Consider the following 54,807-nt stretch of genomic DNA (forward strand, 5'->3'; position numbering starts at 1 on the left):
CCGACCTCGGCACCGATGCCACATGGCATGGCGGCGGCGCCGCGGTCTCGATGCTGCACGGGTGAGGGATAAGCGCGCTTCAACGACCGATCAGGTGTTCGCCCACAACCGCCGGGCTCTTAGCGGGGCGGTGCGTGGGCGTTCAACCTGACCCAGCAATATGCCATCAGCACCAGGCACGCCGCGCCCGCCGTCAAATAGGGCAGCGAGTGCCAATATTCGTACAACCCCACCCCGATCGATGGACCCAGCACGAAACTGGCGCCGTTGACCGAGGTGACCTTGCCCGCGACCGAGCCCTGCGCCGCCGACCCGACCGCCAGCGACGATCCTGCGGTGAAAGCCGGGCGCGTGAAGCCGAAGCCGATGCTCGCCAAGGCGTAGGCCGTCGCCAGGCTGTAGAGCGAGGTGGCGAGCCCGGTCAGCGCGCAACCGGCGGCAGCCAATAGCAGGCCGACCAGCATCATCACGCGCGGGCTCAGGTTGAACAACGGGATCAGCCCCCATTGTACCAGCAACGCCGCGCCCGCGCCCATCATCAGCACGATTCCGGTCGGCTGCAGCGCTTCCGCGGGCGGGAGATGCAGGCGGTCGATCACCAGGAAGCCGATCGCCTGGCCGGTCATCGCCTGGGCATGGCCGAACACCAGCCCGGCGATCATCCAGGCGCGCACGCGCGGGTCGAGAAAGCCGACTTCCTCGATATGCTGGCCGGTCGCGGCGGTGATGCTCGCGCCCGACGATTGCCCGCCGATCGACGGATAGGCATTGGCGGCGCCGTGCGCGGCGGGATCGTCCATCGCCGCTTCGGCGCGATCGTTGGGCAGCATGCGCAGCACCGCGAGGAACATGCCCGCCCCGAACAGCGCGAACAGAAAGGCCGGGCCGGACAGACCGATCACGACGCCCTCGACGCTGCCGAGCAGGAGATAGGGAGCGATCGCCGGCCCCAGGATGGTGCCGAGCCCGAAGGCCGAGCCGAGCAGGGTCAGCGCCTTGGTCCGCTCGTCGCGCGTGGTGCGCCCGGCGACGATCGCCTGCACCGCCGGCGGCGCAGCGGCACCGAACGTGCCGTAGATCAGCCGTCCGACGATGAAGAGCATGAAGGCTGCCGTGCCGCCGATCCAGCCGTTGATCCCCGCCGCGAGGAAGATGCCGCACAAGGTCAGCGAGATCGTGAACCCGCCCACGCCGAGCAGAATCATCGACCGCCGGCCGCGCCGGTCCGATCGGCTCGCCCAAAACGGCGCGGCGATCACCCATAACAAGGCCGAGACCGAAAATGCCGCGGCGACCGCATTGTCGCGGACATGGAGCGAGCGTCCGATCGCCGGCAGGACCGATTGCAACGCGGTGTTTCCGGCCGCGATCGTCAGCATCACGGTGAACAACAAGGCGAAGTCGCGATCGAACCTCGCCGTCATTCCTTCTCCCAATCGTAGCTGCGTCCCACTTCGGCGACATGAAGCGAATACCATCGGTACCAGCGCCCGCGCCCGGCCTCGCGAATCTCGCCGTGCCGGGCGTGTCGGCGCCAGGCGACCGCCGCCGCCTCGTCCGCCCAATAGCTCACCGTGATGCCGAGTCCTTCGGCACCGCGTGTGCTGTCGATGCCGCGATAACCGGGCTGCGCGGCCGCCAGCGCCACCATTTCGTCCGCCGCCGCGGCATAGCCTTCCGGGTCCTCGCCGGTCACTTCGGACACGAAGATCACCGCAATTGTTCCGGGGGCGAACGTCGTCATGACGCGTCGATGGACCGGCGCGCGGCACGACGCAACCCGTCGGAATGACCCAGGGAGCATAGTCATGACCGGCAACGCCCTGGATTGGGCTTGGAGGCGCGCTGGCTAGGAGCGCAGCGCAGTTGCGTAGCCTTGAGCTACGCGCAAGCAAGCGACGATGAGCAGGTGAAACAGCCCCCGGCTGTTTCAGCCATGTCCGGGGGACATGGCGACCTGCTCATCGGCGCTCGTCGGTCACGATGCATCGACATCGCTCCCCTCTCGCTCCTCGCCCTGCACCAAAATCCACTCCGTCCAGGGCATTGTCGGTTATGACTATGCTCCCTAAAGACTTGATCGCGCGTTACAGCTTTGCGACAGGGGTTTTCCGGTCGCGCGAGATTTGGCGCACAGCTACAAGGAATATCATGTCCCAGCCCCGCTTCGCTCTCGACAATGCGGAGACGCGCGCGCGCAAACTCCCGTCTCCCTGGGCAATGTTCCTCAGCGGATTCATCAAACGGCCCGTGATGGTCGGCTCGATCATCGCCTCGTCCAAGGCGCAGATCAACGCGATGCTGAAGGTGCCCGACTGGCCCAACGTCAAATTGTTCGTCGAATATGGCCCGGGCGTCGGCACCTTTACCCAGGCGATCCTCGATCGCCTGCCCGCCGACGGCACTTATATCGCGATCGATACCAATCCCGACTTCATCGAGTATCTGCGAATCAAGTTCACCGATTCGCGCTTCATCCCGGTCCATGGATCGGCCGCCGACGTCGAACAGATCGTTGCCCAACACGGTTTCGAACAAGCCGATTACGTACTGTCGGGTCTGCCTTTCTCAACCCTGCCCAAGGGCGTCGCGCCCGCCATCGCCGCCGCGACGCACCGCGTGCTCAAGACCGGGGGCGCGTTCCTGGTCTATCAATTCCGCCCCAAGGTCCGCGACTTCCTCGAGCCGCATTGGGACCGGATCGACTATTCGATCGAATGGTGGAACATCCCGCCCTCGCACAATTTCTTCGCCTGGAAGGACTGAGGCGCAGCGATACCTGCGCTGCTACCTCCGCGGCGGCGGATTTCTCGCGAAGCTAGTCACTTGGTCGGGCAGGCCGACCCAGTCATGCCCCTCCTCCGCCCATACCGCCTGGTCCGGCATCGGGAAATCGCGGTCGGCGAAACCACCGAACGCAACGCCCACCAACGCCGGCATCCGGGCCGGATACCATAACAGGTTCGACCCGCAGGCAGGGCAAAAGCGGAAATCGACCTCGAACCCGCTCGCCGACGGGCGCATGAAACTCGAAGTCGCGCCGCGAACCGCGACCTGCTCGCGGGCATAGAAGACCGCGACGCTGAAGGCGCTGCCGGTGCGGCGCTGGCATTGCTCGCAATGGCACAGCGACACTTTGCGCGGCTCGCCCTCACACGCGACCTCAAGCGCGCCGCAATGACAGCGGGCGAGGTGCCTGGTCATTTCCTGAACCGCCGTTCCGGTCCGAAATTCAGGCTCCGCGTGACGTTGTAGTCGAGCACCGTCATCACGAAGAACGCCACCGCCTGCTTGATCCGCGTCCACCAGCCGGTGCGCGATCGATAGAGCTCCGGCGTGATCCGCTCCGATTCGGAGACCTCGCCGTCGACATAGGTCCGGACATGATCCGCGAACGCCTTGTTTTCGACGCGCAGCATCAGCTCGAGGTTCAGGAACAGGCTGCGAATGTCGTAATTGGCCGAGCCGACATAGACGGTGTCGTCGATCACGAAGAGCTTCGTATGGAGCTTGGTCGGCTGATATTCGTAAATCTCGACCCCTTTCCTCAGCAGCCCCGCATAGGTGAAGCGCGACGCCCAGATCGCCGCGCCGTGATCGTTCTTCGACGCCAGCACGACGCGGGCGACACCGCGCTGGCCGATCCGATCGAGCCGGCGCAGCATCCCGGGGCTGGGCGCGAAATAGGCGCTGATCAGGTCAACCCGCATCGCGCGTTCGAGATCGGCGCGGACCGCCTTGGCCCAGGGAGACGGCTTGCGAGTCGGCCCGCCGAACAGCCAGCGCGTCGCGCCCTCGGGCTCGCTCCATTTCGACAATAAGGCGCGCAGCGACCTGAGCGGCGCGTGATCCTGCTTCGCCCAGCGATCGAGCGCGTCGAAATAGCCGGTCAGATGGGCGGCGGAGGGCCCCTCGATATAGAAGCCCAGGTCGCGCCATGCCTGATCTTCGTTGGTGCCGAAATAGCTGTCCTGGATGTTGAATCCGCCGATGATCACCCGGCGCTCATCGGCGAGCGCGAGCTTCTGGTGGTTGCGCAACAGATAGCGGCGTCCCCAGCGCGGCACGAAGCGGCAGACGTCGATGCCGGCAGCTTTCAGCGGATCGAAAAAGCGGTGATTCTCGGCATGTTCGCTGCCCAGCCCGTCGACGATCAGCTTGACGTCGACCCCGCGCCCCGCGGCGTCGATCAACGCCTGGCGCACTTTCGCCCCGGCATCGTCATCGACATAGATGTAATAGAGGATCCGCAACGATCGCTCGGCCGTCGCGATCAGGTCGAGCAGCGCCGTCAGCCGCTCCGGCCCCTCGGTGATGAGCCGCAGCGTGTCGCCCTCTATCGTGAAGCTGGGTTCACCGGCCATCGCTCCTCTATTGGAGCGGGGCGCGGCGCGGGGCAAGCAATCGGCGCGGTCCGTGGCGACAATAGGCGAGAAAGCCGATTTCCTTGACTCTTTGCGGCCCATTGCCCTAAGCGCCCACGCTTCCCATCTTGGTGTTTTGCTGAAGGAAAGCGTTTCATGGCGCGCGTCACCGTCGAGGATTGCGTCGACAAGGTTCCCAACCGTTTCGATCTGGTGCTGTTCGCGGCCCAGCGCGCCCGCCAGATTTCGGGCGGCGCCGAACTGACCCTCGATCGCGACCGCGATAAAAACCCGGTCGTGGCGCTGCGCGAGATCGCCGAGGAAACGGTGCGCCCCGATCATCTGCAGGATGCGGTGATCAGCGGCATGCAGAAGGTCCAGGTCGACGACGACGACACGCCCGACGAAATCGGCTCGCTGTCGCAGTCGGCCGAGGCCCTGCGCCTCACCGCCGCCGCGCCGCCGCGCAATCAGAATCTCGGCGGCGACTACGACGGTTGAGCACGAGGCCTGGATTTAGCGGACGCTAAATCCGGACAAGCCGAGTGCGGGCCGCCAGGCCCGACCGACGTCGCGGCTTCGCCGCGGCGGCTTGCGAAGAGATAGAGGCCTGTGGAGCGATCCGCAGGCCTTATTCTTTGCCCAGCGCCGTCCGAAACCCCGCCATCTGCTCGATCGCCGCGTCCAGCGTAGCGTCGCTCTTGGCGAAGCACAGTCGAACCACGTTGGTCACCGGATCCTCGGCATAAAAGGCCGAAACCGGAATCGCCGCCACCCCGGCTTCATCGAGCAGGCGATTGCAGAAGGTGACATCGTCGAGCGCGATGCCCGAGGCGTTCAGGTCAATCGAGAGGAAATAGGTCGCCGCCGACGGCAAGGTGACATAGCCCGCCTCGCGCAACCCCGCCGCCAGCCGGTCGCGCGAGCGCTGGAAACCGGCGCGTTCCGCATCGAACCAGGTCTTTTCCTTGGCGAGGCCGTAAGCGGCCGCCCATTGCAGATTGGGAGGGGTAGTGAAGGTTAGAAACTGATGCGCCTTGGCCAGACCGCGCGCGAGCGCCGGCGCGGCGCACATCCAGCCGACTTTCCAGCCCGTCAGCGCGAACATCTTGCCCGCCGACCCGATTTTGACCGTGCGCTCGCGCATCCCCGGCTGCGCCATCAGCGGCACGTGGCGCGCGCCGTCGAATACCAGTTCCTCCCAGACTTCATCACAGATTGCGGTCAGGTCGCGCTCGACGCAGAAGCGCGCGATCACCGTCAGTTCCTCGCCGCCAATCATCGAAGCCGAGGGATTGAGCGGGCTGTTGAGCACCAGCAGCCGGGTGCGGGGCGACCACGCCGCCTCGAGCATCTCCGCCGTCACGCGCCAGTCGGGCGGGCTCAGCCGTACCAGTTTCGCCACGCCGCCGGCGCGTTCGACCAGCGGCAGATACGCGTCGTAAAGCGGCTGGAACAGGATCACTTCGTCGCCCGGCGATACCAACGCAAGCAAAGCCGCCGCGATCGCCTCTGTCGCGCCGGACGTCACCACCACTTCGTCGGGCGACAGATCGAGTCCCTGGTGCTCGGCATAATGCGCGGCGACTGCCTGGCGCAGTTCGGGCAAGCCGACCATCGGCGGATATTGGTTCGATTTCTCGACCAGCGCTTTCACCGCCGCGTCGATAATATCGGCCGGCCCCTGCGCCTCGGGAAACCCCTGGCCTAGGTTGATCGCCCCGCTCGCCCGCGCACGCGCCGACATCGCTTCGAAGATCGTGGTGTCCATGCGAGCGTAGATCGGATTCATGCGAGCTCTATTAGACTCTGTTTCAGCAAAGCTGAAACGATGCCGCACCGGCCCGCTCCCCCACCCGGCCTCCCAATCAGGGTATTCTATGGGAGGCCGGGTGGGGGAGCGGGCCGGTGCCGAACAGCGAAGCTGCAAATGACGCAATCGGAGCAAAAGTCCACGGCATCGGTTAAACCAGCGTACAGGTTACGAGGCACTAACCCGGTGTCCCTTGTCCGAAAAGGTCGCCTATCGTGCCCGGCAACGTCTATCTCAACGCAATCGGCACCGCGGTGCCGGACCATGAGGCACACAGCGCGTTCATCGGCTGGGCCCAGCCCAAGATCGCCGATCCGCGCCTCGCCAAGCTCTTTGGCCGGATGGTCGCACGGTCGGGGATCGAGCATCGCTGGACCGTGCTGCCGCGCGCCGATGACGGCGGATCGCCGATCGGCCCCGGCGGCTTCTACGAAGGCGGCTTCATGCCCGGCACCGACGCCCGGATGCGCGTCTATGCCGAGCAGGCGCCGGCGCTGAGCCTGGCCGCGATCGACCGGCTCGCCGGACAGGTCGAGATCGACCGCATCACGCACCTAGTAGTGGCGAGTTGCACCGGCTTCGTCGCTCCGGGAGTCGATCAGATCATCGCCCGCCGGCTCGGGCTCGCACCTTCGGTCGAGCGACTGCTGGTCGGCTTCATGGGCTGTTATGCCGCGGTCGCCGCGTTACGCAGCGCCCGCCACATCGTGCGCTCCGAGCCGGGTGCGCGCGTACTGGTGGTCTGCGTCGAACTCTGTTCGCTCCATCTGCAGGATACCGGCGAGATCGAGAAATTGCTGGCGATGCTGCAGTTCGGCGACGGCGCGGGTGCGGCACTGGTGACAAGCGACGCCAGCGGCTTCGAGCTCGAAGCGCCGTTCGCGACGACCCTGCCCGATTCGGACCGCCTCATCCGTTGGGACATCACCGACAAGGGCTTCGAGATGCATTTGTCGGGCGAAGTCCCGCAACGCATCGCGCAGGGGCTGACCGACCCCGATTTCGCCGCTGCCGCGCTCGGCGGGCGCGATGCCGAGGAGATAGACGGTTGGGCGGTCCATGCCGGCGGGCGCTCGATCCTCGACGCGGTCGAGACCGCCTATCGCTTGCCTCAGGGCGCGCTTTGGGCATCACGCGAGACGCTGCACGATTATGGCAACATGTCCTCGGCGACGTTGATGTTCGCGCTCGGCAAGATGCTCGAGGGACCCCGCATCGACCAGGGCATCGCCCTGGCGTTCGGACCCGGCCTGGCGGCGGAGGGTTTCGGGTTCCGGAGCGCGGCGTGAGCCTGGCCCAACGCGCCATCGCCGACGAGCTGATGGACGCCGACGACCTCGATGCGGCGACCTACGCCGCCGTGGTCGGCGATCTCGCCAAGGTCAATGTCGTGACGATGGCCGCGCGCCCGACCTTGTCCTTCATCGAGCGTGCGCTCCGCGGCCGCAAGGCGTTCAAATTGCTCGATGTCGGATTCGGCGACGGCGATATGTTGCGCAGGATCGCGCGCTGGGCAGCCAAGCGCGGCATCGCGGCCGAGTTGGTCGGGGTCGACCTCAACCCGCGCAGCGAGCTGGCGGCGCGGCAGCACAGCACGCCCGACACCGGAATTCGCTGGATCACCGGCGACTATGCCGATCTCGCGGGGCAAGACTGGGACATGGTGATCTCCAGCCTGGTCGCGCATCACATGACGCACGACCAGCTCGTCGCCTTCCTCCGCTTCATGCAGGCCGAGGCGCGGATGGCGTGGCTGGTCAACGACCTCCACCGCCACGGCTTCGCGCATTGGGGATTCCCGTTGCTCGCCCGCACCTTCGGCTGGCATCGTATCGTCCGGCTCGACGGCACCTTGTCGATCGCGCGCTCCTACCGCCCCGGCGAATGGCCTCCGATTCTGGCCGAGGCTGGCATCACCGACGCGCGCGTCTATCGCGCCTTTCCCTTTCGCCTGTGCGTCGAACGCCTGCGCTGATCGTCGGCGGCGGGCCGGCCGGCGCGGTGGCGGCGCTGCTGCTGGCGCGCGCCGGCGCGCCGCACCTGCTGGTCGAACGCAGCGCCGAGACGGGCGATGCCTTGTGCGGCGGGTTCCTGAGCTGGCGGACGCTCGAGGCGCTCGAACGCCTTGGCATTCTCCGCGACACGCTCAACCACGACGAAATCCGCCGGTTGCGGCTGTTCGCGGGATCCCATCGGGCCGAGGCGTGGCTACCGCGCCCCGCGATCGCGGTGTCGCGGCGACGGCTCGACATCTTGCTACTCGGTCACGCGATCGCCGCCGGTGCGGCGGTCGAACGCGGCGTCGCCGTACGCGCGCTCGAAGGCGATTGCGTGCGCCTGGCCAACGAGAGCGAAATCACCCCGGACGCCCTGTTCCTCGCCACGGGAAAGCACGATCTGCGCGGACTGGCGCGCGGTGCCGAGCGCAGCGACGACCCGACCTTGGGCCTGCGCGTCCGGCTGGGGCCGAATGCCGCGCTCGACCGGATGGTCGGCGATGCGATCGAGCTCCATCTGTTCGACCGCGGCTATGCCGGGATCGCGCGGCAGGAAGACGGCACCGTCAATCTGTGCATGGCGGTGCACCGGTCGCGGTTGAGCGCGGCGGGATCGCCCGGCCAATTGTTAGGCGCGCTGGCGCTCGAATCGCCAGCGCTGGGGGAGCGGCTGGCCTTTCGACATGGCGACGCCACGATCGATGCGGTCGCCAACGTTCCTTATGGCTGGCGCGCATCGGACGGCACGGCCGGTCTGTTCCGGCTTGGGGATCAGGCCGCGTGCATCCCCAGCCTGGCGGGCGAAGGCATGGGAATCGCGATCGAAAGCGGTGCGCGGGCGGCGGCCGCGTACCTGCGCCATGGCCCGGCGGGCGCGATCGCCTATCAACGGCGGCTCACCCGCGACTTGGCGACGCCGTTCGCGATCGCCAACCACATCCGCGCCGCCGCCGAGCGGCCCGCCTGGGCCGGCGCGCTGATAGCAGCGGTAAGGCTGGCGCCCGGACTCGCCGGAATCGCCGCCCGTCTAACCCGGATCAGCCACAAGCCGCTTGACGCGTGATCGCAGCGTAACGATCTTCCTGCACATGGAACATCTCTCGCTCTCCGAATCCGAATGGCGCAAGCGCCTGACCCCCGAGCAATATCATGTGCTGCGCGAGGCGGGGACCGAACGCGCCTTTGCCGGCATCTACAACGATAACAAGGCCGACGGCATCTATGCCTGCGCCGCCTGCGACCTCGACCTGTTCGACAGCGCCGACAAATATGATTCGGGATCGGGCTGGCCGAGCTTCACCCAGCCGATCGCCGAGGATCACGTCACCAACCACACCGATACGAGCCATGGCATGACGCGAACCGAAACGCGATGCGCGCGCTGCGACAGCCATCTCGGCCACGTCTTTCCGGACGGGCCGCCACCGACGGGTCTGCGCTATTGCATGAACTCGATCAGCCTCGACTTCCATCCGCGTGCGGATTGATTGGCGCGGCGAACCGCGTGAAGCCGCGCTTGTCGAGGCACGGTTAACCCTCTAAGCCCTCGCCCATAACGATGGCCAAGGCGTCCAAAATTGTCCCCCGATGGCGCCGCTGGCTCGTGCTGGGCCTGCGCCTTACCGGCGTCGCCGCCTTGCTCGGCATCATTGCGCTCGTCGTCACCGTCTATGTCACCGAATCGCAGCTGCCGAGCTTCGACGAGCTGAAATCCTCGCCCAACGGCCAGATGATCCGTGTGCTGGCCGATGACGGCACGCCAATCGTCAGCCTGGGGCCGAGCTATGGCGAGTGGCTGCCCTACGCCCAGATCCCGCAAGTGATGAAGGATGCGATGGTCGCGGTCGAAGACCGACGCTTTCGCAACCATCCCGGCGTCGACCCGATCGGTATCGCGCGCTCGTTCCAGGTGCGCATCACTTCGGGCCATTGGCGCCAGGGCGGCTCGACCATCACCCAGCAGCTGGCGCGCAACATCTTCCTGTCGTCGACCAAGAAGTTCGGCCGCAAGGCGCGCGAGATGGTGCTGGCGCTCGCGCTCGAGCGCAAGTTCAGCAAGGACCAGGTGCTCGAACTCTATCTCAACAAGGTCTATTTCGGCGGCGGCGCCTATGGCATCGACGCCGCGAGCCGCAAGTTCTTCGGCCATGGCGCCAGCACGCTGTCGCTGGGCGAAGCCGCGATCATCGCCGGTCTGGTCAAGGCGCCATCCAATTATTCGCCGACCGCCGACGCCCAGGCCGCGGTCAACCGCGCCGGCGTGGTGATCGGGCTGATGAAAGAGACCGGCAAGATCTCCGCCGCCGAAGCGGCCTCGGTCGATCCCAGGACGGTCAAGCTGGCACCCGAGCCCAACCAGAACAGCGTGCGCTACTTCACCGATTGGGCGCTGCCCCAACTCGAAAACCTGATCGACGAGCCGACCCGCCCGCTCGAAGTGTGGACGACGATCGACATCCGCATGCAGAAGGCAGCCGATGCCGCGATCGCGGCCTATGCGCCCCGGAATGCGCAAGGCGCGCTGATCAGCCTCGACCGTGACGGCGCGGTGCGCGCGATGGTCGGCGGCAAGGATTACGTCACGTCCAACTATAATCGCGGCGTGACCGCTTTGCGCCAGCCGGGATCGTCGTTCAAATTGTTCGTCTATCTGGCGGCGCTGGAAGCGGGCCATCGGCCGAGCGACCGCGTGGTCGACGAGCCGATCACGATCAACGGCTGGAGCCCGCGCAACTCGTCGGGGCGCAATGCCGGCGAAATGGATATCCGGACGGCCTTTGCCTATTCGGTCAACACCGTCGCGGCCAAGATCGGCCAGGAAGTCGGCTTTTCGACGGTCGCCGACATGGCGCGGCGCTTCGGCATCTCGACCCCGATCTCGACCGTGCCGTCGATGGTGCTGGGATCGAACGACGTCCATCTGATCGACATGACTCGCGCCTTTGCCAGCGTCGCCAACAAAGGCGTCGCAGTGACCCCCTATGGGATCACCAAGGTGACCTCGATGGGCGAGACGATCTACAGCCATGAGGTCGACCGCAGCCATGTGCTGGTAGCACCCTATGTCGCCGCCGAGATGACCGACCTGTTGCAGACCGCGGTCGCCACCGGCACCGGCAAGGCGGCGCAGATCGGGCGTCCGGTCGCGGGCAAGACCGGCACGACCAGCTCGAACAAGGACGGCTGGTTCCTTGGCTTTTCCTCGGGCCTCACCACCGGCGTGTGGATGGGCCGCGACGACGCCAAGAGCATCCCCGGCCTCCAAGGTGGTACCTTGCCCGCACGCGCTTTTGCCGCCTTCATGAAAATCGCCACCGCCGGCCGGCCGGTCGAGGCGTTCGACACGCAGGTGACCTTGCCCGAATGGCAGCTCGACAACGAAAGCGACTTCGGCCAGCCCGACAACGGCTTGTTCGTCGACCCCGACGGCAATCCCATCCCGCCCGACCAGATCGCGCCGGACGCGCCGATCGGCGGCGGCGACGCCGGCCTGCCGCCACAGTCGGAGAACGACCCGCCGCAGACCGCGCCCGATGGAGCCGATGATGGCGCGCGGCCGGACGAGCGGCTGGACCGCAAATGGATCGATCGCATGACCGGCAGTCCGGGGGCCGATCCCAACCGGCCCAAGCGCGTCGTCCCGAACGGATCGGCCCCGGCCGATCGCCCGCGCGAGGTTCAGCAGTCCCGCCCGACCCAGTGAAGCGCCGCGCCGTGACGGCGCAGCCAGGCGCGCGCCGGCGCCGGATCGGTTCCCAGCAATTGCCGGTACGCTGCGTGGAAAGCCGGCGAATGATCCATATGCAGGCGGTGCGCCACTTCGTGCGCGACGGTCGAGCGGCGGACGTAAGGCGGCGCGCAGATCAGCCGCCAGCTATAGCGGATCGCGCCGGTCGACGCGCAGCTGCCCCAGCGGCCTTTGGGATCGGCAACCGTCACGCGGCTGACGGTGACGCCGGCTTTGGCGGCGAATTCGGCGGTTTCCTCGCTCAACACCGCGAGCGCGCGGCGCTTGAGCCAGGTCTCGATACGGCGGGGCAGGCCCTCCAGCGGGCCGCCGCAGACTAACCGCAGGTCACCCTCACCCTTCCCACCCGGCTGCGCCGGGCGGGCCCCTTCCCTCTCCCATTGGGAGAGGAAGGGAGCGCCGAAGGCGCGGAAGGGTGAGGGTGTCTCGGCTAGCTGAATGGCCCGCGACCGGTCCGGCGACCAGTCGATCACGACATCCTCGCCCTCGACCGGGATCACGGCCCCCGGCACGAACGGCCTGCCCTCTGGCAGTCTCGCGCGCTGCGCTTCGATCCATCCGCGATGATCATTGGCCCAGGCCATTGCCTGTTTGAGCGAGGCACGCGGCGGGATGGTCAGCCGTACGCGCCCGCTCGCCGGGTCGACCGACAGCCGCATCCGCCGGGCGCGGGCATGGCGGACGACGTCGAGATCGCCGGTCACAGCTTGCGGTCGACCAGATGGAATTCGAGTTCGCCGGCATCGTCCTCGCTGACCGTCCAGCCGCGTGTCGATTCGCCGGCGCGGTGCACTGCTTCGCGATCGCCGCTGACGAGATAATGCCAGTCGGGCAGCTTCTCGCCATTGGCACGCAGGCGATAGGCGCAGGTCGAGGGCAGCCAGTCGGTGGTGAAGACGTTCTTGACCGTCAGCCGAACGCAATCCGGCACATAAGCGCGGCGGTTGCGGTAGTCCTTGCATTGACCCGAACGGCGATCGAGCATGCGGCATGCCACGTTGGTCGGATAGAGCTCGCCGGTCTCGTCATCCTCGAGCTTGTGGATGCAGCATTTGCCGCAGCCGTCGCACAACGCCTCCCACTGGCCGCGATCGAGTTCGGCCAGCGTCTTGGTTTCCCAGAACCTGTCGGTCGTCACGTGTTAGTCTTCACCCAGCGCTTGATCTCATTGGCGGTCGCTTGCGCCCCCTGTTCGGTGGGGAGCAGCACCAGCGGCCTGCCGTCACCGTCCATCAGATAGGCAGCGTTGGAATGTTCGACCAGATAGCCGCCATTGGGAGTGGTCTTACCCTTGGACGCGAACACGCCATATTCCGTCTTGACCGAATCGATCGCGGCCACGCTGCCGGTCAGGCCGACGAAGCGGGGATAGAAAGCGCGGACGAACTGCTTGACCACTGCCGGCGTGTCGCGCTCGGGGTCGACCGTCACGAACACCGGCACGACCTTGGCCGAGACCGCGGGATCGCTCTTGTCGAGCAGCCGCATCGCCGCGCCGATCGTCTGCGCCGTGGTCGGGCAGACGTCGGGGCAGTAAGTATATCCGAAATACATGATGCGATATTTGCCCGCGAACGCCTTGTCGGTGATCGCCTTGCCGTCCTGATCGATCAGCTGGAACGGGCCGCCGATCCTGGCGCCGGCCAGCGGCGGATCGGCCGGGGTGGCGTTCGAGCAGGCGGCGAGCGCCATCAGCAGCGAAATCGGAAGCAAACGCAGGTTCATCGCGGCGCCAGCCTTGATCTTTTACGGGCGGCTACGCAAGTTGATCCCGACTTTTCCCGCAGGGCATCAGATCATGATCGCACGTCTTTCCCGCATTGCGTTTATCGGGGCGCTTGCCGGCGCGCTGGCCGTCACCGCCTTCCCCGCCGCGGCGCAGCTCGCCAGCGGCTCGCCCGGTTATCAATTCCTCGACGCGGTCAAGAACGACAAGGGCAGCGACGTCGAATCGATCCTGGCCAAGCCGGGTTCGCGGATCATCGACACCCAGGACCCGTCGAGCGGTGAAGGCGCGCTGCACATCGTCGTCCGCCGCGACGATTCGCGCTATCTGTCCTATCTGCTCGCTAAGGGCGCCAATCCCAATATCAAGAACCGCCAGGGCGACACGCCGCTGCTGGTGGCGGTCGACCGCGGCTATGGCGACCTCATTCCAATCCTGCTCAAGAACAAGGCCAACCCCAATTTGGCGGGCGACGGCGGTCAGACCCCTTTGATCAAGGCGGTGTTGCGGCGAGACGAAGACATGGCGCGCGCTCTGATCGAGGGTGGTGCCGATCCCGACAGGCGCGATTACCTGACGGGCAAATCGGCGCGCGAGTACGCCAATGGCGATTCGCGTAGCCCGGGCATGATCAAGCTGTTCGCCGATCTGCCGGCCGCCCCAAAGCGCGGCGTGTCCGGCCCGACGCTTCGTTGAATCGGTCCCGGCCGCTTCAGCTCGGCTGAAATGGAATCGAGCTAGCCGGCGCCGGCGCCGGGCAATTTCTTGAACAATGCCCGGTCCTCTGGCCGGAACGCCCATTTCCACAGCACGAACAGATAGGTCACCAGGATCGCAGGCTCGCCGACCGAGAGCTCGATCCATTCATAGCTTTTGGGCAGCGACGTGAACGCCGCCCCGACCAGGATCGTGACCGCCGCGGCGGCGAGCAGCGACCAGCGCCATCCCGCCACCCGCGCCTTCAGCAGCCGGGCGAGGAAATTGGACTTGATCACCGAACCGACGCTGAGCGCGACGAACAAGGCGATCGCGACGCTGACCCCCTGGACCGAGTCGCGCGTGCCCAGCCGCGCCAGGATCGAGCGGTCCCAGTCGATCGACCGCATCACCGCGACCAATGTGAAGCTCAATACGATCTGCAGCACCAGCACGCCGATCGAGATCATCAGATTGCGGTGGCGCGCAATATAGACCAGCGCCGATTCGCACACCGCGCCGGTCGAAGCGAACACCTCCGCCCATAACAGGAAAGCGAGCGCGGCAGTGCCGGCGACGAATTGCTTGCCGACCAAGCCCATCACCGCCTCGCCCGGAATCGAGGCCATCAGCGCCAGACAGGTCTGCAGCGCCATGATCCAGAAACCGACCTGGCGCACCTGATCGGCGATCGCGGCCTTGTCGTCGCGCGCTAGGCTGGTGGCGATCACCGGCCCCAGGATCGGGTCGAAGCTGGTCTTCAGTTTCTGCGGCAGCGAGGCGACCTGCTGCGCCATGTAATAGATGCCGACGATCGCCGGCGGGAACAGCAGCCCCAGGATGAAACGGTCGACATTGCGCGTCGCCCATTCGATCGCGTCGGCACCGGCCAGCGGCGCATTGCGCCGGGCCAGGGTCGCGACGTGCGCGACGTGCGGCGTCCAGCCGCGCGGAAGCCCATAGCTGCGGATCAGCGGGATCAGCGAGGCGACCATCGCCGCGACCATCGACAGCATGTACGCGAGCACGAGTCCGTCGCGCGCGCTGACGAAGTAGAAACCCAACGCGGCGATCGAGATCGTCCACGGCTCGACCACCGCGCGCGCGGTGACGCTCGCCTTGATATTGTGACGATAGGCCAGCGCCGACAGGGCGACATCCGACCAGGCGCTGGCAACGATGATGCACGGCAACAATCGCTCTATCAGGCTGATGTCGCCGTGCGGGTACATCACGCGCGGCAGCGCGATCAGCACGGCGCCGGCGATGGTCGAGGCGAGCATCGCCACCGCCATCCCATCCCACACGACATGCGGATGGGGACGATCCGTCGTGGCGAGCGCTTGCGCCATGCCGCGCTTCAGCCCCAGGGTCGCGATCAATGCGGCGAGTTCGACCACGACGACCGCGAGCGCGAATCGCCCGACCGCATCGGGCCCGTAGAGCCGGCCTGCGACGAACAGGAACGGCAGCCGTGCGACGAGCCGCAGAATGAACCCACCGATATTGGTCCGCCCGCCCTTGGCCAATACGGCAAGGTCGTCGGTCGGGCCGGTGGGGGGCACGACCGGCGCAGTGGCGGCGGTGTCAGTCGACACGCGCCATCCCTTCAGCCATGCGCCCGGCAAGCGGGAAATCGATCAATGCGCCGCGCCCCAGCTGGGGCCGGTGCCGATCTCGACTGCGAGCGGCACCGATAGCGGCACGGCGGGTTCCGCCGCGGTCGCCATGACATGTTCGATCACCGGCTTGGCCGCCTCCACCTCGGCCTCGGGGACCTCGAACACCAGCTCGTCATGGACCTGGAGCAGCATCTTGGTGCCGGTGAGGCCGGCATCGGTCAACGCCGGCCCCATCCGCGCCATCGCGCGCTTGATGATGTCGGCGCTGGTGCCCTGGATCGGCGCGTTGATCGCGGCGCGCTCCGCGCCCTGGCGGACGTGCTGGATCGGCGCGCGGATCTGCGGGAAATGCGTCTTTCGGCCGAACAGGGTCTCGGTATAGCCTTTCTGCCGCACATGCTCGAGCGTCTCGTTGATATAGGAGGAGATGCCGGGGAAGCGGTCGAAATAGCGCGAGATCATCGCCTGCGCTTCTTCCGCATCGATCTCCAGCCGGGCGGCCAGGCCCCAGCGCGAAATGCCGTAGAGGATGGCGAAGTTGATCGTCTTGGCGCGCCCGCGCGTGTCGCGATTGACCTCTCCGAACAATTCCTTGGCGGTCGCGGCGTGAATGTCCTCGCCGCGCAGGAAAGCATCGCGGAGCGGCGGAACGTCGGCCATGTGCGCCGCCAGCCTGAGCTCGATCTGCGAATAGTCGGCGGCCAGGATGACGTTGCCCGGCTCGGCGACGAAGGCGTCGCGGATCTGGCGGCCGATCTCGGTGCGGATCGGGATGTTCTGCAAATTGGGATCGGTCGACGACAATCGCCCGGTCTGCGCGCCGGTCAGCGAATAGCTGGTATGGACGCGCCCGGTGTCGCGATCGATCTGCTGTTGCAAGGCATCGGTATAGGTCGATTTGAGCTTCGACAGCTGGCGCCAGTCGAGCACCAATCCGGCGATCGTCACGCCCTCCGCCTTCATCTTCTCGAGCACGGTGACGTCGGTCGAATAGGCGCCGGACTTGCCCTTCTTGCCGCCCTTCAATCCCATCTTGTCGAACAGGATCGCGCCCAATTGTTGGGTCGATCCGATCTGGAACGGCTGCCCGGCCTCGGCCTGGATCTCTTCCTCGAGCCGCGCCATTTCCTGCGCGAAGCGGCTCGACAGGCGCGACAATTGGTCTCGGTCGACCTTGATCCCGGCGCGCTCCATCGCGGCAACGACCGGAATGATCGGGCGATCGACCATTTCGTAAACCCGCGTCGCGCCTTCATAAGCGAGCCGCGGCTTGAACCGCGTCCATAGCCGCCAGGTCACGTCGGCATCCTCGCCGCCATAGCGGGTCGCTTGGTCGAGCGGCACCTGGGCGAAGCTGATGGCTTTCTTGCCGGTGCCGGTCACGTCCTTGTAGCTGATGCAGGTGTGCTCGAGCGTCGCGTGCGCCACTTCATCCATGCCGTGCCCGGCGAGCGACTGGCCGGCGTCGAGATCGAAGCTCATCACCATCGTGTCGTCGATCGGCGAAACCGGCAGGCCGTGGCGGATCAGGACGTTGATGTCATATTTGATATTGTGCCCGATCTTGAGCACGCCGGGCGCGGTGAACAACGGCTTCAACCGGCTCACCACATCCGCCAGCGGCAGCTGCGGCGGGACCTCGCCAAACATGTCGTCGCTGCTCTTGTGCCCGACGGGTATGTAGCAAGCCCGCCCCGGCGCGGTGGCGAGGCAGATGCCGACCAGATTGGCGGCCATGCTGTCGAGCGAATCGGTCTCGGTATCGATCGCGATCGTGCCGCTGGCGTGGCTTTCGGCGATCCACGCGTCCAGCCGCTCGATGCTGGTCACGGTTTCGTACGTGTCGCAATTGATCGGCGGCAATTCGATGAAATCGGGCGTGACCGGCCCAGCGGTCGCGACTGCGGCGGCGACCGGATCGGGCTGCTCGCGGCCCGGCGCATGTGCCGCCATACGCGACAACAGCGTCTTGAACCCCTGATCCTCGAGGAACGCGCGCAATGGCTCGACGGGAATGCCGTCGAGCTTCAGCTCGTCGAGCGTGTGCGGCACCGCGGTATCGACATGGAGCGCGACGAGCTGGCGCGAGAGCCGGGCCATCGCTTCATGCTCGATCAGGTTGTCGCGCATCTTGCTCGGCTTCATCCCGGGCGCGGCGGCCAGCACCGCATCGAGATTGCCATATTCCGAAATCAGCTTGGCGGCGGTCTTGGCGCCGATCCCCGGCACGCCGGGAACATTGTCGACCGCGTCGCCCATCAGCGCGAGTACGTCGCCCAATTGGTCGGGCCGCACGCCGAACTTCGCCTCGACATATTCCGGGCCGCGGCGTTCGTTCTTCATCGTGTCGAGCATGTCGACGCCGGGCTGGATCAATTGCATCAGGTCCTTGTCGGAACTGACGATGGTGACGTCCCACCCGGCCTCGACCGCGCGGCAGGTATAGGTGGCGATGATGTCGTCGGCCTCGAACCCCTCTTCCTCGATGCACGGCAACGAGAAGGCGCGGGTCGCCTCGCGGATCAGCGGGAATTGCGGGACCAGGTCTTCGGGAGGAGGCGGACGCTGCGCCTTGTATTTGTCGTAGAGATCGTTGCGGAAGGTGTGCGAGCCCTTGTCGAGCACGACCGCAAGATGGGTCGGCCCCTCCGCCTTGTCCAGTGCGTCGGCGAGCTTCCACAGCATCGCGGTATAGCCATAGACCGCGCCCGCCGGCGTGCCATGCCGGTTGGTCAGCGGCGGGAGCTGGTGATAGGCGCGGAAGATATAGCCCGAACCGTCGACGAGATAGAGATGAGGCATCGCCAAAGGAGATAGCGTCCCGCGCGCGCGGGAACAAATGGTTAGGTCAGGTGGCGGGCGATTCTGCCGCCTAACCCGTCGCCCTGGGCTCGTCCCGGCGTCCAAGGTGCCTCCAGCGTCGGACTCGAACCTCTTGCTTCACGCCTGGCTCGCGTTGGACCCCGGGACAAGCCCGGGGTGACGTTGGGAGTTGTGCTAAGGCCGTCCGTCCCTCCGGCGGGGCGCTCCCTACGCCGCGTCGTGGAAGATGATTCCCAAAGTATGCCGCCGCCCCGACCGCAACGTGCTGACGCCATGACGCATAGCTACGCGATAATCGCCGCGCGCCCCGGCTACCGGCCGGTGGTTGACCGCAAACACCACCGCATCCCCTTGGGCGAGCGGCACCACTTCGACCCGCGACTGCATGCGCGGGCGCTGTTCGGTCAGGACGAATTCGCCGCCCGCGAAATCCTGGCCCGGGCGCGAGAGCAGGATCGCGACCTGGAGCGGGAAGACGTGCTCGCCGTACAGATCCTGGTGCAGGCAATTATAGTCACCGGGACCATAACGGAGCAGCAACGGCGTCGGCCGCGTCTGACCCGCTTCATGGCACCGCGCGAGGAACGCGCCATGCTCGGCGGGGAAGCGCGTTGGCAGGCCGAGCCGCTCGTGCCAGCGATTGGCGATCGGGGCCAGGCGCGGATAGAGCGCCGCGCGCAACCCGCTGATGGGATCGGGCAGCGGATAGCGATAGTAACGATATTCGCCGCGCCCGAAGCCGTGGCGCGCCATCATTACGTGACTGCGAAACTGTCCCGGATCGTCATAGCCGACGGCAATCCGCCTACAGTTGTCGGAATCGAGCAGGCCGGGCAGCACCGCCCAGCCGCGCGCATCAAGGTCGCCGGCGAGCGCGGCCCAATCGTGATCATCGTTCATGCAACCGCCCATAGGGCGCGGCTTTGCCGGACCGCGCCCCGGGGATTGCGGTCAAAAAATTACCAACGGTGGTTGGTCACCACGCCCGTCACCACCGCCTGCATCAATTGCTGGCGCTCGGGGATGGTCTTTGGCGTGTCGCCGATCATCACAGCGATGGCATAGGCCTTGCCGTTGGGCGCGATGAGGAAGCCGACGTCGTTATAGCCGGCGGTCCGGCCGCTGAAATCCTGGCCGGTCCCGGTCTTGTGCCCGAACGTCCAGCCTTCGGGCACCGCACCGCGCAGCCGCTGGCGCCCGGTATGGGAGGATTCCATCGTCGACATCAGATATTGGGTCGAGGCCGGCGAGAGCAATTCGCCCTTCTTCAACCGGGCGAGCGCGGTCGCGATCGCGCGCGGCGCGGCGCCGTCGGGCGGATCGGCGATATAGCGCTCGAACGCGTCCATCCGCGTCGATGCCGGAATTTTCGAGCGCGCGGCCTCGAACGCGCGGCCGGTCGAATATTGCGGTTTCCATTCGAGCCCGGCGGTGAAGCTCTGCAACAGGCGCTCGCCCGGTCCGAAACGGATATCGGCGATCCCCTTCTTCGCCAGGAAGGCGCGCACCGCGGTCGGCCCGCCGGCCAGCCGCAACAGGCAGTCATTGGCGGTATTGTCGCTCTGCGTCAGCGCGCGCTGCAGCAATTCGCCGACGGTGGTCTTGTAGCCGTCATCCTTGACCAACGCCGCGATCGGCTGATGGAACAAGGTCAGGTCGTCCTTGCGCACGGTATAGGGGTCGTTGAGCGTCAATTTGCCCTGATCGCGCAGGTCCAGCACGGTCATCGCGACCCACAATTTCGACACGCTTTGTTGCGGCAATTTCAGATCGCCGTTCGACGTGACCGTCCAGCCGTCGTCGATGCTCGTCACCGCGATGCCGACCTTGCCACCGAAATTGCGCGTCAGCGAAGGCACCAGCGCGGTCAGCGCGGCGGGCGCCGGCACCACCGGCTTGGCCACCGGGATCGGCTGCACCACTTCGCGCGGCGGCGCATAGGCCACCGGCGGCGATACGGCGCGCGCAACTCTGTTGGACTGGCTGTCGGAGACGCAGCCCGCGATCGCGAGGCCGGCGATTGTACCCAACGCTATTTTACCGAAACGCTTCACAGAACGACCCATGACCCCCGCCCGTGTTTTCTCGACGACGAGAGTATCGCAGGAAACCGGTTGCGGAATCCCTGAGATAGGGTCTCCGCGATGAACCGCACCTGAAAAGCGGCGGGCCGAGCAACCAACCCGCTGAGATTCCGTGAGATCACGTTTTAGCGATTCTGCTGCGCAGAATCGGATGCGGTGCCAGCCCGCTCCCCCACCCGACCGCCCAATCAGGATATTCTATGGGCGGTCGGGTGGGGGAGCGGGCTGGTGCCGTCTACGGAACAAGAACCGTGTCGACCGCGACCGGCAAGGTTTCGGGATAATCGAGCGTGTAATGCAGGCCGCGCGATTCGTGGCGATGCAGCGCCGAGCGCACGATCAGGTCCGATGTCTGGAGCAGATTCCTGAGCTCGATCAGGTCGGGCGTCACGCGGAAATGCCCGTAATAATCCTCGACCTCGCCGGTCAGCAGCTTGATCCGGTGCGCCGCGCGTTCGAGCCTTTTGGTGGTGCGGACGATGCCGACATAATTCCACATGAAGCGGCGGATCTCGGTCCAGTTCTGCTTGATCACGACCTCTTCGTCCGAATCGGTGACGCGGCTTTCGTCCCACGGCCGGATCGCGGGCGGCGGCGGCAAATCGTCCCAATGCGCGTTGATGTGCCGGGCGCAGGCCTCGCCGAACACGAAACATTCGAGCAGCGAGTTGGACGCCAGGCGGTTGGCGCCGTGGAGTCCGGATTCGGTGCATTCGCCTGCAGCATAGAGGTGCGGGAGATCGGTACGCCCATCCAGATCGATCACGATCCCGCCGCAGGTATAATGCTGCGCCGGCACGACCGGGATCGGCTCCTTGGTCATGTCGATGCCGAGGCCCTTGAGCTTCTCATAGATCGTCGGGAAGTGATGGGTGACGAACTCGGCGCCCATATGGCTGATGTCGAGATGGACATAGTCGAGACCGAGCCGCTTGATCTCATGGTCGATCGCGCGCGCCACCACGTCGCGCGGCGCGAGTTCGGCGCGCGGATCGAAATCGGGCATGAAGCGATAGCCGGTTTCGGGAATCTTGAGCTGCCCGCCCTCGCCGCGCACCGCCTCGGTGATCAGGAAGTTCTTGACCTCGAGATTGTAGAGACAGGTGGGGTGGAACTGCATCATCTCCATGTTCGAGATGCGGCAGCCCGCGCGCCACGCCATCGCGATGCCGTCCCCGGTCGCGCCGCGCGGCGCGGTCGAGAACAGATAGGTGCGCCCCGCCCCGCCCGTCGCGAGGATCGTGGCATTGGCGGTGAACAGCTCCACCCGCCCGGTCGCGCGGTTGACCGCATAGACGCCCCAGACGTTGCCCGCGCCCGAATAGCGCTCCTCGTGCTTCGAGGTGGCGAGATCGACTACCACCATGTCGGGGACGAGGGTGATGTTGGCGTGCGCTTGCGCGGCATGCAGCAACGCCTCCTGCACCGCCCAACCGGTGGCGTCGTTGACATGGACGATGCGGCGATGGCTGTGCCCGCCCTCCCGCGTCAGATGGAGGTCGCCGCCTTCCTTGTTGAACGGCACGCCGAGCTCGATCAGCCGCTCGATCGCGCGCGGCGCGTTCTCGACGACGAATTCGACGGTCTTGCGGTCGTTCAATCCCGCGCCGGCGATCATCGTGTCCTCGATATGGCTGTCGAACGTGTCGCCCGGCTCGAGCACCGCGGCGATCCCACCCTGCGCCCAGGCGGTCGAGCCCTCGGCGAGGCCGCCCTTGGCCAGGACGGTGACGCGGAAACGATCGGCGAGGTTGAGCGCGGCGGTGAGGCCCGCGGCACCGGAGCCGATGATCAGCACGTCGGAATTGTGGGGGTCGGTCACGTCGCTCTCCGCTGCAAGCTGCGCCGGACTAGTCGCGGAAAGGGCGCTATTGCAAATTCAGCCGCGTGATACAGTCGCTCGCTGGGGAGAGGACGATGGACGATCGCCTACAGGAAGTGGAGCGAGCCGCGACTCGCTGGATGCAGGCATGGGTGGCGCTCGACCGTGCCACGCTCGACGACAGCCTAGCCGAGGATTTCACCCTGACCGTCTCCGCTTTTCCGACACGCCCGATGACGCGGCAGGCATGGCTCGACACGTGCGACCGCTATCGCTGTTCGCGCTTTGCCTATCGCGACGTCCAGGTGCGCCCGATAGGGGACGGCCTGGCAGCGATGTCGTCGATCGCCGAGCAGGAGGCCGAGCTCGACGGCCACGATCGCTCGGGGGCTTTCTGGCTGACCGACCTGTGGCGCCGAGAGGATGACGGCAAGTGGCGGGTGTTCGCGCGGTTCAGCGGTTATCCGGAGCCAAGCCGCGCCTCGGCCGAGGCGCTTGCGAGCCTCCGCGAAAGCTAGGCAGCGTTCGACTCGCGCGTCAAGTTGAGGAACACGTCCTCGAGATCGGGCTCCTTGGTCGAGACGTCGATGATTGCGTAACCACCCTTCTGCACCGCATCGAGCACTTGGCCGGCATTGGCCTGATCCTTACGATACGTGATCTCGAGCACACGCTCGCCCTTGAGCTCGACTTTCTGGAAACAGCTGGCTTGTGGCGTGGAAGCGATGTCGCGGTCGACTGTCACCTCGACCACCTTTTCCTGCGCCATGCCGACCAGGTCGCGGGTCGGCTCGTTGGCGATCACCTTGCCGTGGTTGATGATCGCGATGCGGTCGCACAGCTCTTCGGCTTCCTCGAGATAATGCGTGGTCAGCACGATCGTCACGCCGCGCTGGTTGAGTTCGCGGACATAGGCCCAGAGCTGCTGGCGCAATTCGACGTCGACACCCGCGGTCGGCTCGTCGAGCACCAGCACGGGCGGGGAATGGACCATCGCCTTCGCCACCATCAGCCGGCGTTTCATGCCGCCCGACAGCGTGCGCGAATAGGCCTTGGCCTTGTCTTCGAGATGGACCGCGCGGAGCAGGTTCATCGAGATGCGCTTGTTCTTCGGCACGCCGTACAGCCCGGCGGTGATTTCCAGCGTCTCCAGCGGGGTGAAGAAGGGGTCGAAGGTGATCTCCTGGTTGACGATACCGATTGAATATTTGGCATTGCGCGGATGCTCGTCGACGTCGAACCCCCAGATTTCGGCGCGGCCGGAAGTCTTGTTGACCAGCCCGGCGAGGATGTTGATCAGCGTCGACTTGCCCGCGCCATTGGGACCGAGCAACCCGAACACCGATCCGCGCGGGACCTCGAAACTGACGCCATCCAGGGCGCGCTTGCCCCCCGCATAGGTCTTGCACAGCTGGTCGATTACGATGGCGGCGTCGGTCATAGCCCGGACTTAGGCGCGCTGACGCGCATCGCCAAGCCTTCGCACCGGTATTCGCGCGCCACGGCAGCCGCTAGAGCCTGTCGCGCATGAACGCCTTCGTCATCGCGGACCCCGGCATGGCCGCCGCACTTCTCTCTCGAGGCAAAAGCGAGATGCGCGTTCCCGCGCACAGCCCGCTCGCGTCTGTCGTGCCCGGCGATCGCATCCAGGTCCGCGAGGCATGCATCCCGGCGCGGATCGTCGGCGGCAAGCTCCACGCGACGGCCCGCCGCCGGGCCGAGCTGGTGGTGTTCGCCGATGGCTGGCGGCAGCATCGCGATGGCAGCCACGAGCGCGGGCGGCGTCCGACCGACAGCTACAGTCAGTGGCTCGGCGCGATGCATATGCCGGCCTGGGCGACGCGGCTGACGCTGGCGGTCGAGTCGGCGCGGCCGGGACGATTGCGCGAGATGACCCGAGCAGATGCCCGCGCGGAAGGCGTAATGCCCTCCTTCGCCGGCCTGCTGTGGCGCTGGCCCAAGCCGATCAATGGCCATCATCTCGACCCGCGCCGGGCATTCCGGGCGCATTGGGACCTGATCCATGCGCCCGGCGACCGCTGGGACGACGATCCGGACGTCGTGACGATAGCATTCCGCGTCGAGCGAGGCGTGACCGCAATTCCTCCCCGGCACGGGGAGGGGGACCAAGACGCGTAGCGGCTTAGTGGAGGGGGTCGCCCCCAAGCGATGACGTAGGTGTGGAGGGCCCCCTCCACCACTCGCTGCGCGAGCGGTCCCCCTCCCCGTAAACGGGGAGGACTTTTGACCCTACTTCACCTCTGGCGTGGCGAGCGCCGGAGCGATCGTCAGCGTCTGCTCGGTCGTGACCGATGTCCCCGCCACCTTATCCGTCACGGTCGCGACCACCCGATAGTCGCCGAACGGCCCTTCGGAATCCACGCCATAACCGAGTGCGCCATCGCCGATCATCGGCTTCTTGGAATCGGCCGGCGCGGTCTTGTTCCAGATGACGACGCCCTTGTTGTCCTCGTTCACCGTCCCGTCCGGCCGGGTGATCGCGAAATCGGCGACGATGTCGCATTTGCCGTCGGCATCAGCCTTGCAGCCACGGAAGATCAAGAGCGTGAAGAGCGGTTTGTCCGCGACCGTGCGCGTCGTTTCGTTCTTCGCGCCGTCACCGATCTTCCACGCGGCGATGAACGCCGCGGCGTCGGACGCCGCGACCTGCATGACGGCGAACCCATCCTTCTCGGCGATGTTGAGCGCCGGCGGTGGGAGTTTGGTCCTGGCCTTCGGCTTGGCTTTACCCTTGGCCGCGGTCGGTTTGGCCGGCGTCGGCTTCGCGGCAGCCTTGGCCGCACCGGGCTTGGTCGCCGCTTGGGGCATGGCGGCGGCCGGAGCCGCCACGATCAGGGCGGCGATCGCCGCAAGCTTTACTAGGATCATGGGGGGCATCGTGCGTCGCGGGGTCGAGCTTGGCAAGGCAGCGGGAGAGATTGATGCCGCCGACGCGCCTTGCTATCGCGCCAGCATGATCGCACCGCCCGAAATCGTCCGCGTCTCCCATCCCCGCGTCGCCTGCGACGGCGCGACCGACATTCCCGGCGGCGCGGCGCTGGGCCACCCCCGCGTGTTCCTGCAGATCGACGAGGCCGGCTATGTCGATTGCGGCTATTGCGACCGCCGCTTCGTCCTGATCGGCGGCCCCGCCGACGGCGCCGACCAGAGCCAGTTGCCGGATCACCCGGCGGGTGCCAGCCTCTGATGTCAGGCGCCGTGGCAGAGTTGGCCTCCGAGTTACGGCGCTCTTACGATTCAGCCCCAAAAAGTCGCAAGGCGGCGAGCATTCATTTGTTCGGCATCGCGCATGCGGAAACCTTGAGAAGTGTTAGCAAGGCCGAGGTCGTTGAACGCGCGGGCTTGCCGGTGTCTTATGTCACCGAGCTTAATAAGGGTACGAATCTCGCCGAATATGTTCAGATCGTGAAGCCGCTGGCTTGACGGATTAGGCGCCCTATATTGGCGGGCATGACCAGTCCCGCCGACCCCCGCCAGTTCCTGTATCGCGACCAGCTCGACCCTGAAGAGGCCAAAAGGCTGACCGCTGCAGCGCTCGACCATGCCGATGACGGCGAGCTCTATCTGCAATATGCCCGGTCGGAGGCGTTCGGGTTCGACGACGGGCGGCTGAAGACCGCCAGCTACGACACGCATTCGGGCTTCGGCCTGCGCGCGGTGTCGGGCGAGACCACCGCCTTCGCCCATGCCAATGAGATCAGCGCGCCGGCGATCCTGCGCGCGTCGGAGACGATGGCGCTGATCGATCCGTCGACCGGCCCCAAGGCGCCGCCGCCGCAGCATACCAACCGGCATCTTTATACGGATGCCGATCCGCTCGACATGATCCCGTTCGCCGACAAGGTGAATTTATGCCAGACGATCGACGCCGCCGCGCGCGCCCGCGATCCGCGCGTCGCCCAGGTCTCGGTCAGCCTGTCGGGATCGTGGAACGTGGTCGAGGTCGTGCGACCCGACGGCTTCACCGCGACCGACGTGCGGCCGCTGGTCCGGCTGAACGTCTCGATCGTGGTCGAGCATAATGGCCGGCGCGAGACCGGCACGTTCGGAATCGGCGGCCGCTATCTCTACGAGTCGCTGTTCGATCCCGCGACCTGGAACCGCGCGATCGACGAGGCGCTGGCCCAGGCGCTGGTCAATCTCGACTCGGTCGCCGCTCCAGCGGGCGAGATGACCGTCTTGCTCGGGCCGGGCTGGCCCGGCGTGCTTCTGCACGAAGCGATCGGCCATGGGCTGGAGGGCGATTTCAACCGCAAGGGCACGAGCGCTTTCTCAGGCCGGATCGGCGAGCGCGTCGCGGCGCCGGGCGTCACCGTGGTCGACGACGGCTCGATCAATGCGCGGCGCGGGTCGCTGTCGATCGACGACGAAGGCACGCCGACGCGCGAGAATATCCTGATCGAAGACGGCATCCTCAAGGGCTATATCCACGACCGCCTCAACGCGCGGCTGATGGGCGTCGAGCCGACCGGCAACGGTCGCCGCGAATCGTTCGCGCACGCGCCGATGCCGCGCATGACCAACACCTTCATGAAGGGCGGCCAGGACGATCCCGCCGAATTGCTCAGCCGGGTCAAGAAAGGCATCTTCGCCAAGTCGTTCGGCGGCGGCCAGGTCGATATCGTCTCGGGCAAGTTCGTGTTCAGCTGCACCGAGGCCTATCTGATCGAGAACGGCAAATTGGGCGCGCCGATCAAGGGCGCGACCTTGATCGGCGACGGGCCCAGCGTGCTGACCAAGGTCACCGGTATCGGCAACGACTTCGCGCTCGACGAAGGCGTCGGCATGTGCGGCAAGGGCGGACAGAGCGTGCCTGCGGGCGTCGGCCAGCCGACCTTGCTGGTGTCGGGGCTGACGGTGGGCGGAACGGCTGTTTAAAGGCCTGGTTTTTCCGCCATGCCGGCCTTGTGCCGGCGTCCATTGTGCAGCGCATCCGTCGGTCCTTGGATTTGCGGCCCGGTGGACCCCGGCACAAGGCCGGGGTGACGATTTGACTTGGTCGTATCGATTCTAAGACTCGGGGAGTCATATGGGCGTTTTGTGGACGGTTTGGCCTCTCGACGAACAGATGCGTGCATGGCTCGACGATCAGGGAATAGCATTCCCTGACAAGGGCTCGCGGTTCCCGACAGGTATCGAGATTAAGCAGATGCTTGCAGCCTTTCCCGGCTCCGCCAAGATAACCGACAACGGTATCGGCGCTTCTTACTCTGCCTTCCTTACGCAAGGAGCCGCAGACGACGAATTGTGGACGCTGCTTCAGATCACCGAATTCACCGGTGACGATGAGCCACAACAGCTTTGGTTCGAGAAAGGCCATGAGCAGTTGATTGCTGATGTCCTTCGTAAATTGACGCCGGCTTGCGGCCCGCTCGCGCTGATTGCCGATGTCGGCGATCCCCCGCAAATCATCGATTGAGGCATTATATGAACAGCTGGCCGGCTCTCGATTGGACCCAATGGCGCGAGACCGCGATCGGGCTGCAATTGCGCTGCCAGATCGTCGGCAAGGTGCGGCTCGCGCTGACGCCGTGGCTCAACCATAGCTGGCACGTCCCCTTTTACCTGAGCGCGCGGGGCTGGACGACCTCGGCGATTCCCTGCGGCGAGCGCATCCTGCAGATCGACTTCGATCTGACCAGCGATGCGGTGACGTTCGCGACCAGCGATGGTGGGATGCGATCGATCCCGTTGGCGGCAGGAACGATCGCCGACTTCCATGCCGACGTGGTCGCCGCGATCGAGGCCTTGGGCAGCGCGTCGGACTTCGACGGCAGCCCGAGCGAGATGCCCGGCTATCCTCCCTTCGCGGACGACCACGAGCAGCGCCCCTACGACCCCGACGCCGCCCGCGCGTTCTGGCGCGCGCTGATTCAGGTGCAGCGCGTCTTCTACCGCTTCCGCACCGGCTTCCTCGGCAAGGCGAGCCCGATCCATCTGTTCTGGGGCAGTTTCGACCTCGCCGTGACGCGCTTTTCGGGCCGCACGGCGCCGAAGCATCCCGGCGGCATGCCCGGCCTGCCCGACGATGTCGCGTGCGAGGCCTACAGCCACGAGGAAGCGAGCGTCGGCTTCTGGCCCGGCAGCGACGCCTTTCCGCACGCCGCCTTCTACGCCTACGCGTATCCCGAACCCGCCGGTTATGCCGCGGCGGCGGTTCAGCCCAAACAGGCCGCGTGGAACGCCGACATGCGCGAGTTCATCCTGCCTTATACCGCGGTTCGCGCCGCCCCCGATCCCGACGCCGCATTGCTCGCCTTTTGTCAGTCGACCTATGACGCCGCCGCCGACCTCGCCGATTGGGATCGCGATGCGCTCGAATGCCCGATCGGCCGCCCGCGCGTACCGCGCAAAGTCTAGGGCAGGCCCGTGCCCAAACCCGTCACCCCAGCGAAAGCTGGGGTATCAGGCGATGGTGTGATACGGCGTGAGATCCCAGCTTTCGCTGGGATGACGAGATAGAGAGCTGGATGACGGATAGCGAATGGCCGAGTTCTTCGATGCGCTGAGCGACAAGCATATCACGTTCGTCGAACGCCAGCCGATCTTCTTCGTCGCCACCGCCGCGGCCGACGCGCGGGTCAATCTGAGTCCCAAGGGCATGGACAGCTTCCGCGTCCTGTCGCCCAACCGCGTCGCCTATCTCGACGTGCAGGGGTCGGGCAACGAGACCAACGCGCATTTGCTCGCCGATGGGCGCATCACCATCATGTTCTGCGCGTTCGACAATCCCGCATTGATCCTGCGCCTCTATGGCCGCGGCCGGCCGGTGCTGCCGCAAGACGCCGATTGGGCCGAACATGCCGCGCTGTTCGACCTGCTGCCCGGCACGCGGCAGATCTTCGTGATCCATGTCGATCAGGTCCAGACCAGCTGCGGCTGGGGCGTCCCGCATATGAGCTTCGAGCGCGAGCGCGACACGCTGAGCAAATATCATCGCCAATATGGCGAGGAGGTGCGCCAGGCCAAATATGCGGTGCGGCTGAAGAGCATCGACGGCTTGCCGGTCCGCAATCCGACGCAGGGCCCGCCCCAGGTACCGCGCGCGAGCCAGCAACAGGAACAACAACAGCAATGAGCCTGGTAGAACTCGGCGGCTATTCCTATCCGGAAGCGCATATCATCGTCGGCCGGCTTGAATCCGAGGGCATTCCGGCGATCACATTCGACGCTGGCACGCATATGGCGGAGGGGTCGTTCCGGCTGATCCCGGTGCGGGTGATGGTGGACGAGGAGGATCTTGCCCCTGCGCGGCGCCTGCTCAAAGAATGGGCAGACGACTCTGCCTGAAAAATAAGCATGCCTTCGCAACTGCACAAATTTTAACGCGGCCGTAACATTTCGTTGCGCGATTCCGCGCCGAAACGCGCGGATTCGAATCTGGCACGCCCCTTGCGATGCAGCATTCCGGGACAAAACGGAAAGGGGCGCGATGAAACTCGTCATTGCCATCATCAAACCGTTCAAGCTCGACGAGGTGCGCGAAGCACTGTCTGGCGTGGGCGTCGCGGGCATGACCGTGACCGAGGTAAAGGGGTTCGGCCGACAAAAGGGTCAGACGGAGATTTACCGCGGTGCGGAATACAGCACGAACATGGTGCCGAAGATCAAGATCGAGGTCGCCTGCGCATCCGACATGGCGGGCGCGGTGGTCGAGGCGATCCAGGCATCCGCCAACACCGGCGCCATCGGCGACGGCAAGATCTTCGTGCTCGACGTCGGTCAGGCGGTGCGCATCCGCACCGGCGAAACCGACGACAGCGCTCTCTGAGATGGGGGGAATGATGAAACAATCGACCAAGATACTGGCCGGACTGGGAGCCGTCGGCGTTGCCGCGCTGATGTGCCATCCGGCCTTTGCCCAGGCCGCGGCGGCTGCACCCGCGCCTGCCGCCACACCGGCCATCGCTACGCCGTCGCTCGCCAATATGAACAAGGGCGACAATACGTGGATGCTGGTGTCGACCTTGCTGGTGCTGATGATGTCGGTACCGGGGCTGGCCTTATTCTATGGCGGCCTGGTCCGCACCAAGAACATGCTGTCGGTGCTGACCCAGGTGCTGATGATCGTCTGCATGGTCGGCGTGATCTGGGTATGCTGGGGCTATTCGGAGACGTTCACGACCTACAATTCGCTGGTCGGCAATCCCTTCACCAAGCTGTTCCTGAAGGGCGTCGATGCCAATTCCGCGGCGGCGACCTTCTCCAACGGCGTCTATATTCCGGAACTGACCTACGTCCTGTTCCAGATGACCTTCGCGATGATCACGCCGGCGCTGTTCGTCGGGTCGGTGGCGGAGCGCGTGAAGTTCTCGCCGCTGATGCTGTTCGTCGCGCTCTGGGTGACCTTCGTCTACTTCCCGATCGCGCACATGGTCTGGTGCTGGGACGGTCCTGACGCCATCGCCGCGGCCGCGCTCAAGGGCAAGGAAGCGCTCGACGCTGCGAATGCCGACGCCGGCCTGCTCTTCCAATGGGGCGCGATCGACTTCGCGGGCGGTACCGTCGTCCATATCAATGCGGGTATCACCGGCCTGGTGATGTGCCTGCTGCTCGGCAAGCGTCTCGGCTATCCCAACGAGCCGATGCCGCCGCACTCGCTGACCATGACCATGATCGGCGCCTCCTTGCTGTGGGTGGGCTGGTTCGGCTTCAACGCCGGCTCCAACCTCGAAGCCTCGTCGATCGCCTCGGTCGCCTTCATGAACACCATGATCGCCACCGCCGCCGCCGGGATGAGCTGGCTGCTGACCGAACAGATCGTGCGCGGCAAGCCGTCGCTGCTCGGTGCCGCCTCGGGTGTCGTCGCCGGTCTCGTCGCCGTCACTCCCGCCTCGGGCTTTGCCGGCACCATGGGCTCGGTGATCCTCGGCCTGATGGTCTCGCCGATCTGCTTCTTCTTCGTCAGCGTGGTGAAGTCGAAGTTCAAGTATGACGACTCGCTCGACGTGTTCGGCGTCCACTGCATCGGTGGCATCACCGGCGCGCTGATGACCGCGATCCTTGCCAATCCGGCGCTGGGTGGTCAGGGCATCGCCGACTATGCCTCCAAGCCGGGCACGCTCGTCGTGGCGCCCTATGACTGGGTCCATCAGCTGATCACCCAGGGCTGGGCCGTCGGCTTCACACTCCTCTGGTCGGGCGTCGGCGCCGCGATCCTGTACTTCATCATCGACAAGCTCTGGGGCTTCCGGGTCTCCGAAGAAGTGGAGCGGGAAGGCCTCGACATCGCCGAGCATGGCGAGCGGGCTTACCACTACTGACACGATCGGGGCGCCGGTCGACCCGGCGCCCCCAACCTCGTTCCTCCTGCGGACGACCTGGGCCGGTGACGAAAGTCACCGGCCCTCTTTTCAAGCGTCAAATGCCAAGGGCATTTGAAGCGCAGCCCCCGCGAAGGCGGGGGTCTCGGGCCGCAAGCGGCCCCTTGCTCAACTCTCGTTAATCTGCCGGATCAGCTCGCGATGCGACGGCAAATCGTCAACCGCCTGGTCACCGAAATGCCGTATGCGGGCAAAGGCGTTCGCGGCGCGATGGGTGTCAGCTGCTCCGCCACTCGGCGGCTCGGTCCGAAAGCCCATGCCATAGAGAATGTACTGATAGTTGAAATAGGCGAAGGTCTCGACATCGAGCGTGAAGTCGAAGCGGCTGGGCGGGCGCGAACGCCAGCGGTCGAGCATTGCCGCCAGCGCGTCGGGGATCGACGCAAGATCGGCATTGTCACGCCAGAACGGCTCGTCGCGCCGGCTGAGGCAATAATGCAGCTTCAGAAAATTGACGATATTGTCGAACCGCGCGGCCATCAGCGCATTGAAACGATCCGCAGATGCGTCGACCGGACCGCTTGGCGGGAGCAGTTCGGCGATCATCGCCGCCGCCGCCTCGATCAGCACGATGCCGGTCGATTCGAGCGGCTCGAGAAAGCCTGCAGCCATCCCCACTGCGACACAATTGCCGACCCATTGCCGGCGGCGATAGCCGGGTTCGAAGGCGATCAGCCGGGCGCCGGCGGCTAGTTCGGGTCGGCCGATATAACCGCCCAGGACGTCGCGGGCCCGCGCCTCGTCGATATGGTCGCTCGAATAGACCGAGCCGACCCCGCGCAGGTCGCGCAACCCGATGTCCCAGATCCAGCCACCCTCATGCGCTGCGGCAATCGTATAGCTCGGAAAAGGCGCTTCCGGATCGCCGCGTGGCACCCGGCAGGCAAGCGCGCGGTCAGTGAACAGATAGCGGCGCACCGACACCAGCGGTTCGCGCATCGCATTGCCGATCAGTTCGGCGGCGAGCCCGGTGCAATCGACGTACAGATCGGCGGTCAGCGCGCCCGAGCGCTCGAAGTCGAGATGCCCGATCCCACCGCGTTCGTTCAATCTCGCGCCGAGCAGGCGATCCTCGATATGCGCCACGCCCAATTGCCGCGCGCGATCGGCAAGCAACCGCGCCAACGCCGTGGCGTCGAAATGATAAGCGTAATTGAGTGGCGCGGCGAATCCGTCCTCCTCGGCCCGCTTGGGCCCGCGGCGCTCTTCGGCGACCCGGTGCTGGATCGTCACCGCTTGGGCGAAGGGCGGGCGCGTCGTCTCGTCCTCGGCGAGCCACAGCGACACCAGGCTCGCGTCGGGCGTGTAGAGCGGCGCTTCGAACGGATGGAAGAAATGGTCGTGCTCGCCCGGCGCCGGCGTCCGCACCCAATGGTCGAATCGGATCCCCTGCTTGAACGTCGCGCCCGTCGCCCGGATGAAATCGCGCTCGTCGATATCGAGGAATTGCAGCGTGGTGCGGATCGTCGGGAACGCGCCCTCGCCGACGCCGACGATCCCGATACCGGGCGATTCGACCAGGCTGATCGACAGATCGGATCGATTGGCGAGGTCGAAGAATTTCGCGAGATAGGCAGCCGTCAACCAGCCCGCGGTGCCGCCACCGACGATCAGGATGCTGCGCTTTCCCTCCATGTTCCTTCGCTACAATCCTCAGCTGCGGACGAACAGGCCCTTGATCCACGCCGGCGCCGCGCGCGATGCCTGGCGCCAGTCGCCGTCGGGCGCGTCGGCGACGTAGCGTGACGGATCGAACAGCTTGACTCGGCCGGCCTTGAACGCCCGCGGTCGCAAGGTCGCCAGCATTAGGCCGTGTTCGAGCGCAGTCCCGGCGATCAGCGCGTCGCGCGGGTCGGCATAATCCAGGCCGGCGGCGCGACGCACGATCGCGGCGTCGATCGCCAGCACGCGCCCGTCGAACGCGCGCATCACCTGATCGTCGAGCCAAGTGCGCCATGAGGCGCCGGCCGCGCGATCCTTGCGCGCGGAGCGGGCGGCGATGCCCTCCAGTTCGTGGAGCGTGATCGCCGAGATGAACAGGCTCTGCGGCGCGACGCCTGATGCCCAGGCGGTCAGCGCGGGGTCGGCCCGCCCGCTGCGCGCGTCGCGCAACGCGACCACGACGGGCGTGTCGAGCAAATGCATTCAGCGGTCGCCATCGCGATGGCGCCAGGGATCGGCGCGCGGCGGCGGATCATGTTCCGGCAAGGCATTGGCCGGCGCATTGGGCGCGGCGAGCAGATCGACGATCGTCTCGCTCTGGCCCGACAGGCGGCGGAACGCCTCCATGCTCATCAGGACATGCGTCGGCCGCCCGCGATCGGTGACGAACACCGGCTCGAATCGCGCCAGCCGCTTCGCCTGGCTGACGTCCTGATTGAATTCGCGGCTGGAAACGACTCGCATTTTTGGTGCTCGCACGGCCGGTTTGGGCGGTTGATTATGTAGGTACGTTACTACCTTGTAGCTCACTCGCAACACATTTCCCCCGCTCGTCGGAAAAATGACGCCGCGGACCAACAGGCGCTCAAAAGCCCATTGCTAACGTTCCCAATCGGCCCTCCCTTGCCCGCGATAGGACCCGCCAAAGGGTCGGAATTGGGGATGGGGAAGGCGCATGCCGCAGCAAGGTGTGATCGACAGTCTGGTATCGACGGTGACCGGAATCCTGGCACCGCATGGCCCTGCGGTGCAGGCGGTCGCCAAGAGCTACACGCCGGGCGATTTCAGCGTGCATTTCTTCCTGCAACTCGCGGTGATCCTGCTCGCCTGCCGTGTCGTCGGTTGGGCTGGGCAGAAACTGCTCGGCCAGCCGCAGGTGGTGGGCGAGATGATCGCCGGCGTCGTCCTGGGACCGTCGCTGCTCGGGCTGCTGTTCCCCGATTTCCAGCTTGCCTTGTTCCCCAAGGAAACGCGGAACGTGCTCTATGCCGGCGCGCAACTCGGCGTCGGGCTGTACATGTTCATGGTCGGGCTGACGCTCAACCTCGATCACTTCAAGGCAAAGGCGAAGAGCGCGGCTGGCGTCTCGGCCGCGGGTATCGCCGTGCCGTTCCTGCTCGCCGCGCTGATCACGCCGATGCTGTTGACCGTGCCCGGGCTGTTCGCACCCGGCATCAGCAACGCCAACGCGACCCTGTTCATGGGCGCGTGCATCGCCTTGACCGCATTCCCAATGCTGGCGCGGATCATCAACGAGCGCGGCCTCGCCAATTCCTCGCTCGGCACCTTGTCGCTGACCGCAGGCGCGTTCGACGACGCCAGTTCGTGGTGCGTGCTCGCGGTGGTGCTTGCGACGTTCGGCGCGGGCCCGGGGGTCGCGGTGCTCGCGATCGGCGGGGCGATTCTCTACACCGCGTTCATGCTGCTCTATGGCCGGCGCCTGCTCGCGCCGCTGGGCCGCGCGGTCGAGGCGCGCGGCGAGATGAGCACGACCGTGCTCGCGATCACGATGATGCTGTTCTGCACCTCGGCGTTCGTGATGGACGCGATCGGCATCCATGCGATCTTCGGCGGCTTCCTGCTCGGCGTATGCATGCCGCGCGGCCTGTTCGTCGAGGAATTGAAGCGCAAGGTCGAGCCGCTCGCGGTCGTGCTGCTGCTGCCGATGTTCTTCACCTATTCGGGGCTCAACACCCGGATGGACATGGTCAATTCGGTCGAGCTGGTACTGATCGCCCTTGGTATCCTGGCGGTATCGGTGCTGGCCAAGTTCGGCGCCTGCTGGGCAGCGGCGCGGCTGTCGGGCGAGGACAATCGTACCGCGCTCGGCATCGGGGCGCTGATGAACTCGCGTGGACTGATGGAGCTGATCATCATCAATATCGGGCTGCAGAAGGGCATCATCGGCCCGACCCTGTTCTCGATGCTGGTGCTGATGGCGATCGTCACGACGATGATGGCCGGACCGCTGTTCGAATTGGTCTATGGCCGCAAGGCGCGCGCCGACGGCGAACTCGGCGCGCTGGGCGGCGGCCTCGCGATCGACGCAGCGGAGTGAGCGTTTTGCATCGTCGTACTTGGGGCGCGTTCGCGCTCGCCGCCACCGGATTGGCCGCGTCCGGCGCGCATGCCCAGGACATTACGCTCAAGCCGTTGATCGACGCGCGACTGCGCTACGAACATGTCGACCAGGACGGCATCGCCGACAGCGCCGACGGGGTTACGCTGCGCATTCGCAGCGGCGTTCAGGCGACCGCCGGTCCGATCAGCGCGCTGGCCGAGGCGGAGGGCAATATCCCCTTTACCACCAGCTACAATGACGGGTTCAACGGCCGCGCACTGCCGGTCGTCGCCGACCCCGGCAACATCGAACTCAATCGCGCCCAGCTTGCCTATATGGCCAAGGGAATGAAACTGACCGCCGGACGGCAGGTGCTCGACTTCGCCGACCAGCGGTTCGTCGGACCGGCGGCGTGGCGGCAGAACGAGCAGACGTTCGACGCGGTGCGCGTGCAATATAGCGGGTTGGGCGGCCTGAAGGGCGTGACCGTCGATGCGGCCTATTCCTGGTCGGTGCGCACGGTGAACGGCATCCAGGGCACGCCCGCGCGGCCGCAATCGATCGGCGGCGACAATTATTTCGCAATCATTGGCTATGCGACGCCGATCGGCACGCTGTCGGGCTTCGCCTATCTGGTCGACCAGGATTCGGGGGCACTCTCGGGCTTCCGCCTATCGAGCCAGACCTATGGCGTTCGCTTCGCCGGTGGCCGACCGCTGTCGAAGAACCTGAAGCTCGGCTATATCGCGAGCTATGCGCGACAGAGCGATTATGCGCGCAATCCAAACCACTACGCCGCCAGTTACTGGCTGGGCGAAGCGAGCCTGACGGCCAAGGTGCTGAGCGCGACCGTCGGATACGAAGTGCTCGGCGCGGACAAGGGGGTGGCGCTGACCAGCGTCCAGACCCCGCTCGCATCGTTCTTCAAGTTCCAGGGCTGGGCCAGCAAGTTCACCGTCACGCCGCCCAATGGCCTGCGCGATTTTTATGCGACCCTCGGCGCCAATTGGAAAAGCAAGGGCTGGGTGTCTGGCTATGGCGTTGGCGCGACTTTCCATCGCTTCGACAGCGACCGGTCGTCACTTCATTATGGCGACGAACTCGACCTGATCGCGTCGGCCAAGGTCAAGCGCTACACGCTCGCCGCCCGCTTCGCGCATTACCGCGCGGATCGGTTCGCGACGGATACGGACAAGGTGTTTCTGACCGTCGACTGGGTTTATTGAGGGTATTGCGTACGGGAGTTCCTCAATCCTCCCCCGCCAGGGGGAGGTGTCGCTGAAGGCGACGGAGGGGGAGGAAGCACGACGATAGCCGACTGCCGCCCGCCCCCTCCGTCACGCTTCGCGTGCCACCTCCCCCTGGCGGGGGAGGATTTGCGAAGGGCAGCGCCGTCTGCAATTTAGACCCTCTCGCCTAGGGATGTGGGCTCTACCCCTTCAAATCCGCCTTCACGAAATCGGCACAGCGCTCCCCGATCATGATCGACGGCGCATTGGTGTTGCCGCTGATCAGCTTGGGCATGATCGAGGCATCGGCGACGTAGAGGCCCTCGACCCCGCGCAGGCGCAGCTTCGGATCGCACACCGCATCATCATCCGCCCCCATCCGCGCGGTACCGACCGGGTGATAGACGGTGTCGGCGCGCGCGCGGATCAGGCGCTCAAGCGCGTCGTCGTCGCCGAAGTCGATCGGATAGCGGTCCTTGCCGCGATGCGCGCTGAGCGGCGGCGCGTTGAGGATGCGGTACATCGTGCGCACGCCTGCCTTCAGCACCGCCATGTCGCGCGGATCGGTCAGGAAGGCGGGATCGATCAGCGGCGTATCGCGCGGATCGGACGAGGCCAGCCGGACAGTGCCGTGGCTTTCGGGCCTGAGCACGCAGACGTGACACGAAAAGCCGTGCGCCGTGACCTTGGTCCGCCCGTGATCCTCCAGCACTACCGGCACGAAGTGCAGCTGTACGTCGGGCGCCGGCGCGTCGGGCATCACCGTGAGGAAGCCGCCGGCTTCGGCGAACGGCGTGGTCATCGGGCCCGAGCGGCTGCGCAGCCAGCGGAGCACCGCTCCAGCCATGCCGAGCGTCCCTGCCAGCGACTGACCCATGAAGAAGCGCCCCGGGACTTCGAACGCCGCGACGTAATCGATATGATCCTGCAGATTGGCGCCGACGGCGGGGCGATCGATCGCGACCGGCAGGCCGTGCGCCGCCAGGTGCGCCGCGGGGCCGATTCCCGACAGCATCAGCACTTGCGGCGTGCCGAACACGCCGCCGGCCAGCACCACCGCCTTGCGCGCACGGATGACATGGCTTTCATTGCCGCGGCGATAGGCGACGCCCCAGACCTTGCCGTCCTCGAACAGCACGCGCTCGGCCAGCGCCTCGGTCACGACATGGAAATTGGGCCGCGACAGCGCCGGCTCGACATAAGCGCGGCTAGACGTCCAGCGCTCGCCGCCCTTTTGCGTCACCTGATAGATGCCGACGCCATCCTGCCGCGCGCCGTTGAAATCGTCGTTGCGCGGAATTTGCAGCATCGCCGCGGCTTCGACGAATTCGGCGCTCCCCGGGTGAGACCAATGCTGGTCGGAAACCGATAGCGGCCCGTCGCCGCCATGATAGTCGCTCGCGCCCCGCTCGTTCGATTCGCTGCGCTTGAAGAAGGGCAGGACATCGGCATAGGACCAGCCGTCGCAGCCCATCGCCGCCCAATTGTCGTAATCCCAGGCATTGCCGCGCAGATAGAGCATCGCGTTGATGGCGCTCGATCCGCCCAGTCCCTTGCCGCGCGGCTGATAGCCGCGGCGCCCGTTGAGGCCCGGCTGCGGCACGGTTTCGAGCCGCCAATTGGTCTTGTCGGTCTGGAGCGCCATGAAGCCGGGGACGCGCGTGCGCAGTCCGGTGTTGCGCCCGCCCGCTTCCAGCAACGCTATTGTGTGGCGGCCGTCCTCGCTGAGCCGTCCGGCCGCGGCGGCGCCGCCCGATCCTCCTCCGACGACGACGATATCGGCTTCGTCCACTCCACTCTCTCCCGTGTGCGTTCGCGCTCTTCCCAGAGCGCTTTTATGGTTTCTGACGTCTCGCGGCTGCCGTCGTGACTCCAGCCCGGCGGCTTCGCGATGTAGTTCCATTTCGCCTTGAGCCCGGGCGCCGACCACACGTCCTTGGCGATCCCCACCCATTCGTGGAACGCCGCCCAGATCAGGTTGAAGCTGCCCAGGTTCTTGACGATGCCGTAGCGCGGCGCCTCGTCGTCGCGCTCCGGCTCGAACGTGCCGAGCCAGCGGTCCCAGACGATGAACACACCAGCGTAGTTCTTGTCGAGATAGCGCGGGTTGGTCGCATGATGGACGCGGTGGTGCGACGGCGTGTTCATCACCGCTTCGAACCAGCGCGGCATCCGCCCGATCACTTCGGTGTGGATCCAGAATTGGTAGATCAAATTCACCCCGCCGACGAAGATCACCATCGCCGGCGGGAACACCAGGAACAAAGGCAGGCGGAAGATGAAGGCGATCGAGATAAAGCCGGTCCAGGTCTGCCTGAGCGCGGTCGACAGGTTATAATGCTGCGAGCTGTGATGGATGACGTGGCTCGCCCAGAACCAGCGCACACGATGCGCGGAGCGGTGGAACAGGTAATAAGCGAAATCGTCGATCACGAAGCACAGGACGAACCAATACCAGGCCCAGGGATTGGGCAGGTCGACGATGCGGAAATGGCCGTAGAGCCAGCTCGCCATGGCATAGATCGCACCCGCGGTGATCGCCCCGGCAACGGTGCTGCCGGTGCCGAGCGCCAGGCTGGTCAGCGTGTCCTTGGGTTCGTAGCGGCTCTTGTCCCTGGCCCAGGCGACGAGCATCTCGGCCAGCACCAGCAGCACGAAGCCGGGCACGGCGAGCGAGACGATATCGGGCAAATGCGGCGCGGCCATCAGCATCCTTTGGGGCACGTTTACCCCATTCTCCGCGGCTTGCTTACACTAGTGTAAGTGGCGCTTCCAGCCCCCGAACCTGATCGGCGGTGATGCCGAACAAGGTGACCGGTCCGAACAATTTCTCACCGGTATCGACCGTCGCGCCCTCGATCGCCTCGCGGACCCGGAGCGGCGGCACCAGCCGGCGCACCGCGACCTTGGCGCCATGGCGTTTGAGCACCGCGATCGTGCCTTGTCCCTGGACCAAAGCCGCGCCGCCGTCGCCCGATATCAGCGCGCGGCCGCCCTCGAACCCGGCCAAGGCCTCTTCGGCGAAGCGGCGGGCGTCGTCCTCGGTGGAAATCCGGCTCTCGCCCAGCTTGAGCCAGCGTGCCACCCCGGCCAGCGCCAGAATCGCGATGATCGACCCCGCGAGCTGGACGAGCTGCGCCTGCGTCATGCCTGGGCCTTCAACTGATCGAGCAATGGACGCAGGCCGTCGAGATTATAGCCCGCGCCGGCACCCTTCGCGATCAGTTCGTCGGCGTCGGCGCCATTCTTCGCCTGGGCCAGCGCCCACAGGTTGCACGAGCGCGTGCCCGAGCGGCAGAAGGCGAGCACCGGGCCCTCAGCATCCGTCAGCACATCGGCCATCGCCGCGATCTGCGGATAGCTGAATCCGGCATGGGTGATCGGGATCGCCGTATAGCGCAGTCCCGCCGCTTCCGCCGCGGCGCGAATCGCATCGCCCGGGATCTGACCCGCTTCCTCGTCGTCGGGACGATTGTTGACGATTGCCGTGAACCCCGCGGCCTTGATCTCGGCGACATCCTCGACCGAGATTTGCGGCGCCACCGAAATGCTGTCGTCGACCTTGCGGATCATCGTCACTGGGACCTCATCGCTTGCTGAAAAAGAGACTCACGCCGCTTCCCGGATCACTTGCAGGAAGGCGTCACCATAAGCGTCGAGCTTGCGTTCGCCCACGCCCGAAATCGTGCCGAGCGCGGCGCGGGTGCCCGGTTTGAGCTCGGCCATCGCGCGCAGCACCGAATCGTGGAAGATGACGTAGGGCGGCACGCTCGCTTCCTTGGCGAGTTCGCGGCGCTTCTCGCGCAAGGCTTCGAACAAAGGATCGCCGATCGGGTTGGTACCGCCGCCGGTAGCACCGCCGCGCCGCCGCCGCTCGCGCTTGGGCGGCAGCACCAGTTCGACCTTTTCGCCGCCTTTGAGGATCGCGCGCGCACCGGGGCCGAACTCCAGCCCGCCATGCGGGTTGGTGCGCAGCGCGTCGCGGACCTGGAGCGCGCGGCCGACCGGACGGAGCAACGCGGCTTCCTCGCCATCGACGATGCCGAACACCGACAAGGCCTCATGCCCGTTCATCAGGCTGCGCTCGCTCGACTGGCCGGTCAGGATCGCTTCGATATAGCCGCTGCCGAAACTCTGCCCGGTACGGAACACTGCCGAGAGATATTTCTGCGCGACAGTCGTCGCATCGACCGCCGCCGGCGGGGCGAGGCAATTGTCGCAATTGCCGCAGCGATCGGGTGCGTCGCGCTCGTCGAAATGCGCGAGCAGCAATTTGCGGCGGCATTGCGCGGTCTCGACCAAAGCGCCGAGCGCGTTGAGCCGCGCGCGCTCGCCCGGCTGCCGCGCGGCCTCGACCTCGCCGATCCGTTGCCGAGCGCGGGCGAAGTCGTCGGCGCCCCAGAACAGATGCGCGATCGCGGGGTCGCCGTCGCGCCCGGCGCGCCCGGTTTCCTGATAATAGGCCTCGATCGACTTGGGCAGGCCGGCATGCGCGACGAAGCGGACGTCGGGCTTGTCGATGCCCATGCCGAACGCCACCGTGGCGACGATCACCATATCTTCCGACGCGACGAAATCGGCCTGGTTCTTCGCCCGGATCTTCGGTTCGAGCCCGGCATGGTAAGCACGCGTCGGCCGGCCGGTCTTGGCCAAAGCCTCGGCCAGTTTCTCGGTGCCCATCCGGGTCTGGGCATAGACGATGCCGGGGCCGGGCGTCTCGGCGATCAGATCGGCGATCTGGCGCGTGGTGTTGTCGCGCGGGCTGATCGCATAGCGGATATTGGGCCGGTCGAACCCGGCGACGATCAGCCCGTCCTGGGGGATGCCGAGCTGCTCGAGGATGTCGGCGCGGGTATGCGCGTCGGCGGTCGCGGTCAGCGCGAGCCGCGGGACGCCCGGAAATCGGTCGAGCAGCGGGCGGAGCAGCCGGTAATCGGGGCGGAAATCGTGTCCCCATTCGCTGACGCAATGCGCTTCGTCGATCGCGAATAGCGCCACCCGCCCGCGTTCGAGGAGATCGCGGAAATCGCTGTTCGAGGCGCGTTCGGGCGCGACATAGAGCAGATCGAGTTCGCCATCCAAGAACCGCCCGCGCGTTTCCGCCCGGTTCTCGTCGACGCTGGTCAACGTCGCGGCGCGGATGCCCACCGCCTCGGCCGCGCGCAGCTGATCGTGCATCAGCGCGATCAGCGGACTGACCACGACGCACGTGCCGTCGAGCATCACCGCGGGCAGCTGGTAGCAGAGCGACTTGCCCGCGCCGGTCGGCATCACCGCGAGCGTATTCTCCCCCGCCAGCACGCGCGACACGACCGATTCCTGCACGCCGCGAAACGCCGGGAAGCCGAAGGTCGAGTGGAGTACTTGAGCGGGATCGGTCACGGGGTGCGACATAGGACACTTGGCTGCAAACGCCAGCGGGGAGGCCCGTTATACTGCTTCCGGTCCTCACAACGCTGGCCAGCGGAGAGAACGATGCGCCCGGCTTGCATGGCGCGGTGCTACCGTTAAGCGGAGGCTGTAGCTAGCGGAGAACCAGCATGGAAAACGTCGTCACCGACAATCGGGCCGAGAATGAGTTCGAGCTGGAAGTCGACGGCCATCGGGCAATTGCCGCTTATCAGCTCGAGGGCGACACGATCACCTTCACCCATACGTTGGTGCCCAAGAAGCTCGAGGGACGTGGCATCGCTTCGAAGCTGATCCGTGCGGCGCTCGATTCGGCGCGCGACCGTGGGTTGAAGGTGATCCCGATCTGCCCGTTCGTGAAGGCGTTCATCGAGCGCCATCCCGAATATCAGGCACTGGTCAAGCACACGGCCTGAGGGGCGGCGATGAGCGAGCCCAAACTCCATCCGAGCTGGCTCGAACCGCTGCGCGGCGAATTCGCCAGCGATTATATGGCAAGCCTGCGCGCCTTCCTGGTCGCCGAGAAGCAGGCCGGCAAGGCGATCTTCCCCAAGGGGCCCGAATGGTTCCGCGCGCTCGACCTGACGCCGCTCGACAATGTCCGCGTCGTCATATTGGGGCAGGATCCCTATCACGGCCCCGGCCAGGCGCATGGCCTGTGCTTTTCGGTCAAGCCGGGGACGCGCACCCCGCCGAGCCTGGTCAACATCTACAAGGAAATGGAGGCCGATCTCGGCATTCCGCCGGCGCGGCACGGTTTCCTCGAACATTGGGCCGAGCAGGGCGTGCTGCTGTTGAACGCGGTGCTGACGGTTCAAATGGGACAAGCGGCGTCGCATCAGGGGCGCGGCTGGGAACGCTTCACCGACGCGGTGATCCGGCTGGTCAATGCGCGCGAAAAGCCGGTCGTGTTCATGCTGTGGGGCAGCCACGCGCAGAAGAAGGCGGCGTTCGTCGAGTCGGTCGAGCGCGGCGGGCGGCATCTGGTGCTACGAGCGCCGCATCCGTCGCCCTTGTCGGCCTATTCGGGATTCTTCGGCTGCAAGCATTTCTCCAAGGCCAATGCGTTTCTCCAGGCGCATGGCGAGAAGCCGATCGACTGGGCACTGCCGGCGATCGGGTGAGGCGGCTCAAAATCCTCCCCAAGCTCGCTTGGGGAGGGGGACCGTCCGCGAAGCGGATGGTGGAGGGGCCGCAGCCGCGCAGGCGGCGAGGATTGGATTTCGCCCCTCCACCATTTGCTGAAGCAAATGGTCCCCCTCCCCGAGCAAGCTCGGGGAGGAATTGTGTCACTGAAACAACGGCAATTCCGGCGACAGCGTCCATCGCCCGATAATGTCATGGCGCGTCTCGCCGACATGGCTGTGGACCAGCACGAGTTCCTCGACCTGCCACAGGATCGGATCGATCGCGCGCGAGAAGGCCGCCTCGTCGCGATAGCCGAGCGTCATGTGCGGGTTGAACGTCCAGCCGTCGCGCGGCTCCAGCCCGGCTTCGGTCACGCGCTCGCGGATCGCCCGCTGCAGCAGCGCGAGCCCGGTCGAGCGGCCATTGGGCCTGAGCGCTACCGACCGTGTCGTTCCCACCACGCGCCCCATCGACAGCAGGAACCCGGGCATGTCGATATCGTTACCCACCGCGATCAGCTGTTCGACGAGCATTTCGGGTAGGCCGATATGGTCGTTGAATATCTCCATCGTGACGTGGAGATGCTCGCTCCTGACCGGGCGGCCGGGACAATGGAGCCGGCGCGCCGCCTCGATCGCGGGAATGGCGTGCATCGCCGGCTTGATGGCGAAGAACAGGCGGTGAAGCGTTTGCACGAGCATGACAGTCCTCCGAATCGAGTGATATGTTCATGATATGTTCTCTGAACGAAGGAGTCGATCCATGACCGACGATCCGCGCGACAATCGCGGTGCGTTCCACCACATCGACTTGAGCGTCAGCGACGTCCCCGCGGCCAGGCGCGTCTATGCGCCGGTGCTCGAGTTTCTCGGCTATACGATGGTCAAGGATCGTCCCGACGGCTGCGAATGGGATCTGAAAGGACGTGAGCCGTTCGGCGCCTCGCTGGGCATCCGCACCGCGACCAGCGGCGGATCGCACGACCGCTATGCGCCGGGGCTGCATCATCTCGCCTGGCGGGTGGAGAGCCGCGACGCGGTAGACGCCGCGCACGCTTTGCTGGTCGAACACGGCATCCCGGTGCTCGATCCGCCGGCGCATTATCCTGAATATTCGGGCGATTATTACGCCGTGTTCTTCGCCGATCCCGACGGGCTCAAGCTGGAGATCGTCCATGCTCCGGGCTGGATCTGAGCCGGGGCGCGAAGGTTCGTCGCCGCTCGCCCGTTGATCCTGCCGGGGACGATACCCCGAAAGGAGAAGTGACATGCGTACCAAGCTCTTTTGCGCCGCGTTGATCGGCGTGACCGCACTGACCGCCGCCGCGCCGGCCGAGGCGCGGATCAACCAGCGCCAGTCGCGCCAGCAGCAGCGCATCCAGAACGGCGTCAATTCGGGCCAGCTCAACGCCCGCGAAACCTATCGGCTCGAACGCCGCGAGGGCCATATCGCCAATTACGAAGCGCGCGCCCGCGCGTCGGACGGCGGGCTCAACGGCCGCGAACGCTATCGCATCGAACGGATGCAGGACCGCACCAGCCGCGCCATCTATCGCCAGAAGCACGACGCGCAGGTGCGTTGAGCTGCGCAAAGCCCCTCTCCTTTAGGGGAGGGGTTGGGGTGGGGCAGTCACGGGCGATACGCTCTGCGAGGCATCCCCCACCCCCGTCCCCTCCCCTGAAGGGGAGGGGCTAGTGTGCTGACGTGCTCCCTGCGCTACCAGATCAAACAGCCGGGCGCCGCAATGTCGTCCAGGCGAGATACAGGACCACGATCGCAACCGCGCCTTGCGTCGCCAGCAAGGCCGGTTCGTTGCCGAGCGGCGCCAGCGCGTGGAGCGCGGGGATCTTCTGGTAGCTCTGCACCACCAGCACGACCATGTTGAGCCATTGTGCGAACAAGGCGGTCGCCAGGAAGACGCGCCGCCATCCGCCCGCGAGCTTGCCGCCGTACAGCGCATAAAGCGCCACCGCGAGCACCACCAGCGACACCACGCCGAAGATGAACGGCGGCCCGATCGGCTTGGGTGGGAACAGGAAGCCGGTGACGCTGGTCAGGATGGTGAAGACCAGGAAGAGGCCGTTCATCAACGACAGCCAGCGCCCGCCGGCCAATGCGACGAAGAAGACCAGTCCGGCGGCGATGCCGACCAGGCTGATGACGACGTGCAATTCGGTAAAGGCCGCAAGCGACAGGCCGAGGTTCGTGAGCATCGCGTTTCCCCAATCGATGACGATTCCCGCAGCCTAACCGAGCTGGCCCGGCCCGACGAGTCGAATCGGTTTCGCAACGATTTAGGGGTTTTCAGCTCAACCCGCCGCCCTGAACTCGCCGATAACGATCGCGCCGAGATCGCGATCGAAGGTCTCGGTCGTCGCGGTGCCGTTGCCGCGCATGGTGAAGGTTCCGGCGTCGACATAGCCGCCGCTCCCGGTCGGATCGGACAGTATCTTGTACGTCATCGGCCCCGATGCGCTGGTCACCGTGATCGCCGATTTTCCCGCATTGTCGGCATAGGTGACCGAGATCGCGCCGGGATCGTCGATCGCCGCAGGGACCAGCAACTGATGGTGCCCGCCGGGGCGCAGCACGAAGGTCCGGGCTTCGCCGGGCTTGAGCCCGATCGTCTCGACGGCGACGTCCGGGGGCGGAGTCGTCTCTTCCTGGGCAATCGCGGCGGCGGGCAGCAGCGCTAGGGCTACGGCAAGGAAATGCAGGCGCATGGTGTGTCTCCAGCCCCCGGTCGGGTGGAGAAACGCGCAAGGGGTGGAAGGGTTCAGCCGGAGGCGGGCGGGCCGAAAAATCCTCCCCGGCACGGGGAGGGGGACCGCGCGCGTCAGCGCGTGGTGGAGGGGGCCCAAAATTCGCTGGCCGTTTCGCTTTGGCGGGATCCTCGCGGGACCCCTCCACCATTGCTGCGCAATGGCCCCCCTCCCCGATCCGGGGAGGAATTAGGCCGCGTTCGGATGCCCGGCCGCGAACTGAATAAGGTCCCAAAGATTGCCGTACAAATCCTTGAAGACCGCGACCCGCCCATAGTCATAGGTCGCCGGCGCCCGCACCCACTCGACCCCGGCGGCGGTGAAGGCGGCATGATCGCGCTCGAAATCGTCGGTCGCCAGGAACAGGAACACGCGCCCGCCGGCCTGATCACCGACATAGTTCGCCTGATGCTCGTTGGAGGCGCGCGCGAGCAGGATCGTGGTGGCGCCGTCCGGTGCGCCCGGCGGACGGATCGTCACCCAGCGCTTGTCCTGTTCGGGCTGGTAGCTGTCCTCGACCAGGGTGAAACCGAGCTTGCCGACATAGAAGGCGAGCGCTTCGTCATAGTCGCGAACGATCAGGGCGATATGGGCGAGGTGAGGCAAGGCGAGCTCCGGTCTGGCTGATCGCGCCGGTCCCCATGCGGTCCGGCGGTTCGCCACATTGGGTGCTCGACCCGCCGCGATGCCGCAACCCCCGCTTGACTCAGGCGCCCGCCGCTCCGCTAAATGCTTGCAAGATAAGGACAGGAGAGGTGCGGATGAACGAGATCGCATCGCCGCGCGCGCTGACGCGCATTACGGTCACCCCGCTGACGCCGCAGATCGGTGCCGAGATCCATGGTGTCGATCTGTCGCAGGAGCAGGATGACGCGGTCATCGCCGAGATTCGCGCGGCCCTGCTCCAGCACAAGGTGATCTTCTTCCGCGACCAGCACATCACCGCCGCCCAGCATATCGCCTTCGCCCGCCGCTTCGGCGCGCTGGAGATCCACCCGGCGACGCCCAAGGACCAGCCCGATCCCGAGGTGCTGCACATCGCGCACGGACCGAAGTCGCGCGGGACCGAAAATGCCTGGCATTCGGACGTGACGTGGCGCGCCGAGCCGTCGCTCGGATCGATCCTGCGCGCGATCGAGGTGCCGGAGGTCGGCAGCGACACCCTGTTCGCCGACATGGGTGCGGCGTTCCGCGGCTTGTCGCCCGCCTTGCAGGATTGGTGCCGCACGCTGACCGCGTCGCACGATATCGCCCGCGTGTTCGCGAAGAAGCTGGGCGTGCGGCCCGAGGAATTGCACGAGAAATACCCGCCGCAGAGCCATCCGGTGGTCCGCACGCATCCGGAGACGGGCGAGCAGGCGCTTTACGTCAACACCGCCTTCACCAGCCATATCGAGGGGCTGTCGGCGAGGGAGAGCGACTGGCTGCTCCAGCATCTCTACGCCCAGGCGGCGATCCCCGAATATCAATGCCGTTTCAAATGGCGCGCCGGCTCGATCGCCTTCTGGGACAACCGCGCCGCGCAGCATTACGCGGCATCGGACTATTTCCCGGCCGTGCGGCGGATGGAGCGCGTGACGGTCGCGGGGGACCGGCCGTTTTATCGGGATGAGCGGTAGGGGCGACGCAGTCGCCCATCTTGAAATATTGTACCGATTGTTGTACATCCACGCCATGCGAACCATGAGCGTTTCCGAAACCCGCGCCAACCTCAAGGCGGTGCTAGACCAAGTCGTCGCCGATAAGGCGCCGATCGCTATCACCCGCCATAAGGGCGAGGGCGTGGTGATGGTTTCCGAGAGCGAATGGGCCTCGATCGAGGAGACACTCTACCTCCTGCAATCGCCGGCCAACGCCAAAAGGTTGCTCGAAAGCGTCGCCGAACTCGATGCCGGCAAGGGTAACGAACGCAGCTTGATCGAGCCGTGAAGCTCGTCTTCTCGTCGCGCGCCTGGGAGGAATATCTCCAATGGCAAGGCGACGACCGGCGCGGGCTCGACCGCGTGAATGCGCTGATCAAGGAAGCGATGCGCGACCCGTTCCGCGGCACCGGCAAGCCCGAACCGCTTAGCGGCAATCTGTCAGGTTGGTGGTCGCGACGGATCAACCGCGAGCATCGGCTGGTCTATCGGGTGAGCGGCAAGGACGACGCGCAATCGCTCGAGATCGCGCAGTGCCGGTATCATTATTGAGCGAGGAAGCGGTCGGCCGGCCACCTCCTTCGGTCCCTATCGACTATCCCCACGCCAGATGCTGAACGACAAGGTCCTCGTCCTCGGCAAAAGATGCGGTCCGTTTTTTCGCTTCCCGTAAAGCTGCCTTGTGTATTGTGGGAGTGGGCCGAACGATCTCGTTAAATTCGTCGAGATACAGCTCTCCCTGACCGGGATGAAAGCATTCAGGAATTGGTACGACTTCTACGTTGTCGGAGTTCAAGATCGCGAACTGAAGTAAACCGTTCTGATAGCCACTAAAATAGGCTATGTCCCAATAGTTTTTCGTCTTCCTGTACTCGGCGATTTTTAGATCGTAGCCGGCTATCCGCCTCTGCACGTTGTGAAGATCGGAAAACTCTCCTGTCATCGAGCGATCCAAGATACGCTCTAAAGCATGTAACACGCCATCCTGATAGGCGGTGGCGAAAATCAAATGAGGCTGTTTTTTTGGATGATAGGATTTCACAAAATCAAGATGCATATCGTGAAATTCATTCCAAATTTCGTCGATTTTCTCGAAGACTTCATCTTTTGCGAAACAAAACTTCTCCGACATGTGATCTTTTATGGTGTCGACAAAATGAGCAGCGTCGGTCTTTATCGCAATAATTCCGAACTCGTCGCGCAGGCTTTCCGCTTCTTCCATCGATATGAAAGGAGAAATTAGATAGTGGACTCTAGCAAACTGCCCAAGGCCTTCACGGATAGTTTTAAATATCCTACGAAAATCACTGTCTTTTGCTGAGTATCCGCAAAATACGCATGTTTTAGTCGCAAAAATTTGCTTTACGACCGCGCCCAATGCGCCCTCTCGCAAACGCCTTTCACATTGATCATAATCTTCCGAAGATGCAACAATGGAAGAAAAGTTATCGATGGAGCCGTGAATTTTAATGACTGATCGCTTTGCGGTATCCCAGAATGGGATATCACTATCGTAAACAAAAGGGATAGCCTCGATCAAATTCTCAAAATATCTATCCCAGTTGGTAGTTATTATCGTTTTAAAATAGGGAGCATTTCCAAGTTTCCGATGGAATCGGGTTGCACTCCATCGGAGGTCTCTAAACGAATCTATATAAGAGAATCGTTCTCTCACAAGTTCGATAAATTTCTGCCTCCCGTTGGGCTGGGCTTCGTATTTATCCACTAACTCGCAGAACTCCGGATTGCCATCCGCACCGACTTGAAATTTTATGGTCTCATACAGCGTGTTGGGATGAGTGCCGCCAGTCTCCGTACTAATTCCGGCTCCCGCGAAGATGACGCAGTTCTGCTTTTCAATTTCGCTAAGCAAGTGCTGATCAATCGCGAAATTGATTTTCAATGCACAAATAGCGCAGCCGCACGGGTTTGGCTCATCAACCAACCGGTCATCCTCTTCAGACTGAGCGCTTAAGTAGCTATCACGACCGCCGGCTCCGTTCAATCGTGCTCCCGCCCGCCAGCACCCATGTACAACTCCCGCCCGGTCTCGTTGTACAGCTCGCTCATCTTCGCCATCCCGGCTTCCGCTTCCTCGGCGGCAATGAACGTCTCCGGCGCCGAATTCTGCTTCGCCGCGAAGTCGCGCACCTCTTGCGTGATCTTCATCGAGCAGAATTTGGGCCCGCACATCGAACAGAAATGCGCGGTCTTGGCGCCTTCCGCGGGCAGGGTCTGGTCGTGATATTGCTCCGCCGTGTCGGGATCGAGCGACAGGTTGAACTGGTCGCGCCAGCGGAATTCGAAGCGGGCGCGGCTGAGGGCGTCGTCGCGCATCTTCGCGGCCGGATGGCCCTTCGCCAGATCGGCGGCGTGGGCGGCGAGCTTGTAGGTCACCACGCCGACCTTGACGTCGTCGCGGTCGGGGAGGCCGAGATGCTCCTTGGGCGTGACGTAACAAAGCATCGCGGTGCCGTACCAGCCGATCATCGCGGCGCCGATGCCGCTGGTGATATGGTCGTAGCCCGGCGCGATGTCGGTGGTCAGCGGCCCGAGCGTGTAGAAAGGCGCCTCGCCGCACGCCTCGAGCTGCTTGTCCATATTCTCCTTGATCTTGTGCATCGGCACATGGCCGGGGCCCTCGATCATCACCTGGACGTCCTGATCCCAGGCGCGCTTGGTCAGCTCGCCCAAGGTATAGAGCTCGGCGAACTGCGCTTCGTCATTGGCATCGGCGATCGAGCCGGGGCGGAGGCCATCGCCTAGCGAATAGGCGATGTCGTATGCCTTCATGATCTCGGTGATCTCGTCGAACCGCTCGTAGAGGAAGCTCTCCTTGTGGTGCGCCAGGCACCATTTCGCCATGATCGAGCCGCCGCGGCTGACGATGCCGGTGACGCGCTTGGCGGTCAGCGGGACGTAGGGCAGGCGGACGCCGGCATGGATGGTGAAATAGTCGACCCCCTGCTCGGCCTGTTCGATCAGGGTGTCGCGGAAGATTTCCCAGGTCAGGTCCTCGGCAATGCCGCCGACCTTTTCCAGCGCCTGATAGATCGGCACTGTACCGATCGGCACCGGCGAGTTGCGGATGATCCATTCGCGCGTGTCGTGGATGTTGCGGCCGGTCGACAGGTCCATGACGGTGTCGGCGCCCCAGCGGATCGCCCAGACCATCTTGTCGACTTCGCTGGCGACGTTGGAGGCGACCGCCGAATTGCCGATATTGGCGTTGATCTTGACCAGGAAGTTGCGGCCGATCGCCATCGGCTCGGATTCGGGATGGTTGATGTTGTTGGGGATGATCGCGCGACCGCGCGCGACCTCGTCACGGACGAATTCGGGGGTGACGAAATCGGGGATGGCGGCGCCCCAATCCTGGCCGTCGCGAACATATTCCGCCAGGCGGGCACGGCCCAGATTCTCGCGCTCGGCGACATATTCCATCTCGGGCGTGATGATGCCGCGGCGGGCATAGTGCATCTGGCTCACGTTCATGCCGGGCTTGGCGCGCAGCGGACGCTTGACGACATTGGGGAAAGGCTCGACGCCGCCCGACCGGTCGGGGCCGAGCTGACCGTTATCCTCGGGCCGGACGTGGCGCGCGTCATAGCTCTCGACATCGCCGCGCGCCTCGATCCACGGACGGCGCAGATTGGGCAGGCCGGCCTGGATGTCGATCCTGGCATTGGGGTCGGTGTACGGGCCCGACGTGTCGTAGACGCGCAACGGCGGCTCGCCGCAGCCGGGCTCGAGGTCGATCTCGCGCATCGCGACCTTCAAGGGACCGACATGGATCTTGCGGCTGCCCCGGATGGGACCGGTGGTCACGCCGATTTCGGTACGCGCTGGGATGTCGGCCATGGATACTCACTCCATTGTCGGAGCGAGGACACGGATTTCGAGTGAAAGCCGCCCACTCCCTCCGCCGGTCTCAACCGGATCAGGTTCAGCGGGTCGGAGGCTGCGGCCTCCCTCTCAACCGCGACAGAGCGGTCCCCCGGGGATGCCCGACACGCTAGGCGCTTGTGACGGCGAAGGAAAGGCGGTTGTTTCGAAACGGCATTTGACGCGTGCCACGATCGAGCCGTGCTCTACCCGAGCGTTCGATTTCCCTGAAGTTCGGATATTCCACCGTCACCCCGGCCTTGTGCCGGGGTCCATCGGGCCGCAAGCGCATGACAAGCGGTTCGACGGTCGGGCCTAGCCGCCCGGTGGATGCCGGGACGAGCCCGGCATGACGATAGCGTGGGTGGACCGCGACGTCAGACGGCCGACGCTTCGCGCCAGCCGCTGGCCGCCACGGCGAGTCTTGTGATTGCGATCGCAATCACAAGCCGCCCGCACCCTAGAAAGTATACGCGATCCCCGCGCCGCCCAGCCACTGGTTGCGGTTGCCGGCGATCGAGACGATCGGCGAATCCGCGAAGTCGTTGAGCAGGCGCTTGTAGCTGCCGCCGGCCATCAGCTTGAACCCGTGGAGCAGGTCGCCGGTCAGCGACACCGTGGCAAAGCCGCCCACCGACCAGCTCTTCCAGCCGGCGCGGGTGTTGAACTGGGGCAGGCCGCTGGCGAGACTCCCCGCCGCGTCGACGTCGAAATAGGCGCGGCCATATTTGCGGTCGGCATGTTCGGCCGAGGCGAACAGCCCGACCGCCGCCCTGCGGCTGAGCGGCGTGACGTAATTGATCGTCGGCGACCAGATCGCGCCACGCTGCGCGCCGGTCACGCCCTTGCGATAGCTGACCGAGACCGACAATTGGTCATACTGGCTGGTGATCACGCCGGTCTTGCCGATTCCGACATAGCCGCCGACTTCCAGCGAACGGTCGCGCTTGCCCAACGCGCGGACGCGGGGGTCGTCGATATACGACAGCAACGAGCGGTTGAGGTCGAGCACCGCGACCGGCCCCGCCTGCAGGTCCCAATTGGGGCCGGGCTTGTTGGGGATGAGGTCGATCGAGGCACGGTTGCCGATCAGCTGGAAATTGAATCCCGACACCGATCCGATCACCAGAGGCGCGGCGGAGAAGCCGGAATGATCGGCGCCTTCGTAATCCGGCATATAGACGCCGCCGATACCGACGGTGACATTATCCTTGCCGGTATCGAGCTGGTCGGAAGCGGCAGGAGGTGGGGCTCCGGCGTCCTGGGCGAAAGCCGGGACGGCGAGCAACAGGGCGGGAACGATCAGCAAAAGACGCACAGGCAGGCTCCGATCAGGATGACGTTTGGGTAAAGCAACGCCACCCGGGCGTTTTGTGTCCGTGCGCCAGATACTAAAGCATATAGCGCATCGTCACCTGTTGCGTTTCGGCAACGGCGCCGAGCGCGAACTGAGCGGCGGTGAAGCGCGGCGGGCCGAAGCCGATCGGCGGGTTGCGGCTGAATCCGAAGCCTTCGCGTGGGATGCCCATCAGCGTGTCGAGCTTCGCATTGGAATTCTCGTCATGGATCAGCGCCGCGGCGTAATTGCCGGGGGTCAGGCCCTCGAACCGGATGATATGCTGACCCGCCGGGACCGATCGCGTGACGGCGCGCTTGTCGTCGACGCAGCCGGGGAAGTTCTTGGGGTCGGCGGTCAGGCAGACGCGGATCAGGCCCCGCGCCGAGCGCATCCCGGCGACATCGATCTCGAGACTCCCGAACTCATTGGCGGCCGGGCCGGCGACCGGCGCCGCCGCCGGCAACAGGACCCCCAGCACGAGCAGGGCGCCGGCGTTCGCCGCGCGCGAACGCACCGACCCCGCGGTCGGTGCCGCAAAGGCGATCCCAGAAGCGGAAATAGAGCCCATAATTACACCTATACTCGGCATGATGCCGCTGATGATGGCTGGCGGTGATCAGCCATGCCCCCAATGGTCCCCGCCACAGGAAGCGCGGAAAGATTTCCCACCCCATGTGATTGGTCACCCCCATAAGCGTCATGATTCCAAGCACAAAGGCCAAAGCGCCGATATGGATCGGGATCACGAAGACCAGCGCCGGGATGACGATCGCGCCGGTCAGCGCCTCGATCGGGTGGAACGCCATCGCCGCCCATGCGGTGGGCGGGCGGCTGGCGTGGTGGACGGCGTGCGCCAGCCGGAACGGCGCCGGCCGGTGCATCCAGCGATGCGTCCAATAGAACCAGGTGTCGTGCGCCACGAGATAGAGCAGCACCGATAGCGGCAGATACCAGAGCGGAAAGGCGTGGAGGTCGGTGTAGATCCGGGTCCAGCCGCGGTTCTGCCAGCCCCAGGCGACCACGCCGGCAGGCACTCCATAGATCGCCGCGGACGCGAGGCTCCAGACGATCTCTCGCCGGATTTGCTTGTCGAGCCCGGCATAGAGGCCCGGCCGCACCGCCCGCGTCGCCAGCGCGAAGGCGCCGCTGGTGGCCAGATAGCGAATGCCGACGATCAGCGTCATGGCGATGGCGGACAGCGCAATGGCGGCAAGCATGGTCACGCCTCAGTGGTACGCCATCGCCGTTCGCGATTGAACCCGCCGCCGCCATCGACCCGCGGAGCGGTTCGCTTTTGTCAGTTTATTCCAAGCCAGCCCGCTGAAATCGCGTCCATATCCCGCGCATAACTGACAGCGGGGGGACGGGTGATG

At 65.4% G+C, this 54,807-nt stretch carries 61 protein-coding genes and 1 riboswitch (1 of these 62 only partly in view); of the genes, 29 read left to right on the forward strand and 32 right to left on the reverse strand.

Annotation, left to right across the window (positions count from 1 at the left end; genetic code table 11):
* Window positions 1-119: 119 nt before the first annotated feature.
* A complete protein-coding gene (locus tag Q0L25_RS08735) occupies window positions 120-1,424 on the reverse strand; it encodes an MFS transporter (RefSeq protein ID WP_296613425.1) in 1,305 nt (434 codons plus the stop codon).
* Window positions 1,421-1,744: an antibiotic biosynthesis monooxygenase gene (locus tag Q0L25_RS08740; RefSeq protein WP_296613427.1), complete on the reverse strand. Its 324-nt coding sequence runs from the start codon at window positions 1,742-1,744 to the stop codon at window positions 1,421-1,423. Before Q0L25_RS08740 ends, Q0L25_RS08735 begins: the two co-directional genes overlap by 4 nt.
* Window positions 1,745-2,151: 407 nt before the next feature.
* Here Q0L25_RS08740 and Q0L25_RS08745 point away from each other — a divergent pair, with 407 nt between their 5' ends.
* Window positions 2,152-2,766, forward strand: a complete 615-nt coding sequence (locus Q0L25_RS08745) for a methyltransferase domain-containing protein (RefSeq protein ID WP_296613429.1) — start codon at window positions 2,152-2,154, stop codon at window positions 2,764-2,766.
* Window positions 2,767-2,787: 21 nt separating this feature from the next.
* Here the strand turns inward: Q0L25_RS08745 and Q0L25_RS08750 are convergent, their stop codons facing one another.
* Window positions 2,788-3,204, reverse strand: a complete 417-nt coding sequence (locus Q0L25_RS08750) for a GFA family protein (RefSeq protein ID WP_296613430.1) — start codon at window positions 3,202-3,204, stop codon at window positions 2,788-2,790.
* Window positions 3,201-4,364, reverse strand: a complete 1,164-nt coding sequence (locus tag Q0L25_RS08755; RefSeq protein WP_296613432.1) for a phosphatidylserine/phosphatidylglycerophosphate/cardiolipin synthase family protein — start codon at window positions 4,362-4,364, stop codon at window positions 3,201-3,203. The genes Q0L25_RS08750 and Q0L25_RS08755 overlap by 4 nt, the downstream gene beginning before the upstream one ends.
* Window positions 4,365-4,520: 156 nt before the next feature.
* Between Q0L25_RS08755 and rpoZ the strand changes: the two genes are divergently transcribed.
* Window positions 4,521-4,865, forward strand: coding sequence for a DNA-directed RNA polymerase subunit omega (gene rpoZ / locus Q0L25_RS08760; protein WP_296613433.1), 345 nt, complete (start codon window positions 4,521-4,523; stop codon window positions 4,863-4,865).
* Between the two features lie 130 nt (window positions 4,866-4,995).
* Here the strand turns inward: rpoZ and Q0L25_RS08765 are convergent, their stop codons facing one another.
* The gene (locus Q0L25_RS08765; protein WP_296613435.1) at window positions 4,996-6,156 is read right to left on the reverse strand and encodes an aminotransferase; all 1,161 of its coding nucleotides are present in this window, start codon (window positions 6,154-6,156) and stop codon (window positions 4,996-4,998) included.
* Window positions 6,157-6,392: 236 nt separating this feature from the next.
* Between Q0L25_RS08765 and Q0L25_RS08770 the strand changes: the two genes are divergently transcribed.
* From Q0L25_RS08770 to Q0L25_RS08790, 5 genes are all read left to right on the forward strand, one after another.
* Window positions 6,393-7,466, forward strand: coding sequence for a type III polyketide synthase (locus Q0L25_RS08770; RefSeq protein WP_296613437.1), 1,074 nt, complete (start codon window positions 6,393-6,395; stop codon window positions 7,464-7,466).
* A complete protein-coding gene (locus tag Q0L25_RS08775) occupies window positions 7,463-8,152 on the forward strand; it encodes a methyltransferase domain-containing protein (protein WP_296613439.1) in 690 nt (229 codons plus the stop codon). The genes Q0L25_RS08770 and Q0L25_RS08775 overlap by 4 nt, the downstream gene beginning before the upstream one ends.
* A complete protein-coding gene (locus Q0L25_RS08780) occupies window positions 8,131-9,237 on the forward strand; it encodes an FAD-dependent monooxygenase (protein WP_296613440.1) in 1,107 nt (368 codons plus the stop codon). The genes Q0L25_RS08775 and Q0L25_RS08780 overlap by 22 nt, the downstream gene beginning before the upstream one ends.
* A gap of 25 nt (window positions 9,238-9,262) precedes the next feature.
* Window positions 9,263-9,661 (forward strand): peptide-methionine (R)-S-oxide reductase MsrB, encoded by a 399-nt coding sequence (gene msrB / locus Q0L25_RS08785; protein WP_296615644.1) that lies wholly within the window; start codon window positions 9,263-9,265, stop codon window positions 9,659-9,661.
* Window positions 9,662-9,732: 71 nt separating this feature from the next.
* Window positions 9,733-11,877, forward strand: coding sequence for a transglycosylase domain-containing protein (locus Q0L25_RS08790; protein WP_296613441.1), 2,145 nt, complete (start codon window positions 9,733-9,735; stop codon window positions 11,875-11,877).
* On the opposite strand, the gene Q0L25_RS08795 is transcribed toward Q0L25_RS08790, so the two are convergent.
* Genes Q0L25_RS08795 through Q0L25_RS08805 form a run of 3 tightly spaced genes read right to left on the reverse strand, consistent with a single transcriptional unit; the run spans window position 11,853 to window position 13,647 of the window.
* Window positions 11,853-12,626, reverse strand: coding sequence for a M48 family metallopeptidase (locus tag Q0L25_RS08795; protein ID WP_296613443.1), 774 nt, complete (start codon window positions 12,624-12,626; stop codon window positions 11,853-11,855). The two genes, Q0L25_RS08790 and Q0L25_RS08795, sit on opposite strands and share 25 nt — an antisense overlap.
* Window positions 12,623-13,060, reverse strand: coding sequence for a YcgN family cysteine cluster protein (locus Q0L25_RS08800; RefSeq protein WP_296613444.1), 438 nt, complete (start codon window positions 13,058-13,060; stop codon window positions 12,623-12,625). The genes Q0L25_RS08795 and Q0L25_RS08800 overlap by 4 nt, the downstream gene beginning before the upstream one ends.
* Window positions 13,057-13,647: an SCO family protein gene (locus Q0L25_RS08805; RefSeq protein ID WP_296613446.1), complete on the reverse strand. Its 591-nt coding sequence runs from the start codon at window positions 13,645-13,647 to the stop codon at window positions 13,057-13,059. The genes Q0L25_RS08800 and Q0L25_RS08805 overlap by 4 nt, the downstream gene beginning before the upstream one ends.
* Window positions 13,648-13,720: 73 nt before the next feature.
* On the opposite strand from Q0L25_RS08805, the gene Q0L25_RS08810 reads away from it, so the two are divergent.
* Window positions 13,721-14,344 (forward strand): ankyrin repeat domain-containing protein, encoded by a 624-nt coding sequence (locus Q0L25_RS08810; RefSeq protein ID WP_296613447.1) that lies wholly within the window; start codon window positions 13,721-13,723, stop codon window positions 14,342-14,344.
* A 41-nt stretch (window positions 14,345-14,385) separates the two neighbouring features.
* On the opposite strand, the gene Q0L25_RS08815 is transcribed toward Q0L25_RS08810, so the two are convergent.
* The 5 genes from Q0L25_RS08815 to nadB all read right to left on the reverse strand — a co-directional run bounded on the left by Q0L25_RS08815 (window position 14,386) and on the right by nadB (window position 22,695).
* A complete protein-coding gene (locus Q0L25_RS08815; RefSeq protein WP_296613449.1) occupies window positions 14,386-15,942 on the reverse strand; it encodes an oligosaccharide flippase family protein in 1,557 nt (518 codons plus the stop codon).
* A gap of 42 nt (window positions 15,943-15,984) precedes the next feature.
* Window positions 15,985-18,768, reverse strand: coding sequence for a DNA polymerase I (gene polA, locus Q0L25_RS08820; RefSeq protein WP_296613451.1), 2,784 nt, complete (start codon window positions 18,766-18,768; stop codon window positions 15,985-15,987).
* Between the two features lie 228 nt (window positions 18,769-18,996).
* Window positions 18,997-19,689 (reverse strand): 2OG-Fe(II) oxygenase, encoded by a 693-nt coding sequence (locus tag Q0L25_RS08825; RefSeq protein ID WP_296613453.1) that lies wholly within the window; start codon window positions 19,687-19,689, stop codon window positions 18,997-18,999.
* 59 nt (window positions 19,690-19,748) lie between these two features.
* Window positions 19,749-20,855, reverse strand: a complete 1,107-nt coding sequence (gene bla / locus Q0L25_RS08830; RefSeq protein WP_296613455.1) for a class A beta-lactamase — start codon at window positions 20,853-20,855, stop codon at window positions 19,749-19,751.
* Between the two features lie 253 nt (window positions 20,856-21,108).
* Window positions 21,109-22,695: an L-aspartate oxidase gene (nadB, locus tag Q0L25_RS08835; RefSeq protein WP_296613456.1), complete on the reverse strand. Its 1,587-nt coding sequence runs from the start codon at window positions 22,693-22,695 to the stop codon at window positions 21,109-21,111.
* A gap of 95 nt (window positions 22,696-22,790) precedes the next feature.
* Here nadB and Q0L25_RS08840 point away from each other — a divergent pair, with 95 nt between their 5' ends.
* Window positions 22,791-23,213, forward strand: a complete 423-nt coding sequence (locus Q0L25_RS08840) for a nuclear transport factor 2 family protein (protein ID WP_296613458.1) — start codon at window positions 22,791-22,793, stop codon at window positions 23,211-23,213.
* Here the strand turns inward: Q0L25_RS08840 and Q0L25_RS08845 are convergent.
* Window positions 23,210-24,136 (reverse strand): ABC transporter ATP-binding protein, encoded by a 927-nt coding sequence (locus Q0L25_RS08845; protein ID WP_296613459.1) that lies wholly within the window; start codon window positions 24,134-24,136, stop codon window positions 23,210-23,212. The genes Q0L25_RS08840 and Q0L25_RS08845 overlap by 4 nt on opposite strands.
* An 86-nt stretch (window positions 24,137-24,222) precedes the next feature.
* Between Q0L25_RS08845 and Q0L25_RS08850 the strand changes: the two genes are divergently transcribed.
* A complete protein-coding gene (locus Q0L25_RS08850; protein ID WP_296613461.1) occupies window positions 24,223-24,834 on the forward strand; it encodes a hypothetical protein in 612 nt (203 codons plus the stop codon).
* A 111-nt stretch (window positions 24,835-24,945) separates the two neighbouring features.
* Here the strand turns inward: Q0L25_RS08850 and Q0L25_RS08855 are convergent, their stop codons facing one another.
* Entirely contained in the window at window positions 24,946-25,584 is a 639-nt protein-coding gene (locus Q0L25_RS08855) for a hypothetical protein (RefSeq protein WP_296613462.1), read from the reverse strand.
* Between the two features lie 85 nt (window positions 25,585-25,669).
* Between Q0L25_RS08855 and Q0L25_RS08860 the strand changes: the two genes are divergently transcribed.
* From Q0L25_RS08860 to Q0L25_RS08900, 9 genes are all read left to right on the forward strand, one after another.
* A complete protein-coding gene (locus tag Q0L25_RS08860; protein WP_296615645.1) occupies window positions 25,670-25,903 on the forward strand; it encodes a zinc-finger domain-containing protein in 234 nt (77 codons plus the stop codon).
* The gene (locus Q0L25_RS08865; protein WP_296613464.1) at window positions 25,903-26,139 is read left to right on the forward strand and encodes a hypothetical protein; all 237 of its coding nucleotides are present in this window, start codon (window positions 25,903-25,905) and stop codon (window positions 26,137-26,139) included. Before Q0L25_RS08860 ends, Q0L25_RS08865 begins: the two co-directional genes overlap by 1 nt.
* Before the next feature lie 27 nt (window positions 26,140-26,166).
* Window positions 26,167-27,594: a metalloprotease TldD gene (tldD, locus tag Q0L25_RS08870; protein ID WP_296613466.1), complete on the forward strand. Its 1,428-nt coding sequence runs from the start codon at window positions 26,167-26,169 to the stop codon at window positions 27,592-27,594.
* Window positions 27,595-27,745: 151 nt separating this feature from the next.
* Window positions 27,746-28,135 carry a hypothetical protein gene (locus tag Q0L25_RS08875; RefSeq protein ID WP_296613468.1) on the forward strand — a complete coding sequence of 130 codons (390 nt, stop codon included), beginning with the start codon at window positions 27,746-27,748 and terminating at the stop codon, window positions 28,133-28,135.
* 8 nt (window positions 28,136-28,143) lie between these two features.
* Window positions 28,144-29,076 carry a DUF5996 family protein gene (locus tag Q0L25_RS08880; protein WP_296613470.1) on the forward strand — a complete coding sequence of 311 codons (933 nt, stop codon included), beginning with the start codon at window positions 28,144-28,146 and terminating at the stop codon, window positions 29,074-29,076.
* Window positions 29,077-29,200: 124 nt separating this feature from the next.
* A complete protein-coding gene (locus Q0L25_RS08885) occupies window positions 29,201-29,794 on the forward strand; it encodes a pyridoxamine 5'-phosphate oxidase family protein (protein ID WP_296613471.1) in 594 nt (197 codons plus the stop codon).
* The gene (locus Q0L25_RS08890) at window positions 29,791-30,006 is read left to right on the forward strand and encodes a DUF2007 domain-containing protein (protein WP_296613473.1); all 216 of its coding nucleotides are present in this window, start codon (window positions 29,791-29,793) and stop codon (window positions 30,004-30,006) included. Before Q0L25_RS08885 ends, Q0L25_RS08890 begins: the two co-directional genes overlap by 4 nt.
* 142 nt (window positions 30,007-30,148) lie before the next feature.
* On the forward strand, window positions 30,149-30,487 hold the full coding sequence (locus tag Q0L25_RS08895; protein WP_066591586.1) for a P-II family nitrogen regulator: 339 nt from the start codon (window positions 30,149-30,151) through the stop codon (window positions 30,485-30,487).
* A 13-nt stretch (window positions 30,488-30,500) separates the two neighbouring features.
* A complete protein-coding gene (locus Q0L25_RS08900; RefSeq protein WP_296613476.1) occupies window positions 30,501-31,979 on the forward strand; it encodes an ammonium transporter in 1,479 nt (492 codons plus the stop codon).
* Window positions 31,980-32,147: 168 nt separating this feature from the next.
* On the opposite strand, the gene Q0L25_RS08905 is transcribed toward Q0L25_RS08900, so the two are convergent.
* Genes Q0L25_RS08905 through Q0L25_RS08915 form a run of 3 tightly spaced genes read right to left on the reverse strand, consistent with a single transcriptional unit; the run spans window position 32,148 to window position 34,445 of the window.
* On the reverse strand, window positions 32,148-33,674 hold the full coding sequence (locus tag Q0L25_RS08905; protein ID WP_296613477.1) for a tryptophan halogenase family protein: 1,527 nt from the start codon (window positions 33,672-33,674) through the stop codon (window positions 32,148-32,150).
* 18 nt (window positions 33,675-33,692) lie between these two features.
* Window positions 33,693-34,184: a PIN domain-containing protein gene (locus Q0L25_RS08910; RefSeq protein WP_296613479.1), complete on the reverse strand. Its 492-nt coding sequence runs from the start codon at window positions 34,182-34,184 to the stop codon at window positions 33,693-33,695.
* A complete protein-coding gene (locus Q0L25_RS08915) occupies window positions 34,185-34,445 on the reverse strand; it encodes a type II toxin-antitoxin system Phd/YefM family antitoxin (RefSeq protein ID WP_296613480.1) in 261 nt (86 codons plus the stop codon).
* Between the two features lie 211 nt (window positions 34,446-34,656).
* On the opposite strand from Q0L25_RS08915, the gene Q0L25_RS08920 reads away from it, so the two are divergent.
* Window positions 34,657-36,039, forward strand: coding sequence for a cation:proton antiporter (locus tag Q0L25_RS08920; protein ID WP_296613482.1), 1,383 nt, complete (start codon window positions 34,657-34,659; stop codon window positions 36,037-36,039).
* A gap of 5 nt (window positions 36,040-36,044) precedes the next feature.
* A complete protein-coding gene (locus Q0L25_RS08925) occupies window positions 36,045-37,268 on the forward strand; it encodes an alginate export family protein (RefSeq protein ID WP_296613485.1) in 1,224 nt (407 codons plus the stop codon).
* Between the two features lie 205 nt (window positions 37,269-37,473).
* Here the strand turns inward: Q0L25_RS08925 and Q0L25_RS08930 are convergent, their stop codons facing one another.
* Genes Q0L25_RS08930 through recQ form a run of 5 tightly spaced genes read right to left on the reverse strand, consistent with a single transcriptional unit; the run spans window position 37,474 to window position 42,653 of the window.
* On the reverse strand, window positions 37,474-39,063 hold the full coding sequence (locus Q0L25_RS08930; protein WP_296613487.1) for a GMC family oxidoreductase: 1,590 nt from the start codon (window positions 39,061-39,063) through the stop codon (window positions 37,474-37,476).
* Complete coding sequence (locus tag Q0L25_RS08935; RefSeq protein WP_296613489.1) at window positions 38,973-39,977, reverse strand: sterol desaturase family protein; 1,005 nt, start codon at window positions 39,975-39,977, stop codon at window positions 38,973-38,975. Before Q0L25_RS08935 ends, Q0L25_RS08930 begins: the two co-directional genes overlap by 91 nt.
* Before the next feature lie 43 nt (window positions 39,978-40,020).
* Entirely contained in the window at window positions 40,021-40,419 is a 399-nt protein-coding gene (locus Q0L25_RS08940) for a hypothetical protein (protein WP_296613491.1), read from the reverse strand.
* Window positions 40,416-40,844, reverse strand: coding sequence for a TIGR01244 family sulfur transferase (locus tag Q0L25_RS08945; protein ID WP_296615647.1), 429 nt, complete (start codon window positions 40,842-40,844; stop codon window positions 40,416-40,418). Before Q0L25_RS08945 ends, Q0L25_RS08940 begins: the two co-directional genes overlap by 4 nt.
* Window positions 40,845-40,880: 36 nt before the next feature.
* Window positions 40,881-42,653 carry a DNA helicase RecQ gene (recQ, locus tag Q0L25_RS08950; protein ID WP_296613493.1) on the reverse strand — a complete coding sequence of 591 codons (1,773 nt, stop codon included), beginning with the start codon at window positions 42,651-42,653 and terminating at the stop codon, window positions 40,881-40,883.
* A 158-nt stretch (window positions 42,654-42,811) separates the two neighbouring features.
* On the opposite strand from recQ, the gene Q0L25_RS08955 reads away from it, so the two are divergent.
* Both Q0L25_RS08955 and ung read left to right on the forward strand, forming a co-directional pair.
* The gene (locus Q0L25_RS08955; RefSeq protein WP_296613495.1) at window positions 42,812-43,096 is read left to right on the forward strand and encodes a GNAT family N-acetyltransferase; all 285 of its coding nucleotides are present in this window, start codon (window positions 42,812-42,814) and stop codon (window positions 43,094-43,096) included.
* Window positions 43,097-43,105: 9 nt separating this feature from the next.
* A complete protein-coding gene (gene ung, locus Q0L25_RS08960; protein ID WP_296613497.1) occupies window positions 43,106-43,804 on the forward strand; it encodes a uracil-DNA glycosylase in 699 nt (232 codons plus the stop codon).
* Window positions 43,805-43,969: 165 nt separating this feature from the next.
* On the opposite strand, the gene Q0L25_RS08965 is transcribed toward ung, so the two are convergent.
* Window positions 43,970-44,509 carry a 2'-5' RNA ligase family protein gene (locus Q0L25_RS08965; RefSeq protein WP_296613498.1) on the reverse strand — a complete coding sequence of 180 codons (540 nt, stop codon included), beginning with the start codon at window positions 44,507-44,509 and terminating at the stop codon, window positions 43,970-43,972.
* A 61-nt stretch (window positions 44,510-44,570) separates the two neighbouring features.
* On the opposite strand from Q0L25_RS08965, the gene Q0L25_RS08970 reads away from it, so the two are divergent.
* Both Q0L25_RS08970 and Q0L25_RS08975 read left to right on the forward strand, forming a co-directional pair.
* Window positions 44,571-45,002 carry a VOC family protein gene (locus Q0L25_RS08970; RefSeq protein ID WP_296613500.1) on the forward strand — a complete coding sequence of 144 codons (432 nt, stop codon included), beginning with the start codon at window positions 44,571-44,573 and terminating at the stop codon, window positions 45,000-45,002.
* Window positions 45,003-45,075: 73 nt separating this feature from the next.
* Window positions 45,076-45,390 (forward strand): hypothetical protein, encoded by a 315-nt coding sequence (locus tag Q0L25_RS08975; RefSeq protein ID WP_296613502.1) that lies wholly within the window; start codon window positions 45,076-45,078, stop codon window positions 45,388-45,390.
* 142 nt (window positions 45,391-45,532) lie between these two features.
* Here the strand turns inward: Q0L25_RS08975 and Q0L25_RS08980 are convergent, their stop codons facing one another.
* From Q0L25_RS08980 to Q0L25_RS08990, 3 genes are all read right to left on the reverse strand, one after another.
* On the reverse strand, window positions 45,533-46,021 hold the full coding sequence (locus Q0L25_RS08980; RefSeq protein ID WP_296613504.1) for a hypothetical protein: 489 nt from the start codon (window positions 46,019-46,021) through the stop codon (window positions 45,533-45,535).
* A 96-nt stretch (window positions 46,022-46,117) separates the two neighbouring features.
* On the reverse strand, window positions 46,118-46,531 hold the full coding sequence (locus tag Q0L25_RS08985) for a hypothetical protein (protein ID WP_296613505.1): 414 nt from the start codon (window positions 46,529-46,531) through the stop codon (window positions 46,118-46,120).
* A gap of 228 nt (window positions 46,532-46,759) precedes the next feature.
* The gene (locus Q0L25_RS08990; protein WP_296613507.1) at window positions 46,760-47,176 is read right to left on the reverse strand and encodes a VOC family protein; all 417 of its coding nucleotides are present in this window, start codon (window positions 47,174-47,176) and stop codon (window positions 46,760-46,762) included.
* 155 nt (window positions 47,177-47,331) lie between these two features.
* On the opposite strand from Q0L25_RS08990, the gene Q0L25_RS08995 reads away from it, so the two are divergent.
* The 3 genes from Q0L25_RS08995 to Q0L25_RS09005 all read left to right on the forward strand — a co-directional run bounded on the left by Q0L25_RS08995 (window position 47,332) and on the right by Q0L25_RS09005 (window position 48,762).
* Entirely contained in the window at window positions 47,332-48,189 is an 858-nt protein-coding gene (locus tag Q0L25_RS08995; protein ID WP_296613509.1) for a TauD/TfdA family dioxygenase, read from the forward strand.
* A 64-nt stretch (window positions 48,190-48,253) separates the two neighbouring features.
* Window positions 48,254-48,499 carry a type II toxin-antitoxin system Phd/YefM family antitoxin gene (locus Q0L25_RS09000; protein ID WP_367184107.1) on the forward strand — a complete coding sequence of 82 codons (246 nt, stop codon included), beginning with the start codon at window positions 48,254-48,256 and terminating at the stop codon, window positions 48,497-48,499.
* Window positions 48,496-48,762: a Txe/YoeB family addiction module toxin gene (locus tag Q0L25_RS09005; protein ID WP_296613513.1), complete on the forward strand. Its 267-nt coding sequence runs from the start codon at window positions 48,496-48,498 to the stop codon at window positions 48,760-48,762. The genes Q0L25_RS09000 and Q0L25_RS09005 overlap by 4 nt, the downstream gene beginning before the upstream one ends.
* Before the next feature lie 43 nt (window positions 48,763-48,805).
* Here Q0L25_RS09005 and Q0L25_RS09010 read toward each other — a convergent pair whose 3' ends face one another.
* The 5 genes from Q0L25_RS09010 to Q0L25_RS09030 all read right to left on the reverse strand — a co-directional run bounded on the left by Q0L25_RS09010 (window position 48,806) and on the right by Q0L25_RS09030 (window position 54,651).
* Complete coding sequence (locus Q0L25_RS09010; RefSeq protein WP_296613515.1) at window positions 48,806-50,215, reverse strand: SIR2 family protein; 1,410 nt, start codon at window positions 50,213-50,215, stop codon at window positions 48,806-48,808.
* Complete coding sequence (thiC, locus tag Q0L25_RS09015) at window positions 50,212-52,071, reverse strand: phosphomethylpyrimidine synthase ThiC (RefSeq protein ID WP_296613517.1); 1,860 nt, start codon at window positions 52,069-52,071, stop codon at window positions 50,212-50,214. The genes Q0L25_RS09010 and thiC overlap by 4 nt, the downstream gene beginning before the upstream one ends.
* A 38-nt stretch (window positions 52,072-52,109) precedes the next feature.
* A riboswitch (TPP riboswitch) is annotated at window positions 52,110-52,220 on the reverse strand.
* A 335-nt stretch (window positions 52,221-52,555) separates the two neighbouring features.
* On the reverse strand, window positions 52,556-53,413 hold the full coding sequence (locus tag Q0L25_RS09020; protein WP_296613519.1) for a MipA/OmpV family protein: 858 nt from the start codon (window positions 53,411-53,413) through the stop codon (window positions 52,556-52,558).
* Window positions 53,414-53,486: 73 nt separating this feature from the next.
* Window positions 53,487-53,912: a DUF2141 domain-containing protein gene (locus tag Q0L25_RS09025; protein WP_367184110.1), complete on the reverse strand. Its 426-nt coding sequence runs from the start codon at window positions 53,910-53,912 to the stop codon at window positions 53,487-53,489.
* Window positions 53,857-54,651 carry a sterol desaturase family protein gene (locus Q0L25_RS09030; protein ID WP_296613520.1) on the reverse strand — a complete coding sequence of 265 codons (795 nt, stop codon included), beginning with the start codon at window positions 54,649-54,651 and terminating at the stop codon, window positions 53,857-53,859. Before Q0L25_RS09030 ends, Q0L25_RS09025 begins: the two co-directional genes overlap by 56 nt.
* 153 nt (window positions 54,652-54,804) lie before the next feature.
* On the opposite strand from Q0L25_RS09030, the gene Q0L25_RS09035 reads away from it, so the two are divergent.
* Window positions 54,805-54,807 carry the beginning of an ankyrin repeat domain-containing protein gene (locus Q0L25_RS09035; RefSeq protein WP_296613522.1) on the forward strand. The gene runs 891 nt beyond the window's last position, so the window shows 3 of its 894 coding nt (coding positions 1-3); it begins with the start codon at window positions 54,805-54,807; the stop codon falls past the right edge of the window.

Source organism: Sphingomonas sp. (assembly GCF_024508665.1).
GTDB lineage: Bacteria > Pseudomonadota > Alphaproteobacteria > Sphingomonadales > Sphingomonadaceae > Sphingomonas.

Bases quoted from the DNA above. Each gene is read 5' to 3' on its own strand.
- Q0L25_RS08995 (WP_296613509.1), top strand. From the start codon at position 47,332: ATGAACGAGATCGCATCGCCGCGCGCGCTGACGCGCATTACGGTCACC.
- Q0L25_RS08985 (WP_296613505.1), bottom strand. From the start codon at position 46,531: ATGCGCCTGCATTTCCTTGCCGTAGCCCTAGCGCTGCTGCCCGCCGCC.
- Q0L25_RS08920 (WP_296613482.1), top strand. From the start codon at position 34,657: ATGCCGCAGCAAGGTGTGATCGACAGTCTGGTATCGACGGTGACCGGA.
- Q0L25_RS08855 (WP_296613462.1), bottom strand. From the start codon at position 25,584: ATGATCCTAGTAAAGCTTGCGGCGATCGCCGCCCTGATCGTGGCGGCT.
- Q0L25_RS08860 (WP_296615645.1), top strand. From the start codon at position 25,670: ATGATCGCACCGCCCGAAATCGTCCGCGTCTCCCATCCCCGCGTCGCC.
- Q0L25_RS08745 (WP_296613429.1), top strand. From the start codon at position 2,152: ATGTCCCAGCCCCGCTTCGCTCTCGACAATGCGGAGACGCGCGCGCGC.
- Q0L25_RS08735 (WP_296613425.1), bottom strand. From the start codon at position 1,424: ATGACGGCGAGGTTCGATCGCGACTTCGCCTTGTTGTTCACCGTGATG.
- Q0L25_RS08890 (WP_296613473.1), top strand. From the start codon at position 29,791: ATGAGCCTGGTAGAACTCGGCGGCTATTCCTATCCGGAAGCGCATATC.
- Q0L25_RS08910 (WP_296613479.1), bottom strand. From the start codon at position 34,184: ATGCATTTGCTCGACACGCCCGTCGTGGTCGCGTTGCGCGACGCGCGC.
- Q0L25_RS09000 (WP_367184107.1), top strand. From the start codon at position 48,254: ATGAGCGTTTCCGAAACCCGCGCCAACCTCAAGGCGGTGCTAGACCAA.
- Q0L25_RS08940 (WP_296613491.1), bottom strand. From the start codon at position 40,419: ATGACGCAGGCGCAGCTCGTCCAGCTCGCGGGGTCGATCATCGCGATT.
- Q0L25_RS08805 (WP_296613446.1), bottom strand. From the start codon at position 13,647: ATGAACCTGCGTTTGCTTCCGATTTCGCTGCTGATGGCGCTCGCCGCC.
- Q0L25_RS08885 (WP_296613471.1), top strand. From the start codon at position 29,201: ATGGCCGAGTTCTTCGATGCGCTGAGCGACAAGCATATCACGTTCGTC.
- rpoZ (WP_296613433.1), top strand. From the start codon at position 4,521: ATGGCGCGCGTCACCGTCGAGGATTGCGTCGACAAGGTTCCCAACCGT.
- Q0L25_RS08895 (WP_066591586.1), top strand. From the start codon at position 30,149: ATGAAACTCGTCATTGCCATCATCAAACCGTTCAAGCTCGACGAGGTG.
- bla (WP_296613455.1), bottom strand. From the start codon at position 20,855: ATGGGTCGTTCTGTGAAGCGTTTCGGTAAAATAGCGTTGGGTACAATC.
- Q0L25_RS08955 (WP_296613495.1), top strand. From the start codon at position 42,812: ATGGAAAACGTCGTCACCGACAATCGGGCCGAGAATGAGTTCGAGCTG.
- Q0L25_RS08915 (WP_296613480.1), bottom strand. From the start codon at position 34,445: ATGCGAGTCGTTTCCAGCCGCGAATTCAATCAGGACGTCAGCCAGGCG.
- Q0L25_RS08740 (WP_296613427.1), bottom strand. From the start codon at position 1,744: ATGACGACGTTCGCCCCCGGAACAATTGCGGTGATCTTCGTGTCCGAA.
- Q0L25_RS08865 (WP_296613464.1), top strand. From the start codon at position 25,903: ATGTCAGGCGCCGTGGCAGAGTTGGCCTCCGAGTTACGGCGCTCTTAC.
- Q0L25_RS08965 (WP_296613498.1), bottom strand. From the start codon at position 44,509: ATGCTCGTGCAAACGCTTCACCGCCTGTTCTTCGCCATCAAGCCGGCG.
- Q0L25_RS08840 (WP_296613458.1), top strand. From the start codon at position 22,791: ATGGACGATCGCCTACAGGAAGTGGAGCGAGCCGCGACTCGCTGGATG.
- Q0L25_RS08980 (WP_296613504.1), bottom strand. From the start codon at position 46,021: ATGCTCACGAACCTCGGCCTGTCGCTTGCGGCCTTTACCGAATTGCAC.
- msrB (WP_296615644.1), top strand. From the start codon at position 9,263: ATGGAACATCTCTCGCTCTCCGAATCCGAATGGCGCAAGCGCCTGACC.
- thiC (WP_296613517.1), bottom strand. From the start codon at position 52,071: ATGGCCGACATCCCAGCGCGTACCGAAATCGGCGTGACCACCGGTCCC.
- Q0L25_RS08845 (WP_296613459.1), bottom strand. From the start codon at position 24,136: ATGACCGACGCCGCCATCGTAATCGACCAGCTGTGCAAGACCTATGCG.
- Q0L25_RS08755 (WP_296613432.1), bottom strand. From the start codon at position 4,364: ATGGCCGGTGAACCCAGCTTCACGATAGAGGGCGACACGCTGCGGCTC.
- Q0L25_RS08850 (WP_296613461.1), top strand. From the start codon at position 24,223: ATGAACGCCTTCGTCATCGCGGACCCCGGCATGGCCGCCGCACTTCTC.
- Q0L25_RS08970 (WP_296613500.1), top strand. From the start codon at position 44,571: ATGACCGACGATCCGCGCGACAATCGCGGTGCGTTCCACCACATCGAC.
- Q0L25_RS09030 (WP_296613520.1), bottom strand. From the start codon at position 54,651: ATGCTTGCCGCCATTGCGCTGTCCGCCATCGCCATGACGCTGATCGTC.
- Q0L25_RS08825 (WP_296613453.1), bottom strand. From the start codon at position 19,689: ATGAACGATGATCACGATTGGGCCGCGCTCGCCGGCGACCTTGATGCG.
- Q0L25_RS08880 (WP_296613470.1), top strand. From the start codon at position 28,144: ATGAACAGCTGGCCGGCTCTCGATTGGACCCAATGGCGCGAGACCGCG.
- Q0L25_RS08945 (WP_296615647.1), bottom strand. From the start codon at position 40,844: ATGATCCGCAAGGTCGACGACAGCATTTCGGTGGCGCCGCAAATCTCG.
- ung (WP_296613497.1), top strand. From the start codon at position 43,106: ATGAGCGAGCCCAAACTCCATCCGAGCTGGCTCGAACCGCTGCGCGGC.
- Q0L25_RS08750 (WP_296613430.1), bottom strand. From the start codon at position 3,204: ATGACCAGGCACCTCGCCCGCTGTCATTGCGGCGCGCTTGAGGTCGCG.
- Q0L25_RS08935 (WP_296613489.1), bottom strand. From the start codon at position 39,977: ATGGCCGCGCCGCATTTGCCCGATATCGTCTCGCTCGCCGTGCCCGGC.
- Q0L25_RS08790 (WP_296613441.1), top strand. From the start codon at position 9,733: ATGGCCAAGGCGTCCAAAATTGTCCCCCGATGGCGCCGCTGGCTCGTG.
- Q0L25_RS08975 (WP_296613502.1), top strand. From the start codon at position 45,076: ATGCGTACCAAGCTCTTTTGCGCCGCGTTGATCGGCGTGACCGCACTG.
- polA (WP_296613451.1), bottom strand. From the start codon at position 18,768: ATGCCTCATCTCTATCTCGTCGACGGTTCGGGCTATATCTTCCGCGCC.
- Q0L25_RS08765 (WP_296613435.1), bottom strand. From the start codon at position 6,156: ATGAATCCGATCTACGCTCGCATGGACACCACGATCTTCGAAGCGATG.
- Q0L25_RS08875 (WP_296613468.1), top strand. From the start codon at position 27,746: ATGGGCGTTTTGTGGACGGTTTGGCCTCTCGACGAACAGATGCGTGCA.
- tldD (WP_296613466.1), top strand. From the start codon at position 26,167: ATGACCAGTCCCGCCGACCCCCGCCAGTTCCTGTATCGCGACCAGCTC.
- Q0L25_RS08900 (WP_296613476.1), top strand. From the start codon at position 30,501: ATGAAACAATCGACCAAGATACTGGCCGGACTGGGAGCCGTCGGCGTT.
- Q0L25_RS08905 (WP_296613477.1), bottom strand. From the start codon at position 33,674: ATGGAGGGAAAGCGCAGCATCCTGATCGTCGGTGGCGGCACCGCGGGC.
- Q0L25_RS08810 (WP_296613447.1), top strand. From the start codon at position 13,721: ATGATCGCACGTCTTTCCCGCATTGCGTTTATCGGGGCGCTTGCCGGC.